Origin of the sequence: Campylobacter sp. BCW_6467, from assembly GCF_001762855.1 — a bacterium.
Taxonomy (GTDB): domain Bacteria; phylum Campylobacterota; class Campylobacteria; order Campylobacterales; family Campylobacteraceae; genus Campylobacter_D; species Campylobacter_D jejuni.
This window is the reverse complement of the sequence record NZ_MJXP01000027.1, coordinates 57672-115342: the sequence shown is the minus strand read 5'-3', so window position 1 is coordinate 115342 and position 57671 is coordinate 57672. Positions and strand designations below refer to the sequence as shown.

Below are 57671 nucleotides of genomic sequence, written 5' to 3'. Positions count from 1 at the left end.
GAGCTTATTATGGCTTTAGAAGAAAAATTTGAAGTAGAAATTCCAGATAGTGATGCTGAAAAATTAATTAAAATTGAAGATGTTGTAAATTATATTGATAATCTAAAAAAATAATTTTTTTCTTGCAAGGAGCTTATTCTTGAAAAGAGTTGTAGTTACAGGTATTGGTATGATCAATGCCCTTGGTTTAGATAAAGAAAGTTCATTTAAAGCAATTTGCAATGGAGAAAGCGGAGTAAATAAAATTACTCTTTTTGATGCCACAGACTTTCCTGTTCAAATTGCAGCTGAAGTTAAAAATTTTGATCCATTAGAGGTTGTTGATGGCAAAGAGGTAAAAAAAATTGACCGTTTCATACAACTTGGAATTAAAGCAGCAAGAGAAGCAATGCAGGATGCTGGATTTAGCGAAGAATTAGACAAAGAAGAATTTGGCATTGTTTCGGCTGCTGGTATTGGAGGTTTGCCTAACATAGAAAAAAATTCCATTATTTGTTCCGAGCGAGGTCCGCGTAAAATTTCCCCTTTTTTCATACCTTCGGCACTTGTAAATATGTTAGGAGGTTTGATTTCTATAGAGCATGGACTTAAAGGGCCAAATATTTCTTGTGTTACAGCTTGTGCAGCAGGAACTCATGCTATAGGAGAAGCTTATAAAAGTATAGCTTTGGGAAATGCTAAAAAGATGTTAGTCATAGGTGCAGAAGCTGCGATTTGTCCTGTGGGTATAGGTGGTTTTGCTTCAATGAAAGCTTTATCAACTAGAAATGAAGATCCACAGCATGCTTCAAGACCATTTGACAAAGAAAGAGATGGTTTTGTCATGGGAGAAGGTGCTGGAGCTTTGATTTTTGAGGAATATGAAGAGGCTAAAAAACGCAGTGCTACAATTTATGCTGAATTAATTGGATTTGGAGAAAGTGCAGATGCGCATCATATTACTTCACCAACTTTAGATGGGCCTTTAAGAGCTATGAAAAAAGCTTTAAATATGGCAGGGAATCCAAAGGTAGATTATATCAATGCACATGGAACTTCAACTCCTATAAATGACAAAAATGAAACAGCAGCAATTAAAGAGCTTTTTGGTGATAATATCCCACTTATAAGTTCCACCAAAGGACAAACAGGTCATTGCTTGGGTGCTGCAGGTGCAATTGAAGCAGTTGTTAGTGTTATGGCTTTAAGAGATGGGGTAGTTCCACCTACAATCAATCAGCTTGTAAAAGATGATGAATGTGATCTTGATTATGTTCCAAATATATCAAGAAAAGTAGATTTAAAAGTGGTGATGAGCAATTCTTTTGGTTTTGGTGGCACAAATGGCTGCGTTGTATTTAAAAAAGTAGATTAATATGGCTTCTTATTTGGATTTTGAAAAAAATATTCAGCAAATTGATGAAGACATTATCAATGCTCAGATTAAAGGAGACACTGAGGCTGTATCGATTTTAAAGAAAAATCTTGAAAAAGAAATTTCTAAAACTTATAAGAATTTAAGCGATTTTCAACGTTTGCAATTAGCGCGTCATCCAGATCGCCCTTATGCTCTTGACTATATTGAACTTATTTTAAATGACGCTCACGAAATACATGGTGATCGTGCCTTTAGAGATGATCCTGCTATTGTTTGTTTTATGGGTTATTTAGGAGAGAAAAAAATAATTGTAATTGGTGAGCAAAAAGGACGTGGAACAAAAGATAAAATCGCTAGAAATTTTGGGATGCCACATCCTGAAGGATATCGTAAAGCCTTAAGAGTAGCAAGACTTGCAGAGAAATTTCAAATTCCTATTTTATTTTTAATAGATACTCCAGGTGCTTATCCTGGAATAGGTGCTGAAGAAAGAGGGCAAAGTGAAGCTATCGCTAGAAATTTATATGAATTAAGTGATTTGAAAATACCGACCATTGCTATAGTTATCGGAGAAGGTGGTAGTGGCGGGGCGTTAGCTATAGGGGTTGCAGATAGACTTGCAATGATGAAAAATTCTGTTTTTTCAGTAATTTCTCCTGAAGGTTGTGCTGCAATACTTTGGAATGATCCTGCAAAAAGTGAAGCTGCAACCAAGGCTATGAAGGTAACGGCTGATGATTTAAAATCTCAAGGTTTAATTGATGATGTTATAGATGAGCCTACAAATGGTGCACATCGTAATAAAGAAGCTGCAGCAGTAGCTATTGCTGATTATGTAAAAAAATCTCTAAATGAACTTGAAAATATTGACGTACGAGAACTTTCTGCAAATCGTATGCAGAAAATTTTAAAGCTTGGAGCCTATCAAGAGGCTTAGGCTTTTACTTCGCTTTTTTAAATAATTTTATTATTTATAATTGTTATCAAAATTAAGTTAATTAAAAGTATTCTTTTTTTATACTTCAAAAATGATTTTAAATATCAAAATAATTATTTTTTAAAGGAATTAATTTGACTCAAATTAAAAATATGAAATTTAAAAAAAGTTTACTGTGTTTTTTAATTTTATCTGGAGCTTTGTTAAAAGCAGAAGAAAAATATCAACTTAATGATGTTGTGGTTAGTGCTAGTGGTTTTGAACAAGATTTGGTTGATGCGCCTGCTAGTATTTCTATCATTACAAAAGAAGAGCTTGAAAAAAAGCCAATTAAGGATATAGGGGAGGCTATAGGAGATATTCCAGGTGTAGATGTGACTATGAATAAAACAGGCACTTATGATTTTAGCATACGAGGTTTTGGTAGTTCTTATACTCTAGTTTTAATTGATGGAAAACGTCAAAGTGTTGCAAATGGGTTTTATGATAATGGTTTTAGTGGCAGTGAGTCAGGATATCTACCACCTTTGTCTATGATAGAGCGTATTGAGGTTATACGTGGTCCAGCTTCTACACTTTATGGCAGTGATGCTGTAGGTGGTGTGATAAATATTATCACTAAGAAAAATCCTGATAAGACTGAGGCAAATATAGAATTTAACACTCTTTTACAACAGCACTCTAATCACTATGGCAATGCTGGGGGATTTAATGCTTATGTGGCAACTCCTTTGATTGAAGATACATTATCAATTTCTGCAAGGTTGAAGTATTATGATAAGGCAACTTCTGATTTAAAATGGCCTACACCGGTTTGGAATAGTAGTCAACAAAGACCTGATAATTATCAAATTGCTAGTCATAGTCCAGGTGCTTTTACTAGTTTAGGTTTTGGTTCTAGGCTTAATTGGACAGTAAATGATAAAAATAATATATATTTTGATATAGAACGATATATTAATGAAATTTCAGTGAATTCTACAAGTAGTAGGGCTATTAAAAGCGAAAGACAACTTTTTAAGGATAATATTGTTTTAAATCATGATGGTAACTATGATTTTGGTTCAACTAACTCATATTTACAATATGGTAGTACTAAGGATAAAGAATTACATAGTCAAATTTGGGTAGGAGAAGGTAAGGTTGTTTTACCTTGGAATTTAGGTCAGTACGGTAATTTAGTAAATACCTTTGGTGTAAGGATTGATTATGAGATGTTAAAAAATGATCAAGCAAGCGCAGGTAGTCAAATAAGAGGTAAAAATCTTGATCAAACCACGGTTGCGCTTTATGGGGAAAATGAGTATTTTATAACAGATGATTTGATTTTTACTACAGGTTTACGTTATATTTATAGCGATTTGTTTGATTCTGAATTTACGCCTAGGGTTTATTTGGTTTATCACTTAAATGATAATATAGCCTTTAAAGGAGGTGTTTCAAAAGGCTATAAAACTCCTGCTGCTAAGGAGTTGACAAATGGATATTATAATTATAGCAATGACAATGCTTATTTTGGAAACCCTGACTTAAAACCAGAAGAAAGTATAAATTATGAATTGGGTGTTGATTTTAGGATATTTGATTTTGCACATTATTCTATCACAGGATTTATTACTGATTTTACAAATCAAATCAGTAGTGAAGATTTAACAGGTCTATTAAATGGTATTAATTGCGATGATAATACTTGTACGCGTCCTATTAATCTTGGAAAAACACAGACTAAAGGTGTAGAATTTGCATTTAATACCAAAACTTACAATGGCTTTAGCCTAAATTCAAGTTATACTTTTATGGATAATCACTACAAAGATGGTCAAAAAAATTGGTTTGGTGGTGATAGAATAGAAAATTTACCAAGGCATATAGCAATGTTAAAATTAAACTATGAGCGAGGTAAATTTAGTTCCTATATAAAAACACGAGCAAGACTTGATACTATAGCTAAAGCAAAAGGTGGCGGTAATGGTAGTCTGCCATGGCAAAAATATAAGCCTTTTTATATAGTAGATTTAGTGATAAATTATAAAATTAATAAGCAATCTAGCTTAAGTTTTGCAGTACAAAATCTTTTTGATAAAAATTTCTTTGATCCGCAAGTTACTAAATGGGATGGGGCTAATCCTGCTGGATATGCAAATCGTTATCAAAACTATACAGAAGGAAGGAGTTTTTGGTTGAGTTATAAATATGATTTTTAATTTTTTAAGGCTTTAATCATCTTTATATTTTCAAAAAAGCAAAAATAAAGTACAATGTGAAAAATAAATAAAAGGTTTTATTATGGCGTTTAAAAATTTAAAAGAACTTTCTTTTGAAAAATCAAATTATATTAAGCCTAAGAGATTTGCTTATGAAAGTAATGGTAAGTTTTGTACTTGGGATTTTATAGAATCTAAAGATAGTGTTTCAGTGCTTTTGTATCATAAAGAATTAGAAAGTTTTATTTTTGTACGCCAATTTCGCATACCACTTTGGTATCATCAAATGCATGATAAAGATTATGTAAAAGATGATAATATGGGCTATACTATAGAGCTTTGTTCAGGACTTGTAGATAAAAAATTATCTTTAGAGGAAATAGCAAAAGAAGAATGTATAGAAGAACTAGGGTATGCTCCTAGAAATTTAGAAAAAATAGGAGATTTTTATATAGGGTTTGGTTCAGGTGTAAGCAAGCAAAGCTTTTATTTCGCAGAAGTTGATAAAAAAGATAAAATTTCTTCTGGAGGTGGAGTTGGTGATGAAGAGATTGAAGCTGTTTATGTTAAGGTGCAGGATTTTGAAAAAAAATGTAAAAATATGATAAGAACGCCTTTGCTTGATTTTGCTTATATGTGGTTTTTAAAGGAAAAGTGGGGAAAATTAAAGATTATTTAGGTTAAACCTTAAAAAGGTTCAACCTAGGATTTTAATGATCTGACTCATCAAGCATTTCTTTAAATACATTGAAAAGATCAAGCGATGCATTTTCAGCAACTTCACATTTATTAATTATGCTGTGTTGAGTAATATCTTTGCTAATATCTTCTGTATTTGCTATTGTTATAGCATTATTCATATTTTCATGAACTTTTTCATGTGGCTCGTTAATTTTTAAGAAGCTTTTATTTTGTCCAAATCTTTCTTTTCCTGTGCTAGCAAGCCATTTTCCTAAGCGACAAGATGTATGATCGGCTAATTGCTTTCCTGATTTGGAAAAAATTTCTTTATAAGCATTTAGTTTAAAAGCTATATGATCTAATTTTGCTAAAGATACGAAAGCTTCTGAAGCGATACCAACTGCATTTGAATTGGTAGAATGCGCTTCATTTACTAAGTGAGTAAATTTTTCGGAAAAACTCATAATATGAGCATTAGAATCTATAGAAATTTTTTCAACTTGCTCACTTTGAGTATACATTTCATTTGCATTTTGCTTTAGAAGGTTGATATTCATTTCAACTTCTGTGGTTGCTTTTTGTGTTTTTTCAGCTAGTTTTCTTACTTCATCGGCAACAACAGCAAAACCACGCCCATGTTCACCTGCGCGTGCAGCTTCTATAGCAGCGTTAAGAGCTAAAAGATTGGTTTGATCGGAAACATCTTTAATTAAATTGATTACATTAGTAATTTCATCAACACTTCTATGCAATGTTCCTGCAACATCTCTTGTTTTATTGGCTGATTCTGTAATATCCCCTAAGGAAGCATTGATAGAGTTAGCAATATGGTTAAGTTCATCCATTTCAGCAAGAGAAGTTTTAGAATAGCTAGAGATAACTTCTGCCTTATTTACATTTTCTAACATATCGCCTTGAACAATAGTAATATTTTTTAAAACCCCAGTTAATAAAACATTTAAAAGATCTGTTTTAAGTTTAGATTCTAAAGCCGCTTGTTCTAATGATGTAATTTTATTTTTTAATTCTAAATTTTCCGATTGAAATTTTTCAATTTTATGTGCAAGATTTTTATTTTCTTCTTCAAGTTTTTGAAGATCAGAATGGTTTATTTTACTTCCAAACATTGTTTTGCCTTATTTTTTATAATTTGCTAGATATTGGCTAAGTTCATCTTTTACATGAAGCTTTTCTTTTTTTAAGGTTGAAATTTCCATGCTGCTAAGAGAAGTTCTACCTTCTTCTGCATCTTTAATCATGTCATCAAGTTCATTATGACGATCAAATAGTTTATCAAAATGAGCATCTTTACCTTTTAGCTCTGACATTAATTCTCTATATTCATGTAGCATAAACTCTCCTTGTATTAGTGAAATTTAAAATTCATTTAATAAGGTATTTTACACTATTAAAAGATATTTTTGGCTTAAAAAATAATAAACTTAATAATAATTTTTAAATGTGTGTTATATAAGTGATTTATTAAATTTTATTTTTAAATTTGAAATATTAAAATTGAGGAATAAATCCTCAAAATTATTTAGAATTTTGTTTTTTTAGAGTTCTCAGAGTAGAAGCTGCAATTCTCATTTTTCTCGTGGTACCATCTTCTAAAGTTACACGAACTGTTCTGAGATTAGGTAAAAAGCGTCTTTTTGTTTTATTGTTAGCATGGCTGACATTATTACCCACCATTGGACCCTTGCCTGTGATTTGACATACTCTTGCCATTTTCTTGTCCTTATGAAAATTTTTAAATGGAGATTTTATCAAAATTAAGCTTAAAATATTCCATAATTTATAGTTTTTTTAATATATAAGTCGATAAAATATTATTTATCACATTTATATATAGTTTAAGGTTTTGATCATGTATGTAGCTCCAAGTTTATTGTCTGCAAATTTTTTGAAATTAGAAGAAGAAGTTAAAGCTATTGAAGCTGCAGGTGCGGATCTTTTACATATTGATGTAATGGATGGACACTTTGTTCCAAATTTGACTTTCGGACCTTGCGTGATCGAAAAAATTTCAACTATTAGTAAGTTGCCATTAGATGTGCATTTGATGGTTAAAGATGTAAGTAAATTTATAGATCTTTTTATCCCTTTGAAACCAAAATTCATTTCTTTTCATATGGAAAGCGAAGTTCATCCTATAAGACTTTGTGAATATATAAGAAGTCAAGGAATCCATCCTGCTATTGTTTTAAATCCGCACACTCCTATTGATTCTATTAAACACATGCTAGAATTTGTAGATATGGTACTTTTAATGAGTGTTAATCCTGGATTTGGTGGACAAAAATTTTTACCTTTGGTACATGAAAAAATCAAAGAATTGCGCCAAATGATTGATAAAAAAAATGCTAAAGTTTTTATAGAGGTTGATGGTGGTGTTAATGGTTTAAATGCTAGCGATTTAGAAGAATCTGGAGCTGATATTTTGGTGGCTGGAAGTTATATTTTTTCTTCTAATGATTATAAAACTGCAATTTCATCTTTAAAGCTTGAATTTTGAGTTTACAGCAAATTGATCAGATTATTTCTATATTAAATAAGCAAAGCAAGCCTTATGATTGGGTGATGCAAGAGTTTGCCAAAGTTGAAGAATTAAAAAATTTTGATTTAGATTTAGAAACTTTTGAGCTTTTGGGTTTGGGCTTAACTTTGAATAAAGATAATATTTTTACCCTTAAAACACGCACAACAAAAATTAAAGATGAAATTTTTTGTATAGTAGATATAGAAAGTACTGGCGGCGTAAGTAAGGGGGAAATTTTAGAAATTGGAGCAGTAAAAATTCAAAATTCTAAAGAAATTGGACGCTTTCAAAGTTTTGTTAAAGTAAAAGAAATTCCAGAAAATATAACCGAACTTACGGGTATTACTTATGAGATGGTGGAAAATGCTCTAAGTTTAGCAAAGGTTTTAAGTGATTTTAGGCTTTTTTTAAAAGACAGTATTTTTGTAGCGCATAATGTGCGTTTTGATTATAGTTTTATTTCTAAGGCTTTAAATGAGTGTGGTTTTGGCATTTTGCTTAATCGTCGTATTTGCACTATAGAATTTGCACAATGTTGTATAGAAAGTCCAAAATATAAACTAGAGGTTTTGAAAGAATTTCTGGGCGTGGAAAATACGCATCATAGGGCCTTAGATGATGCTTTGGCAGCTGCTGAAATTTTTAAATATTGCCTTGGAAAACTTCCTTATCATATAAAAACTACAGAAGAACTTATAAATTTTACAAAGACTGCACGCATAAAGCAAAAATAAATATTTAAAGTGTATAATTAAAACATAAATGACGGGAGCTTGTGTAACAGGCTGAGAGTAAGCTAAAAGCTTAGACCGAACCGGATCTGGATAATGCCAGCGTCGGGAAGATTTATAAATTTCAATACTTTAAAAATTTATACTCACCCTTCATTTATCCAAATTTTTTAAAGGATAAATTTATGAAAACTCAAATGAATTATGCCAAAGAAGGTGTTTTTACTAAAGAAATGCAGATTGTTGCACAAAAAGAAAATTTAAGTAAAGATTTTTTGCTTGAAAATATTGCTTGCGGTAAAATTATTATCCCTGCAAATATTAATCATAATAGTCTTGATCCAAATGGTATAGGTTTTGGACTGCGTACTAAGGTTAATGTAAATTTAGGAGTTTCAAATGATTGTGTTGATTATAGCGAGGAAATGAAAAAAGTAGAGCTTGCTCATAAATTTGACATAGAAGCGATTATGGACTTAAGCAATTATGGCAAAACAAGTCGTTTTAGAGATGAGCTTGTTAATGTTTCAAAAGCTATGATAGGAACAGTTCCTGTATATGATGCAGTAGGATTTTTAGAAAAAGATTTAAAACAAATTAATGCCAAAGACTTTTTAGATGTTGTATATCATCATGCTAAAAGTGGGGTTGATTTTATGACAATTCATGCAGGTATTAATTCTCGCGCAGCGCATATTTTTAAACAAAGTAAAAGACTTACAAATATAGTTTCAAGAGGAGGCTCTGTGCTTTATGCTTGGATGATGATGAAAGATGCTGAAAATCCTTTTTTTGAGTATTATGATGATTTGCTTGATATTTGTTTAAAATACGATGTAACTTTATCTTTGGGTGATGCTTTGCGTCCTGGCTCTACCCACGATGCAAGTGATGGGGCACAAATTTCAGAGCTTATAGAATTATCACTCCTTACTCAAAGGGCTTGGGATGTTGGGGTTCAAGTAATGATAGAAGGTCCAGGGCATATGGCTATTAATGAAATAGAGGCAAATATGCAATTAGAAAAGCGTTTATGCAAAGGAGCGCCTTTTTATGTCTTAGGACCTTTGGTAACAGATATTGGCGCAGGGTATGATCATATTAGTGGTGCTATTGGAGGAGCTGTGGCTGCAGCTAGCGGTGCTGATATGCTGTGTTATGTAACACCTGCTGAACACTTAAGACTTCCAAATTTAGAAGATGTTAGAGAGGGTATAGTTGCGACTAAAATTGCAGCTCATGCGGGAGATATAGCTAAACTTCCAAAAGAAAGAGCAAGAGATGATGAGATGAGTAAGGCTAGGCAAGAGATAGATTGGGAGAAAATGTTTAAACTTGCTATTGATGGAGAAAAGGCCAAAAAAATGTTTAATGAGCGTCGTCCTGATGATTTAAACTCATGTTCCATGTGTGGAAAAATGTGTGCAATGAATACTATGAATCAAATTTTAAAAGGCGAAGATGTGAGTTTAGCTTGAATAAACTTTGAGAATAAGATCTATAGAGATACCTTGCTCTCCTCCTTTAAGATTAAGTGGATAATCAAGCTTGATTAAATTATTATAGTTTTTTAGAGCATCAATAAAATCATAAAGTCTTCTAGGATTGTTCATTGTCGCTTTAATGGCTAAGCGGTTTTTTAGATATTTTTCTTGTTTTTCGGGCTTAGTTTCTTGAATTTTTACATTTTGAAAATATTTTTGTAAAAAAATATCAAAATTTCCTATATTAAAATTTTGCTCAAATTGCTCTAAACTTTTGTTGTTTTCGCTTCTTAGAGTTGATATTTTATCTTCACTAAAGTCAAATTTTGATTTAGTGGCTTTTAAGATAGCAAGTTGTGAGTTTTCTCTAAGGTTTGCTTGTTTGTAATTTTTTAATGTCGGTAAAAGTAAAAATAAGATCAAGGCTGTACAAACGCTTATAAAACTTAACGCGCAAATGATAAGCTTTAATAAATCAATTTCTTCTAGGCTTTTATCTTTCATCTACAACTCCTGGAATTTGTTTACTAATACTAACAAAACGATACCACCCATTATCTAAGCGATAATAGGTTGTATAGCTTTGATCAAAGATGCTTTTTAAAGGGGTTTCTAAAAGTAGAGTAAACATTTCTCTTGTAGGAGTGACTCCGATAAGTTTTAAGGAATATTCGTCTTGTTCAACACTTTCAAGAGTAATATTATCAGTTTTTACAATAATATCAAATAGATTTCTTAAGCTTTCTTTAATAATTTGATTTTGAGTGTTAAAATTTTTCGCTATTTGGCTTTGATCAAATAAAATTTCATAAAGCATTTCATTTTGCTTAGTTTGATTTTGAAGCACTATAACTTGTTGTTTTTCATCATCGATAGAGCTATTGATTAATGCAATTTTTATTGTATATGTAAAATATACTAGCAAGATAAATAATATACTAAAACCAAAAAGTCCTAGCCAAATTTTATCAAAGAGCGTGAAAATAGGTTTTTTTCTTGGCTGTATGAAGCTATAAGTCATTTAAGCTCCTTTTGCATCAATTCTATCATAAGATCTAAGGTGTTGATTTGTTTCGTTTTTATCTCTAAAAAAGTTTCACTTTCTAAAAAATCAATAGCACTTATGTTAATATCTGATTCGCTATATAATAAAATACCATTGATAAATACCCCAGCATATTTATCATCATTATAAAATTTTTCAATGCTCGTAATAATATAACGACAAAGTTCCATATCATTGCTAAATTGATTTAATTCATCAAGATTAAAATTATCATTATTATCCAAAGTTTCAAGATTATTTTCTTGATCAAGTAGGTCAAATTTACTATTTAAGGCTTCATTGAAGTTATCTAAGGTAACTTCGGTATCATCGTTGTTGTTTTCAATTTCTTGATTATCTTCTGATGGAAGTTCAAGCTCTAAACCTAATTCTTGCTCAAATATTTTAAAATCACCGTACAAGATAGTATTGCCTTTGGCAACAATAATTGCCAAAAGATGTCCTTGCTTAAATCCATAAAGTAAATTTTGATCATCAGGCTGTTTTTCTTTTTGTATATTGTAGTAAAGAAGAGCAAAAGGGGAATATAAAAAATCTAAACCTCTATATTCTTCAAAAAGCTCGCTATAATATTCCACATGTTCGGTAGCTGTATAAACAAGGGCATTATTAAACAAAATATGCTGTAAGCTGATTTTTCCTATATTAAAGTGCTCACAATCTTGAATATTTGTACTAGGTATTAATCCTTGTTCTTTGGCGTCTAAAAATAAAGCAGTGTGGTAAAATAAGAAATGCTTGCTTAAATTTTTTATGTATTCTAATAAATTTTCACTTTTATCAAAAGTTTTTTCATTGCTACTGATTAGTTTATTTCCTCTGTAAATAGAAGCTTTTACAATATTTTTTTTATCTTCTAAAATAATACTAATAAAAAGTTGTGGAAATATTTTTTTAAGTAAAAATAACATTTCATTCCTTGAATTGATCAGCTAAGCTAATTTTATCAAATTGTTCCATTAGAAATTCTTTAGCTTTTTCTTTATCTAAAGATAAAATATCCAAAGGTTCACTTAGACTATAAGTAATCTTACTAAAAGGTTTTGGCAAGATCATCTTATCCCAACTTTTAAATTCCCAAAAACGATTTGCTTCATAGTTTAAAATTCTTATCTTTAGTTCTTTTTTTTGAGCCAAAATGATAGAACCATCTGAAATACTATGATAAGGCCCTCGTGGACCATCGGGCGTGATAACTATATCGTCATTTTGTTCTAAAACTTTAAATGCAGCTCTAAGTGCACTGCTAGCACCCCTTGAAGTGCTTCCTCTTACAGTATCAAGACCGAAAAGCTTGATGATTTTTGCAATTTGCTCTCCATCTTTATGGTGAGAGATCATGACATAGGCTTTTTTATTTTTTTGCCTATAATGTCTAAACGCAAAAGGCATAAGTGCTAATTTTCCATGCCAAAAAAGTATCACACCAGCTTTACGGTCAACTCTTTCACCTTTATAGTGCTTTTTACAGCTTAAAAAAATAAGCCATTGCAAGATGAAAATTATATATGTTAAGCAATGGATTTTAAACGATTTCCCCATATAAAACCATACGCTTTGCATTAGTTATTTTTACTTCTTTAAATTGCCCTAAAAGTTCTTCGCTACCTTCAACTTGAACTAAAAAATTATTATCTGTTCTTCCAGCAATGCTATTGCCTGCTCTTAATTCTTCAAATAAAACTTTAAAAGTTTTATTTTCTTGTTTTTTTACAATTTCATCTAAAATTTCACTATGACGATTTTGTAAGGTGCTAAGTCTTCTTGAAGCTGTTTCTTCATCGATTTGATTAGGCATGGTTGCAGCTTTTGTTAAAGGGCGTTTGGAGTATTTAAAAGAAAAAATTTGCTCAAAACGCACTTTTTCCAAAACATCCATAGTTTCTTCAAAATCTTTTTCACTTTCCCCTGGAAAAGCTACAATAATGTCTGTAGAAATGCTAACATTTGGACAAAGTTCTCTAAGTTTTAAAGCTCTATTTAAATACCATTCTTTAGTATAGCCACGCTTCATAGCTTTTAAAATTTCACTTGAGCCACTTTGTAAAGGCATATGCATGGATTTGCAAACTTTTGGATTATTGGCAAAAACTTTTAAAAATTTATCATCCATGTGCAAAGGATGTGGACTTGTAAAGCGAATGCGCTCCAAACCTTCTATAGTGCTAAGTTCTTCTAAAAGATCTGAAAAGTCCATTTTTTTATGTTCATTTCTAAATCTTTTGCCGTAGTTATTGACATTTTGTCCTAGCAAGAAAATCTCTTTAGCGCCTTTTTCAACGGCTTTTTGAGCTTCTTTGTAGATGATGTTAAAAGGTATGGAAATTTCATCTCCTCTAGTATGTGGTACTATACAATAAGTGCAGTGTTTATCACAACCTATGGAGATATTAATATAGGATTTATAAATACTATTTCGAAAATCTGCAAAAGCAAATTCACTTTCATCATAGTCTATGTCCACGCCCATAAATTTTGGAGTTTTTATAGCTTGAGTGATTTTGGAAATATTTCTTGCCCCTAGAACAAAATCCACATAAGGAGCACGTTTGAAAATTTCATTTCCCAAATGCGATGCAGTACATCCACAAACTCCTATTTTAGCACCTTCTTTTTTAACTTTTTCAAAGCCACCCACTTCTGAGAAAAGTTTATGCACAGGTTTTTCACGCACTGAACAGGTATTAATAAGAATAAGATCTGCTTCTTTGATATCTTCTGTTAGTGCGTAATTTTCTTTTTGTGTTAATTCTGCGATCATATGCTCAGAATCTCTGACATTCATCGCACAACCTAAAGTTTGAATAAAAAGTTTTTTAGCACTCAAAGAATATGTACCTCATACATAAAATCATTATCATCAAGTCCGTATTTTACGGTTCTATGATAAATGCTTACTCCTTTTTTTTCAAAATGATTTACAAGGGCAATGAGTTGTTTGTGTGTATTATCTTTATCAAAATAAAAAAACTTTTGTCCTTCTTTTTCTATAGCCTCTTCGATTTTTTCTAGGCTAATATTTTTAGGTTTTTCATTAATCAAAGTTCTTGCCAATTTTAATTCCATAGCTAAATCCTTAAGAATTTTCATTTTAATCTGTAATTTTAGCAAATTTTACTTTTAATTAAACTTATTAAGGATATAATTTTTACCTACATTATTTAAATTTCCCACAAAAAAGGTTTTATAAAATATGGAAAAGATAGCAGATATTATCGAATCTATTGCTAATGAAAAAAATTTAAACTTAGAGAATGTAAGAGAAAAGGTAGCTACCGCTTTAATCAATACTGCAAAAAGAATTTATGGACAAGAATATGAGTTTTTTGTGGATCCTAAAAATTTAAATCTTTATCAAAAAATTACCATAGTAGCAGATAATGACGAGAGATTACAAAATAAAAGTGAGAGTTTTATCGCGTTAAGTAAGGCAAAATCAGAAGCTCCAGATGTTGAAATAGGAGATGAATTAACCTATGAATGTTCTTTGGAAAATTTAGGAAGAACTGCGGTAAATACCTTACATAAAGAACTTGAATATCATATACAAAAATTATTAGAACAAACTATTTTTGAAAAATATAAAAACAAAGTAGGGCAAATGGTTTTTGGTACAGTTGTTAGAGTGGATAATGAAGAAAATACTTTTATTGAAATAGATGAATTAAGAGCTTTTTTACCGAGAAAAAATCGCATTAAAGGGGAAAAGTTTAAAATAGGTGATGTGGTAAAAGCTGTGATACGCCGTGTTTATACAGATAAGGGTATTAAAATCGAGCTTAGTCGTACAAGTCCTAAATTTTTAGAATGTTTACTTGAAGCTGAGGTTCCAGAAATCAAAGATGGTTATGTCAATATTATAGGATGTGCTAGAATTCCAGGTGAAAGAGCAAAAATCATTCTTCAGGCCAATGGAGCAAATATCGATCCTGTAGGCGCTACAGTAGGTGTTAAAGGTGTAAGAATTAATGCAGTAAGCAAAGAGCTTCATAATGAAAATATTGATTGTATAGAATTTACAAATGAGAGTGAAATTTTAATTTCTCGTGCCTTGGCTCCTGCTATTGTAAATTCTGTAAAAATTGAAGATAAAAAAGCTATTGTAAGTTTAAATAGCGAACAAAAAAGTAAAGCTATAGGAAAAAATGGTATTAATATTCGCCTTGCTTCTATGTTAAGTGGTTATGAAATAGAGCTCAATGAATTAAGTTCATCGCAGCTAAATAATGCCATCAGTAATGAAGAAGCAATGAAAAATCTTCAAGATTTGTTTAAAATTTAAAATATTTGTGAATTTTCACAAATATTTTTTATAAAACCACTTCCAATAAAATGCCGCAAAGATAAAAATCATACCCAATAAACCTGTAATCAGTTCTAAACTCAAGCCTATTTCAAATAAAAAGCCCATAAGCATTGAAATAATAGCGCTAAAACTAAGATAAATCATATCTGTATAAGCGATCACTCTACCATGATATTCTTTGTCAGCATTTTTTTGTATCATGGTGTAGGTATAAGCCCAAAGTGCTGAGGTAAAAAAACCTGCACCAATTAAACCTAAAAAAGAAATATAAAAATTAAATTGAGTTAAAGCCCAAAGTATAATACCTAAGCCTTGACCAAGATACATGTAAAATAAATTTTTATCATTAATAAATTTGCTTAAAACCATAGGTCCTATAGCTAAAGAACAAGCACGTACTGCATTTAAAAACCCTATTACTAAAGCAGCGGATAAAACTTCTTTGTATTGATGTTGTGCTAAAAGCGTAACCAAGGTTTCATAAGCAGTTAAACCTATAAAAGCATGAAGCAAGATAAGATGAAAAATTATCTTATTGTTTAAAACATAGAAAAATCCTTCTTTTATCATGGTAAAAAAGCGATTTTGTGTTTTTTGATGAAAATCAGGAATACTTAATCTTACTAAAAAAGAAATGCCTATGAGTATAAGCACACAGTCAAATAAAAAAGCGGTTTTAACTCCTAGAAAATAAATAAAAATTCCCGCACTTGCCATACCTGCTGTATAAGAAATCGCCCAAATGACACTGTGCATTTCATTAGCGAGTTTAAGTTCTTGAGGGGTTAAAATTTTAGCCAATAAACTCATTTCAGCTTGAAAATAAATCGAAGCAACGCAAAGTCTTATGAAGATTAAAATAAACAAAAGCCAAAGCATGCTAAGACTTGTGACGAAAATAAGACAAAAAATAGAAATTAATTCTATGCTAATCATACTGAGTAAAAGTTTTTTAGGTTTATTTTTCTCTACTATGACGCCATTAATAGGAGCAAGCAAAACTCCAGGTAAAAAAGCAAGCATAGCACTTGTAGCTGTTGCCCAAGTAGGAGCATTAAGCTCGACTAAAAGGGTAAAAACTCCTGTTTGAGAAAACCATGCTCCAAAATATACTATAAACTGAACCGAAGCTAATATTCTGATATTTTTATTATTTTTTAATAGTTCAATGTAATTCATAAGCGAAACTATAGCATAATTTATATTTTAAATGCTATAATTATTTTAATTATGTAAAAAACAAGGAAAAATTTTGAAAAGACTGGATAAAAAAGAAGCTTTAGATTTATTATATCATGCGAGTTTAACGGAACTTGGAGAAATGGCTTATAAAAGAAAATTAGAACTTCATCCTGAAAAAATCACCACTTTTGTTGTGGATAGAAATATTAATTATACCAATGTTTGTTGTATTGATTGTTCTTTTTGCGCTTTTTATCGCCATCATAAAGAAGATGATGCTTATATTTTAAGCTTTGAAGAGATAGGCAAAAAGATAGAAGAGCTTGAAGCTATCGGGGGAACACAAATTCTTTTTCAAGGCGGGGTGCACCCAAAATTAAAAATAGAATGGTATGAAGAATTAGTTTCTTGGATAAAAGAACATTATCCAAATATCACTGTGCATGGTTTTTCAGCAGTTGAAATCGCTTATATTGCAAAAGCATCTAAAATTTCAATCACTGAAGTGTTAAAAAGATTACAAGCTAAGGGTTTATTTTCTATACCAGGAGCGGGAGCTGAGGTGCTAAGTGATAGGGTGCGTGATATTATCGCACCCAATAAATGCGATACAGCTACTTGGTTAGAAGTACATCGCCAAGCTCATAAAATCGGTATGAAAAGTACAGCTACCATGATGTTTGGAACGGTTGAAAATGATGAAGAAATCATCGATCATTTTGAACATTTAAGAAAATTACAAGATGAAACAGGTGGTTTTAGAGCTTTTATTTTATGGAGCTTTCAAAGTGATAATACTGCTTTAATCCAAAAACATCCAGAGATTATGAAACAAAGTTCTAACAAGTATTTAAGACTTTTAGCTTTAGCAAGACTTTATTTAGATAATTTTAAAAATTTACAAAGTTCTTGGGTAACTCAAGGCTCACTTATAGGCCAGCTTGCTTTAAAATTTGGGGCCAATGATTTAGGCTCAACTATGATGGAAGAAAATGTAGTAAGTGCTGCAGGAGCAAGTTATAGAATGAATCAAGATGAGATGATAAGGCTGATTAGAAGTTTAGGTGAAAATCCAGCTAAACGCAATACCGCTTATGAAATTTTAGAAAGGTTTTAATGCAGTATTTAGAGAGTAGGGGTGTTAAAATCCCTTTTATTTTTGAAAAAAATTCTGATTTTCCCATTGTTGTTTTAAAGCTTGTTTTTAGAAATTGCGCTAGAAGTTATGATGAAATAGCAGGCTTAGCTAAGATGTTTTCACGTATTTTAAATGAAGGCGTGGATGATAAATTTTTTAAGGATTTAGAATTTAGAGCGATAAATTTAGAGGCAAGTAGTGGTTTTGAAAGCTTGGAAATCAATCTTTCTTGCTTGAAAGAAAATTTTGATTTTGCTTTAAAGAGTTTAGAAAAATTGCTTTTAAAACCAAGAATAGAAGAAAAAACTTTGCAAAAATTAAAAATCAATGCCTTAGGTGAGCTCGCGAGTAAAAATAGTGATTTTGATTATTTAGCAAAAAATTTACTCAATGCTCAAATTTTTAAATGTAAAGAATTTCAAAGTCCAAATGATGGAGATGAAAAAAGTATAGAAACTTTGTCTTTAAAAGATTTGCAAAATTTTTATAAAAATTTTATCCATCTTAGTGATTTGGTTGTGATTTTAGGAGGAGATTTAGAAGAAAAACAAGCCAAGGAAGATCTTTTAAAACTCTTATCAAAACTTCAAATAGGTAAAAAAAATACTCCAAAAAAATATGAGTTAAGCAAAAACATCAAAGATGAAATTTTGGTACGCCCAGAAAGTGAACAAGCTTATATTTATTTTGCTACGCCTTTTTTTGCTGATTTTAAAGATAAGGATTTATATCTTGCAAAAATTGCTTTATTTGTTCTAGGGCAAGGAGGATTTGGTTCAAGGATTATGGAAGAAATTCGCGTTAAAAGAGGTCTTGCATACTCAGCTTATGCTATGCTTGATATGAATATGTCTTTTTCTAGAGTTTTTGGATATTTACAAACTAAAAATGAAAGCGCTAAAGAAGCTAAGAAAATCGTAAAAGAGCTCTTTGAAGATTTTATAAAAAATGGCATGACTCAAAACGAACTTGATCAAGCTAAAAATTTTCTCATAGGATCAACTCCTTTGCGTTATGAAAGCTTAAGTAAGCGTTTATCTATAGCCTTTAATGAATTTTATCAAGGTTTAAATTTGGGATATTATAAAGAAGAATTAAAACTTATGGAAAAGGTTAAGCTTGAAACCATAAATGCTTATATTAAAAAACATCAAGAACTTTTAAATATAAGTTTTGCAAGCATACAAAATGAAAATTAAAGAAAGTGATTTTGAATTTTTTAAAAAATTAAAAATTAGAAGTGCTATTGATTTAGCGCTTCTTTTACCTAAAAAAATTGAAAATTTAAATCCAAGTAAAAATCCTAAAGAAAATGAAATTTGCACCCAAAAAATCACTATAAAAAGCGTTAGTTCAAGAAAAAATCAACTTTTTGGTTTAGGTTTTTGTGAAGAATGGCAAGAAAATATTTCTTTTGTATTTTTTCATCCTAGAGCTTGGCATTTTGGGGTTTGCAAGGTAGGAAAAGAGCTTGTTTTTAATGCTAAACTCTCGCGTTTTAATCACACTTGGCAATTTAACAATCCTAAAATTTTAACTTCTTTTGAGGGTTTTAGTCCAAAGTATCAAATTTTAGGTTTAAAAGATACAAAAATTGCCGCTTTTATACATAAATATCTTAATTATGAAAATTTAAAAGAAAGTGGCATAGAGGATAAATATATACATTTTCTTTTAAATTTACATGCTTATGATGAAAAAAGTTTTTTTATGTTTGAAAATTTGCAAAATTTTAGCAAAGATTTAAAATATATAGAAATATATAATTTTTTAAAGCGTTTAAAAGCTAAACAAACGCATTTTAAAGCTCATCAAATCAATGTTTTTAATATAGCTAATTGGCTTAAAGATTTGCCTTTTTCTCTTACTAAAGATCAGCTTAACGCCTTAAAAGACATAGAAAAAGATTTACACTCAAAAGAAGCTAAAAGGCGTGTGATTATGGGTGATGTGGGGTGTGGTAAAACCTTGGTTTTACTCGGTGCTGCTTTGATGGTTTATCCTAAGCAGGCTATTTTAATGGCACCTACTAGTATTTTAGCGTATCAGCTTTATGAAGAGGCTAAGAAATTTTTGCCTGATTTTATGAATATTTTGTTTATTAAAGGGGGCAAAAAAGAAAAAGATTTAGAACAAAATATTCAAAAAGCAAATCTTATTATAGGCACTCATGCTTTAATTCATTTAGAAAGCCATAATGCCGTACTTGTAATGATAGATGAACAACATCGTTTTGGATCAGCTCAGCGTGAGAAAATTCATTCTTTAAATAAGCAAGAATTTGCCCCTCATTTTATACAGTTTTCGGCTACACCTATTCCAAGAACTTTAAGCATGATACAATCTGAACTTTTAAATTTTAGTTTTATTAAACAAATGCCTTTTAAAAAAGATATTACAACTTATTGTATACAAAATGAAGGTTTTTCTAAGCTTAGCGAGAAGATCAAGGAAGAAATTGCTAAAAATCATCAAATTATCATTATTTATCCCTTAGTGAGTGCTAGTGATAATATTCCTTATCTTTCTTTGGAGCAGGCTAGGGGGTATTGGCAGAGTCATTATGAAAAAGTTTTTGTAACTCATGGAAAAGATAAACAAAAAGATGAAATTTTAGAGCGTTTTAGGGATGAGGGAAATATTTTATTAAGCACTACAGTGGTGGAAGTGGGCATTTCTTTGCCAAGATTGAGTATGATAGTGATTGTGGGAGCGGAACGTTTAGGACTTGCTACCTTGCATCAACTTCGTGGTCGTGTAGGTCGTGTAGGGCTTAAAAGCACTTGTTATCTTTATACTAAACTTAAAGAAATTCCAAGTCGTTTAAAAGAATTTGCTAGCACTTTAGATGGGTTTAAAATAGCAGAGCTTGATCTTAAAAATCGTTTCAGTGGAGATTTGCTCGATGGTTTTATGCAGCATGGAAATGAGTTTAAATTTTTTGATTTTTCCAAGGATGAGGAGATTTTAGAAAAGGTGAAAAAAGATTTGGCAAAAAAATTGCCAAATTAATGTCCACCGTACTTATAAAGCATATTTTGAAAATGTGAAGCTATCATTTGTGCACGCTGTAAAATGACATTTTTCATTTCTTCATTATAAACTATATTTAAACTTTCTTCAAAAAGTTTTAGCCAAATTTCAAAAAATTCTTGAGGAAAAGGAGGTAGATCTAAGTGCTTTTTTAAGGGTTGCCCATTATAATCACCTTCGCCTAAAAGCATACCTGCCCAAAAATTTCCTATTTTTGCTTTATGTTCTTTCCATTCTTCATCGCTTGTTCCAATAGCATTGTTAAAAATAGGACCTAAATCTTTATCTTTTCTAACTTTTTCATAAAATATTTCCATGAGTTTTGCTATGTTTTCTTGATTAATTGTTTCAAATTTCATATAAGCCTTTCTTAAATGTTAATTTTATGGCGTTAATATAGCAAAAATAAGATAAATTAAATTTAACATAAGTTAAGAATGGAAAATGTATATAATGAAAGATTATTTGGAACTTTTATCTAGTGTAGGAAAATTAAAAAAATTTCAAAAAAATAGTATTTTATTTTATGAGGGTGAAGAGGCTAAAAAATTTTTTATTTTACTCAAGGGAAAAATACGCATTTATAAAAGTACAGCAAGTGATAAAGAAATTACTTTGCATTATTTTAATCCTCCAAATTTTATAGCAGAAATGCCTGCTTTTAAAAAATTAAATTATCCTGCTAATGCTATATTTGAGGAAGATGGGGAAATTCTGGAAATTGATTTTGTTAATTTTCAAAATTTATGCAGTGAAAATAAAGAATTCAATTTTTTACTTATCAGTTCACTTTTTGATAAAATTAAAATTTTAGAAAAGAAATTATCTCAAAATGCATTAGATTTAAGGACGAGATTATTAAAGTATCTTTTGGAAAATGAAAAAAATTTAGATACAATTTCACAAAAACAAATTGCAATTGATTTAAATGTTAGAGCACAATCTTTATCTCGAGTGTTAAAAGAACTTAAAATTTCAGAACTTATTGATACAAAAAAAGGTAGAATTGAAATTTTAAATAAAGATATGATCATGAAAGAACTTTGGTAAAAATTTAAGGTAGAGAATGGATTTTGATTTTATATTAGTTCAAGCTCCTGCTTTTTTAACGGCTGCTTGGCTTACGATAAAACTAAGCTTTTTTGGAATTATTTTTTCTTTGATAATAGGCTTGTTTTGCATTTTAATGAGTTATTTTAAAATAAAAATTTTAGAAAATATTTGCAAGCTTTATATAGAGTTTTCAAGAAATACGCCTTTATTAATTCAACTTTTTTTCTTATATTATGCTTTACCTAAATTTAATATACATTTAGAGCAAATTCCACCGCTTGATTTGATTTGCTTAAGCGTAGAAGAAACTTTAAGGCCTTCTTTTGCTTGTGCTATAGTAGGACTTAGTTTTTTAGGAGGTTCTTATATGGCCGAGAGTTTAAGAGCGGGATTTGAAGCCATAAGAAAACAGCAGTTTGAAGCGGGACTTTCTTTGGGTTTTTCAAAATTTGGAAATTTGCGTTATGTGATTTTGCCGCAAGCTTTGGCTATTTCTATGCCAAGTATTAGTGCTAATATTATATTTTTAATCAAAGAAACTTCAGTCGTTAGTATTATTGCCTTGCCAGATTTGGTGAATTTAATGAAGAGTTTAAATTCCTTAACCTATAAGACAGATGAGCTATTGTTTTTGTTGTTTATGGGATATTTGTGTATTATCTTACCTTTGTCTTTTATTTTGCTAAAGTTTGAAAAAAGGTTGTTTCATGCTTGAACTTTTAAATACCGATACGCTTTTAAGACTCTGGCAAGGGCTTTTTGTCACTCTTGAAATTTCATTTATCAGCATTATTATTACTTCGATAGGTGGGTTGTTTTTGGGAATTTTAATGAGTTTTAAAAATACCTATATCTATGCTTTTTGTCGTTTAGGCTTAGAATTTGTGCGTGTTATGCCACTTTTGGTATGGCTTTTTGTGGTGTATTTTGGTTTTCCTAGATGGTTTGGGTGGGATTTGAGTTCTGTAAGTGCAGCTATTATTGTTTTTAGCATTTGGGGTTGTTTTGAGATGATGGATTTGGTGCGTGTTTCCTTGCAGAGTATTCCAAAGCATCAGTATGAAAGTGCATCATCTTTAGGTTTAAATACGGTGCAAAGTTTTGTTTATATTATTATTCCACAAGCTATGCGTCGTTTAACTCCTATGAGCATGAATTTACTTACTCGTATGATTAAAAGTACAACCTTTGCTTATTTAATCGGCGCGGTAGAGCTTGTAAAAGTAGGGCAACAAATTATAGAATTTCATAATAGAAATGATTTTGCACCTTTTATTATTTATGGTTTGATTTTTTTTATCTTTTTTATACTTTGTTATCCCATCACTTTATATTCAAGAAAATTAGAGAAAAAATGGAGCTAAAATGAGCATACTAAAAATAGAAAATTTACAAAAGTATTATGGTTCGCATCACGCCTTAAAAGATATTAATTTAGAAGTTAAAGCTAAAGAAGTTGTGGTGATTTTAGGTCCTAGCGGATGTGGAAAATCTACGCTTTTGCGTTGTATTAATGGGCTTGAAGAGATTGCAAGTGGTAATATTTATGTTGATAATGAGAAAATAGATAAAGATTTTAAAGAATGGCCAAGAATGCGTCAAAAAGTTGGTATGGTTTTTCAATCTTATGAGCTTTTTGAGCATTTAAGTGTTGAAGAAAATATACTTTTAGGGCCTATGAAAGTGCAAAAAAGAAAGAAAGATGAGGTTTTGAAAGAGGCTAAAATTTGGCTTGAAAAGGTGGGACTTTTGCATAAAATTCATGCTTATCCAAGAGAACTTAGCGGAGGACAAAAGCAAAGAATTGCCATAGTAAGAAGTCTATGTATGAATCCTGAGTTAATGCTTTTTGATGAGGTTACAGCAGCGTTGGATCCTGAGATTGTTAGAGAAGTTTTAGAAGTGATGTTAAATCTTGCAAAAGAGGGTATGACTATGCTTATTGTTACTCATGAAATGGGTTTTGCTAAAGCTGTAGCAGATAAAATTATTTTTATGGATGAAGGAAAAATCATCGAAGAAAATGATCCTAAAAGTTTTTTTGAAAATCCAAAAAGCGAAAGAGCAAAGAAATTTTTAAATTTGTTTGATTATCATAAATAGATAAAAATAATATTGGTTTATGATAATAAACTTTACAAGACTAAAATTTTATAGAAAAACTAAAAAAGCCTTGACAAAAATTTTTTTTTGAGTTATAATCTCACTTTTATTTTTGCTGGTTTAGCTCAGTTGGTAGAGCAGCTGCCTTGTAAGCAGCAGGTCGGGGGTTCAAGTCCCTTAACCAGCTCCATTTATTTTAGCAGTGTTTGACCAGAATATTGAAAAAGCAATATTTTTATGGTGAGTTACTCAAGTGGCCAACGAGGGCAGACTGTAAATCTGCTGGCTTTCGCCTTCCGTGGTTCGAATCCACGACTCACCACCATGCTTTGCGGGAGTAGCTCAGTTGGCTAGAGCATCAGCCTTCCAAGCTGAGGGTCGCGGGTTCGAGTCCCGTTTCCCGCTCCAATAATTTAAAAGAACTGGGAGCTGTATTTTAAAACCTTTAACTTACAGTATATATCCCATTTAAGAGTTTTTGTTGTCTGTTATTGTGTATAATTTTTCTGAGCGCTCGTATGGCTCAGAGGTAGAGCACTCCCTTGGTAAGGGAGAGGTCGCGGGTTCAATTCCCGCTATGAGCTCCATGAATTGAAAAAATTATATAGATATAAGACTTGCTTTGCTCAATTTATTTTTTATACGGAGGAAAAAAATGGCTAAAGAAAAATTTTCACGTAATAAGCCACACGTAAATATTGGTACTATTGGTCACGTTGACCATGGTAAAACTACTTTAACAGCTGCTATTTCTGCTGTTCTTTCTAGAAGAGGTTTAGCAGAGCTTAAAGATTATGATAATATCGATAATGCTCCAGAAGAAAAAGAGCGTGGTATTACTATTGCTACTTCTCATATTGAATATGAAACAGACAATCGTCACTATGCACACGTTGACTGCCCAGGTCACGCAGATTATGTTAAAAACATGATTACAGGTGCTGCACAAATGGATGGAGCGATCTTGGTTGTTTCTGCTGCAGATGGCCCTATGCCACAAACTAGAGAGCATATTCTTCTTTCTCGTCAAGTAGGCGTTCCATATATTGTTGTTTTTATGAATAAAGCAGATATGGTTGATGATGCTGAACTTTTAGAGTTAGTTGAAATGGAAATTAGAGAATTATTAAGCTCTTATGATTTCCCAGGCGATGATACACCTATTATTTCTGGTTCTGCTTTAAAAGCTCTTGAAGAAGCTAAAGCTGGACAAGATGGTGAATGGTCAGCAAAAATTATGGATCTTATGGCTGCAGTTGATAGCTATATTCCAACTCCAACTCGTGATACCGAAAAAGACTTCTTGATGCCAATTGAAGACGTTTTCTCAATTTCAGGTCGTGGTACTGTTGTTACAGGTAGAATTGAAAAAGGTGTTGTAAAAGTAGGTGATACTATTGAAATCGTTGGTATTAAAGATACTCAAACAACAACTGTAACAGGTGTTGAAATGTTCAGAAAAGAAATGGATCAAGGCGAAGCAGGAGATAACGTAGGTGTTCTTCTTCGTGGTACTAAAAAAGAAGAAGTTATCCGTGGTATGGTTCTTGCTAAACCAAAATCAATTACTCCGCACACTGACTTCGAAGCTGAAGTTTATATCTTAAATAAAGATGAAGGTGGTAGACATACTCCATTCTTTAACAACTATAGACCACAGTTTTATGTAAGAACAACTGATGTTACAGGTTCGATTAAATTAGCTGATGGTGTTGAAATGGTTATGCCAGGTGAAAATGTGAGAATTACTGTAAGCTTGATCGCTCCAGTAGCACTTGAAGAAGGAACTCGTTTTGCTATTCGTGAAGGTGGTAAAACTGTTGGTTCAGGTGTTGTTTCTAAAATTATTAAATAATTTAATAAAGCCAAGTTAAAAGCTTGGCTTTAATTTTTTAAGGAAAATTGAAATGAGAATTAAAGTTGGTTTAAAGTGTGAAGAATGTGGTGATATTAATTATAGTACCTATAAAAATAGTAAAAATACTACTGAAAAATTAGAATTAAAAAAATATTGCCCAAGATTAAAAAAACATACACTTCACAAAGAAGTTAAGCTAAAAAGTTAAGCTTGCGCCTTAGGGCAATAGCTCCAACGGTAGAGCGCCGGATTCCAAATCCGATGGTTGGGGGTTCGAATCCCTCTTGCCCTGCCATAATTAAGGTTTAAATAAATGGAAAAATTAATAACTTATTTTAAATTATCAAAAGCCGAATTAAGGAAAGTAATTTTTCCTTTAAAAGAACAGGTAAGAAATGCCTATATTACAGTTTTTGTAGTTGTTGCGGTGATTTCTTTGTTTTTGGCGTTAGTGGATTGGCTTATGTCCTCTATTGTTTCTGCGATCGTATAAGGAGAGTAAATGAGTACTCATAAATGGTATGCAATTCAAACTTATGCTGGCAGTGAAATGGCAGTTAAAAGAGCCATTGAAAATTTAGTAAAAGATAACGGAATTGAAGAACAACTTAAAGAAATTGTTGTTCCAACTGAAGATGTTATTGAATTTAAGAATGGAAAGGAGAAGATTAGCGAAAGAAGTTTGTATTCAGGATACGTTTTTGCACTTCTTGATTTAAATACGGAGCTTTGGCATCGCATTCAATCTCTTCCAAAGGTTGGTCGTTTTATTGGAGAATCCAAAAAGCCAACCCCTTTAACAGAAAAAGATATTAATTTGATTTTGGAAAAAGTTCACAATCGTGCAGCGCCTAAACCAAAGATTTCTTTTGAAGAAGGGGAAAATGTGAGAATCACAGAAGGGCCATTTGCAAACTTTACTGCAATTGTAGAAGAGTATGATATGGTTCGTGGTTTATTAAAATTAAATGTTTCTATTTTTGGACGTTCAACTCCAGTGGAGATCTTATATTCTCAAGTTGAGAAAATAATTTAATTTATATCAAGTAAGGAGATTTGTTATGGCTAAAAAAGTCGTAGGCGAAATTAAATTGCAAATTGCTGCCACAAAAGCAAACCCATCACCACCTGTTGGTCCTGCTTTGGGTCAGCAAGGTGTTAATATTATGGAGTTTTGTAAGGCTTTTAATGAAAGAACAAAAGATATGGCAGGTTTTAATATCCCTGTTGTTATCACTGTTTATGCAGATAAAAGTTTTACTTTTATTACAAAACAACCGCCAGCTACGGATTTGATCAAAAAAGCAGCTGGAATTTCTAAAGGTACGGATAATCCACTTAAAAATAAGGTGGGTAGGTTAACTCGTGCTCAAGTTTTAGAAATAGTAGATAAGAAAATTGCAGATTTAAATACTAAAGATAGAGATCAAGCTGCTAAAATTATTGCAGGTTCAGCTCGTTCTATGGGTGTTGAAATCGTTGATTAATCCTTTCACCGCCAAGGTAAAAGGCGGTAGCACTTTAAAATGCGGAGAAAATAAATGGCTAAGATAGCAAAAAGATTAAAAGAATTATCACAAAAAATTGATTCAAATAAAGAGTATGCTTTAAGCGATGCAATTGATACAATAAAGACTTTAAAGTCTGCTAAATTTGATGAGACTGTAGAAATTGCTTTAAAACTTAATGTTGATCCAAGACATGCAGATCAAATGGTAAGAGGATCTGTTGTTTTACCTGCTGGAACGGGTAAAAAAGTTCGTGTTGCTGTAATTGCAAAAGACGCAAAAGCTGATGAAGCGAAAAATGCTGGTGCAGATATTGTGGGTAGCGATGATTTAGTAGAAGAAATTCAAAAAGGTAATATGAATTTTGATGTTTTGATTGCTACTCCAAATTTAATGGGACTTGTTGGTAAAGTTGGTAGAATTTTAGGGCCAAAAGGTTTAATGCCAAATCCTAAAACCGGAACAGTAACTATGGATGTTGCTCAAGCAGTTAATAATGCAAAAAGTGGTCAGGTAAATTTCCGTGTTGATAAGCAAGGAAATATCCATGCAGGTCTTGGTAAAGTAAGTTTTTCCAAAGAACAATTATGGGACAATGTTAGCACTTTTGTAAAGGCAATTAACAAACACAAACCTGCCGCAGCTAAAGGTAGATATATTAAAAATGCGGCTTTATCTTTGACAATGAGCCCTTCTGTAAAGCTTGAAACACAAGAATTGCTTGATATGAAATAAGAGTTGCTTTTTTGCAACTCTTTTGTTTTAAAATAAACATTTGAAAAAATTTTTGATTTTTTGAGATGTTTATTTTAGATTGAAGATAGTCGAGGCGTAAGCTTAATTGGATTTCCACTCTACTTGAAATCTCAATCGGAAAGGAGAAAATGTGACTAGAAGCGAAAAAGTTGAGATTATTGCTAAACTTGAAGAAGGTTTTAAAGCTAGTGAAGCTATTGTAGTTTGTAATTACAGAGGTCTTAGCACAAAAAAACTAGAAGAGCTTAGAAATAATGCAAGAGAAAACAATGTAAAAGTTCAAATTGTTAAAAATACTTTGGCTAACATTGCTCTTAACAATTCCGGTAAAACAGGTCTAGTTCTTAAAGATACAAATATTTATCTTTGGGGCGAAGATCAGCTAAGTGTTTCAAAAGTAGCTGCTAAATTTGAAGAAAATAACGATAAATTTGAAATCAAAACAGCTCATATTGAAGGCGAAGTTGCAGATGTTGCTAAGGTTAAAGCTCTTGCTAAAATGCCTTCACGCAATGAGTTGCTTGCTATGCTTTTGCAAGTTTGGAATGCGCCAATTACCAATTTCACAATAGGTTTAAATGCGCTTAAAAATAAAAAATAATCTGAATAAATTAAATAAAAGGATAAAAAATGGCAATTTCTAAAGAAGATGTATTAGAATATATTTCAAATTTAAGTGTTCTTGAGTTATCAGAACTTGTAAAAGAATTTGAAGAAAAATTTGGTGTGTCTGCTGCTCCTGTAATGGTGGCTGGTGGTGCTGCAGCTGGTGGTGCTGCAGCTGCTGCTGAAGAAAAAACTGAATTTGATATCGTTTTAACTGATGGCGGTGCTAAAAAGATTGAAGTTATTAAAATCGTTCGTGCTCTTACAGGCCTTGGTCTTAAAGAAGCAAAAGATGCAGTTGAGCAAACTCCTTCAACTCTAAAAGAGGGTGTGGCTAAAGCTGAAGCTGAAGAAGCTAAAAAACAACTTGAAGAAGCTGGTGCTAAAGTAGAACTTAAGTAATTTTAAGCTTTAAAGTTAGAAGAAGATTTGCCAAGGCAAGTCTTCTTTTTTTATTTTTACCTAATTTTTAGGTCTTCTTTTTTAAATTTACAAAATTTACCATGAGGTATGTGCGATATGTTAGATAATAAATTAGGAAATCGTTTAAGAGTAGACTTCTCAAACATTTCAAAACAAATAGAAATCCCAAATCTTCTACAATTACAAAAAAAGAGTTTTGATTATTTTTTAAATCTTGATAATGGTGAAAGTGGTATAGAAAAAGTTTTTAAATCAATTTTTCCTATTCATGATCCGCAAAATAGATTGAGTCTTGAATATGTTAGTAGTGAAATAGGCAAGCCAAAATATACCATTCGCGAATGCATGGAAAGAGGTTTGACTTATTCTGTAAATTTAAAAATGAAAATCCGTCTTACTCTGCATGAAAAAGATGAAAAAACAGGGGAAAAAGTTGGCGTAAAAGATATTAAAGAACAAGAAATTTATATCCGCGAAATTCCTTTAATGACAGATCGTGTATCTTTTATCATTAACGGGGTTGAGAGGGTGGTTGTAAATCAATTACATAGAAGCCCTGGTGTTATTTTTAAAGAAGAAGAAAGTTCAACGGTTGCAAATAAGCTTGTTTATACAGCACAAATTATTCCTGATCGTGGTTCGTGGCTTTATTTTGAATACGATGCCAAAGATGTTTTGTATGTAAGAATTAACAAGCGTAGAAAAGTTCCTGTAACTATGCTTTTTAGGGCTTTAGGGTATAAAAAACAGGATATTATTAAGTTGTTTTATCCTATCCAGACTATACATGTGAAAAAAGATAAATTTTTAACAGAATTTAATCCAAATGATTTTATGGACAGAATAGAGTATGATATTAAAGATGAAAAAGGAAAAATTGTTCATCAAGCTGGAAAACGACTTACAAAGAAAAAAGCAGAACAGCTTATTAAAGACGGTTTAAAATGGATAGAATACCCTGTAGAAATTTTACTTAATCGTTATTTGGCAAATCCTATTATTGATAAGGAAAGTGGAGAGGTTTTATTTGATTCTTTAACTTTGCTAGATGAGAGTAAGCTTGCCAAGATTAAAGAGCAAAAAAGTTTTGATATAGCAAATGACTTGGCTAATGGCGTTGATGCAGCGATTATTAACTCCTTTGCTCAAGATGGAGAAACTCTAAAACTTCTTAAACAAAGTGAAAATATCGATGATGAAAATGATTTAGCTGCGATTAGAATTTACAAAGTTATGCGTCCAGGTGAACCTGTGGTAAAAGATGCAGCGAAGGCTTTTGTAAATGATTTATTCTTCAATCCTGAAAGATACGATCTTACCAAGGTAGGTCGTATGAAAATGAACCATAAGTTAGGTCTTGAAGTGCCTGAGTATGTTACTGTTTTGACTAATGAAGATATTATTAAAACTGCAAAATATTTAATTAAAGTAAAAAATGGTAAAGGACATATTGATGATAGAGATCATTTAGGAAATCGTCGTATCCGTTCTATAGGTGAACTTTTAGCCAATGAACTTCATTTAGGTCTTGCAAAAATGCAAAAGGCGATCAGAGATAAATTTACTTCTTTAAATGCGGATCTTGATAAAGTAATGCCTTATGATTTAATCAATCCTAAAATGATTACTACAACCATCATTGAATTTTTTACAGGAGGTCAGCTTTCGCAATTTATGGATCAAACCAACCCTTTAAGCGAGGTTACTCATAAGCGTCGTTTGTCAGCGCTTGGTGAAGGTGGACTTGTAAAAGAAAGAGCAGGTTTTGAAGTGCGTGATGTTCATGCGACACATTATGGTAGAATTTGTCCAGTTGAAACACCTGAAGGTCAAAATATTGGTTTGATTAACACTCTTTCTACTTATGCAAAAGTAAATGAACTTGGCTTTGTTGAAGCACCATATAGAAAAGTTGTAAATGGTAAAGTGACTAATGAAGTTGTTTATCTTACAGCAACACAAGAAGAAGGCTTGTTTATTGCACCAGCTTCAACCAAAGTTGATGCTAAAGGCAATATAGTAGAAGAATTTGTTGAGGCTAGACAAGATGGTGAAACTATACTTGCAAGACGCGAAGAAGTGCAATTAATCGATCTTTGCTCAGGTATGGTTGTTGGGGTTGCAGCTTCTTTGATTCCGTTTTTAGAGCACGATGATGCAAACAGAGCGCTAATGGGTTCAAATATGCAACGTCAAGCTGTGCCACTTCTTACTGCTTCAGCTCCGATAGTAGGAACAGGTATGGAACAAATTATTGCGCGTGATGCTTGGGAAGCTGTTAAAGCAAAGCGTGGCGGTGTGGTTGAGAAAGTGGATAATAAAAGCATTTTCATTTTAGGTGAAGATGATAAAGGTCCATTTATCGATCATTACACTATGGAGAAAAATTTAAGAACCAATCAAAATACAAATTATATTCAACATCCTATTGTTAAAAAAGGTGATATAGTAAAAACAGGACAAATTATCGCAGATGGTCCTTCTATGGATCAAGGCGAACTTGCTATAGGTAAAAATGCTTTAATCGCTTTTATGCCTTGGAATGGTTATAACTATGAGGATGCTATAGTTGTAAGTGAGAGAATTATTCGTGAAGATACCTTTACAAGCGTGCATATTTATGAAAAAGAAATTGAAGCAAGAGAACTAAAAGATGGTATAGAAGAAATTACCAAAGATATCCCAAATGTAAAAGAAGAAGATGTTGCACATCTTGATGAGAGCGGTATTGCAAAAATTGGTACCCATATCAAACCAGGTATGATTTTGGTGGGTAAGGTTTCTCCAAAAGGTGAGGTTAAGCCAACTCCTGAAGAAAGACTTTTAAGAGCGATTTTTGGAGAAAAAGCAGGACATGTTGTGAATAAATCACTTTATGCAACCGCTTCTTTAGAGGGCGTTGTTGTGGATGTTAAAATTTTCACTAAAAAAGGCTATGAAAAGGATGATCGTGCAATAAAATCTTATGATAAGGAAAAAATGGCTTTAGAAAAAGAACATCATGATAGACTTTTGATGATGGATAGAGAAGAAATGCTTCGTGTTTGTGCTCTTCTTTCCAAAGCCCCTTTAAATAGCGATCAAAAAATTGGAGATAAAAATTATAAAAAAGGACAAACCGCAGATATTAGCGAACTTGAAAAAATCAATCGTTTTACTTTAACAACTTTGATTAAAGCTTATTCTAAAGAGATTCAAAAAGAATACGATGATTTAAAAAATCATTTCCAAAATGAGAAGAAAAAATTAAAAGCAGAACACGATGAAAAGCTTGAAATTTTAGAAAAAGATGATATTTTACCAAGTGGGGTAATTAAGCTTGTTAAAGTTTATATTGCTACAAAGAGAAAGCTTAAAGTCGGTGATAAAATGGCAGGACGTCACGGAAACAAAGGTATAGTTTCAACTATAGTTCCTGAAGTGGATATGCCTTATTTACCAAATGGTAAAAGTGTGGATATTGCACTTAATCCACTTGGCGTTCCAAGTCGTATGAATATAGGCCAAATTTTAGAAAGCCATTTGGGTTTAATTGGACTTAGACTTGGAGATCAGATTCAAGAAATTTTTGACAGAAAGCAAAAAGATTTTCTTAAAGAATTAAGAGCAAAAATGCTTGAAATTTGTTCTATTCCAAGACTTGCAAGCGAAAAAGAATTTATTAAAAGCTTAAGCGATGAAGAGCTTTTAAACTATGCTAGAGACTGGAGTAAAGGAGTTAAATTTGCTACTCCTGTTTTTGAAGGTGTAAATATAGAAGAATTTAGCAAGCTTTTTGAAATGGCCAAGATAGATATGGACGGCAAAACAGAACTTTATGATGGACGCACGGGTGAGAAAATCGCAGAGCGTGTTCATGTAGGATGTATGTATATGCTAAAACTCCACCACTTGGTTGATGAGAAAGTTCACGCAAGAAGTACAGGACCTTACAGCTTAGTTACCCAGCAGCCTGTGGGTGGTAAAGCACTCTTTGGGGGACAAAGATTTGGGGAGATGGAAGTTTGGGCACTTGAAGCTTATGGAGCGGCTCATACTTTAAGAGAAATGTTAACTATCAAATCAGACGATGTAGAAGGTAGATTTAGTGCTTATAAAGCATTGACAAAAGGTGAAAATGTTCCAGCAACGGGAATTCCTGAAACATTTTTTGTATTAACCAATGAGCTTAAATCTCTTGCTTTAGATGTTGAGATTTTTGATAAGGATGAAGATAATGAGTAAATTTAAAGTAATAGAAATCAAAGAAGATGCAAGACCTAGGGATTTTGAAGCGTTTCAACTAAGACTTGCAAGTCCTGAAAAAATCAAATCATGGTCTTATGGAGAAGTAAAAAAACCAGAAACTATCAATTATAGAACCTTAAAGCCTGAAAGAGATGGGCTTTTTTGTGCAAAGATTTTTGGACCTATAAGAGATTATGAGTGTCTTTGTGGTAAGTATAAAAAAATGCGTTTTAAAGGTGTTAAGTGCGAAAAATGTGGTGTTGAAGTAGCAAATTCAAAAGTGCGTCGTTCTAGAATGGGACATATTGAGCTTGTAACTCCTGTGGCTCATATTTGGTATGTTAATTCTCTTCCGAGTCGTATAGGAACGCTTTTGGGTGTTAAGATGAAAGATCTTGAGCGTGTGCTTTATTATGAAGCTTATATCGTTGAAAATTCAGGTGATGCTTTCTATGATAACGAAAGTACTAAAAAAGTAGAATATTGTGATGTTTTAAACGAAGAGCAATATCAAAATTTAATGCAACGCTATGAAAATAGTGGCTTTAAAGCAAGAATGGGTGGAGAAGTTGTTCGTGATTTACTTGCAAATTTAGATCTTGTAGCGCTTTTAAATCAGCTTAAAGAAGAAATGGCGGCTACAAATTCAGAGGCTAAGAAAAAAACCATCATTAAGCGCTTAAAAGTTGTAGAAAATTTCTTAAATTCAAATTTAAACGCCAATACCGATAGCGATGAAGCTGTACCAAATCGTCCTGAATGGATGATGATTACAAATCTCCCAGTTTTACCGCCAGATTTGCGTCCTTTAGTGGCTTTAGATGGTGGGAAATTTGCAGTTTCTGATGTGAATGACTTATATCGTCGTGTTATCAATAGAAATACACGTCTTAAAAAACTTATGGAGCTTGATGCACCTGAAATCATTATCAGAAATGAAAAAAGAATGCTTCAAGAGGCTGTTGATGCACTTTTTGACAACGGTCGTCGTGCCAATGCTGTAAAAGGAGCAAATAAACGCCCATTAAAATCTTTAAGTGAAATTATCAAAGGAAAGCAAGGGCGTTTTAGACAAAACCTACTAGGTAAGAGAGTGGATTTCTCAGGTCGTAGCGTTATTGTTGTAGGTCCAAAACTTAGAATGGATCAATGCGGTTTACCTAAAAAAATGGCTTTAGAGCTTTTTAAGCCACATCTTTTAGCTAAGCTTGAAGAAAAAGGTTATGCAACCACAGTAAAACAAGCTAAAAAAATGATAGAAAACAAAACTAATGAAGTTTGGGAATGTTTAGAAGAGGTGGTAAAAGGGCATCCTGTTATGTTAAACCGTGCGCCTACTTTGCATAAACTTTCTATCCAAGCTTTTCATCCTGTTTTAGTGGAAGGTAAGGCTATACAACTTCATCCTTTGGTTTGTGCAGCATTTAACGCGGACTTTGACGGGGATCAAATGGCAGTGCATGTACCGCTTTCTCAAGAGGCCATTGCAGAATGCAAAGTGCTTATGCTTTCATCAATGAATATTCTTTTGCCAGCAAGCGGTAAGTCTGTAACCGTTCCATCTCAAGATATGGTTTTAGGGATTTATTATCTTTCACTAGAAAAAGCTGGTGCTAAAGGTTCGCATAAAATTTGTACAGGCATTGATGAAGTGATGATGGCGCTTGAAAGCAAGTGTTTGGATATTCATGCGAGTATACAAACTATGGTAGATGGTAGAAAGATTACCACTACAGCAGGAAGATTGATTATTAAATCCATTTTACCTGATTTTGTGCCTGAAAATAGTTGGAATAAAGTCTTAAAGAAAAAAGACATTGCCGCACTTGTGGATTATGTTTATAAACAAGGCGGTTTAGAGATTACAGCAAGTTTCTTGGATAGACTTAAAAATTTAGGTTTTGAGTATGCAACTAAAGCAGGTATTTCAATTTCGATTGCAGATATTATTGTTCCTAATGACAAGCAAAAAGCTATCGATGAAGCAAAAAAACAAGTAAGAGAAATTCAAAATTCTTATAATCTTGGTTTGATTACTTCAGGGGAAAGATACAATAAAATCATTGATATTTGGAAAAGTACAAATAATGTCCTTTCAAAAGAGATGATGAAGCTTGTAGAAAAAGATAAAGAAGGTTTTAACTCTATTTATATGATGGCAGATTCTGGTGCTAGGGGTAGTGCGGCTCAAATTTCTCAGCTTGCTGCGATGAGAGGACTTATGACTAAACCTGATGGTTCTATTATCGAAACTCCTATTATTTCGAATTTCCGTGAAGGGCTAAATGTTCTTGAATACTTTATTTCAACTCACGGTGCTAGAAAAGGTCTTGCAGATACCGCTCTTAAAACAGCAAATGCGGGTTATTTGACAAGAAAACTTATCGATGTTGCACAAAATGTAAAAATTACTATTGAAGATTGTGGAACGCATGAAGGTGTTGAAATCAATGAAATTACCGCAGATAGTTCTATTATAGAAACTTTAGAAGAAAGAATTTTAGGCAGGGTTTTAGCTGAAGATGTGATCGATCCTATTACAAATTCTGTGCTTTTTGCAGAAGGTACTTTAATGGATGAAGAAAAAGCAAAAATTCTTGGAGAAAGCGGTATAAAAAGTGTCAATATCCGCACTCCTATTACCTGCAAAGCTAAAAAAGGAATTTGTGCAAAATGTTATGGTATCAATCTTGGCGAAGGTAAATTAGTAAAACCAGGTGAAGCAGTAGGAATTATTTCCGCTCAATCTATCGGCGAGCCAGGGACGCAGCTAACTCTAAGAACTTTCCACAGCGGGGGGACTGCAAGTACGGATTTACAAGATAGACAAGTAAGCGCACAAAAAGAAGGTTTTATAAGATTTTATAATCTTAAAACTTATAAAAACAAAAAAGGTAAAAATATCGTAGCAAATCGTAGAAATGCGGCGATTTTACTTGTGGAGCCAAAAATCAAAACTCCATTTAAAGGTGTGATTAATATAGAAAATATTCATGAAGATGTGATTGTTTCTATTAAAGATAAAAAACAAGAAGTAAAATACATACTAAGAAAATACGATCTTGCTAAACCAAATGAATTAGCAGGCGTAAGTGGTAGTATAGATGGAAAACTTTATTTGCCATATCAAAGTGGTATGCAAGTAGAAGAAAATGAAAGTATCGTGGAAGTGATTAAAGAGGGTTGGAACGTTCCTAATCGTATTCCTTTTGCGAGTGAAATTTTAGTAGAAGATGGCGAGCCCGTGGTACAAAATATCAAAGCAGGAGAAAAGGGAACGCTTAAATTTTATATCCTTAAAGGCGATGGTTTAGATAGAGTAAAAAATGTTAAAAAAGGCGATATTGTTAAAGAAAAAGGATTCTTTGTGGTGATTGCTGATGAAAATGATAGAGAAGCAAAAAGACACTATATCCCAAGAGAATCTAAGATAGAATTTAATGATAGTGAAAAAATCGATGATGCAAATACTATCATTGCAAGTGCTCCTAAAAAAGAAAGAAAAGTGATTGCAGAATGGGATGCTTATAATAATACTATCATTGCAGAAATTGATGGTGTTATAAGCTTTGAGGATATTGAAGCAGGTTATAGTGCTGATGAGCAAATTGATGAAGCTACAGGTAAGCGTTCTTTAGTGATTAATGAGTATTTGCCAAGCGGAGTTAGACCGACTTTGGTAATTGCAGGAAAAGGTGATAAGGCTGTGCGTTATCAGCTTGAACCAAAAACCGTTATTTTTGTTCATGATGGTGATAAAATCACTCAAGCAGATATTTTAGCAAAAACTCCAAAAGCTGCAGCTAAATCAAAAGATATTACAGGAGGTCTTCCAAGAGTTTCTGAACTTTTTGAAGCAAGAAAACCAAAAAATGCGGCTGTGATTGCAGAAATTGATGGTGTTGTTCGTTTTGATAAACCTTTGCGTTCTAAAGAAAGAATTATTATCCAAGCAGAAGATGGTACAAGTGCTGAGTATTTAATAGATAAATCAAAACACATTCAAGTAAGAGATGGCGAGTTTATCCATGCAGGTGAAAAACTTACAGATGGAGTTGTTTCAAGTCATGATGTGCTTAAAATTTTAGGTGAAAAAGCCTTGCATTATTATTTGATTTCTGAAATTCAACAAGTTTATCGCGGACAAGGTGTTGTGATTTCTGATAAACATATAGAAGTTATCGTTTCTCAAATGCTAAGACAAGTAAAAGTTGTAGATAGTGGACATACGAAATTTATCGAGGGTGATTTGGTTTCAAGACGTAAATTCCGTGAAGAAAACGAAAGAATCATTAGAATGGGTGGAGAACCTGCTATTGCTGAGCCTGTGCTTTTAGGTGTAACAAGAGCAGCGATTGGAAGTGATAGTGTGATTTCTGCAGCTTCATTCCAAGAAACTACTAAAGTTCTAACCGAAGCAAGTATAGCGGGTAAATTTGACTACTTAGAAGATTTAAAAGAAAATGTTATTCTAGGTAGAATGATACCTGTTGGAACAGGGCTTTATGGTGAACAAAATTTAAAACTTAAAGAACAAGAATAAAACTCTATTTTATAGCCCTCCTGGGCTATATTAATACAGTGTATCTAAATCATTAAAATAAATTTTTAAAACTTTTTCTATTTTATTTTTTTCTTCTAGAAGTATTTTTTTATTTTTTTCTCTAAAAGCTTTATTAGAGCAATAAATTAGATAAGATATACTAATGGCAGCAATTATTTTATTTTTATGTTCTATGCCTATAGCCATACATTCAATTTGAGGATTCATTTCTCCAATTTCTATGGCAATTTTTTCTTTTTTAATTTGTTTGATTTGTTGATAGAGTTCATTTATATTATTTAAGGTGTTTTCTGTAATTTTATCAAAATTTTTAGGATAAAGTTTTTCTAATTCCTTTTTATTTTTATTTGATAGTAAGGCTTTGCCTAAAGATGTTGCATAAGCAGGATACGAAGTGCCTATAAAAGATTTTAATTGCACTGTATTATTGGCATCAATTTTTTCTAAATAAAGCACATTTCCATCTTTTAAAATTCCCATTTGACAAGTTTGATTGGTTAAATTTCTTATATTTTTCATATGCTTTTTGATTATTTCAAAAATATTATTTTCGTTTTTTATATTACATCCTAATTCTATAATCTTAAAATCCAAATAATAACTTTTATTTTTTAAATCACATTTGATATATTTTTTTTCTTGAAGAGTTTGTAAAATAGGCCAAAGAGTTCCAGCAGGAATGTTTAGTTTTTTAGCTATAGCACTTAAGGTAAGCTTTTCTTTTGCAAGTAATTCTAGAATATTTAACACTCTAAGAGTGGGCTGATGCATATTGTCTTTATCCTTGTTTTATTTTTATAAATTTTAGCATATTTTTTACTTTTAGTAACATAAAATCATAATTTTTATTATTTATTAATTTTAATATTTTTTTGTAAAAATTGGCAGTTAATAAGAATAAAATACGAATTTTACCAAGCTAACAGCTTGATTTTTTTACAAATATTTTGTTATATTTTTTGTATATAAATATATTTTTGTATATACGAAAGGAAAATAAAAATGGGAATTTTAAAAGGAACTTTACCGGCTTTGCTTACTCCATATAAAGATGATGGAAGTATTAATGAAAAAGAATTTATTCATTATTGTGAATTTGGTATTTCTAAAGGCTTGAACGGATTGTTTTGTAATGGAAGTGCAGGAGATTCTCAAGCTTTGAGTGTGGAAGAGCAAGTTAAACTAATGAAACTCACAAAAGAAGCTGCAAAAAATAATGTGCCTATTATCACAGGTATTGCTTCAACAATTTATCAAAATACTTTTACTTTGGCGCAAAAAGCTCATGAATTAGATCTTGATGCTTTGTTGCTTGCTATGCCTTATTATTATAAATTAAGCGAAGATGCACTTTTTGAGTATGTAAAAGATCTATCTTCTAAAGTGAAACTTCCCTTGTATGTTTATAATATACCTCTTTTTGCACCAGCACTTAGTTTGAAATTTATAGAAAAGGTTTCAAAGCTTGATAATGTTGTGGGTATAAAAGATAGTAGTGGGGATGCTTTGCTTTTAAATCATATTTTAGATGTAGTACCTAGTGATTTTGATGTTTTTGTAGGAAGAGAAGAATTTTATGCAGGTGCATTATTAGCGGGTGCAAAAGGTTCTATGACTAGCATAGGTGGAGTTTTTCCAGAACTTATGAGTGAAATTTACAAATCAATCAATGAAAAAAATATAGACAGAGCTTTGCTAATACAAAAAAGTTTACTAAAGGCTATAAGATTTGGTATGAGTATGGCTTTTCCTATGGGTTTTGCTTTGCTTTTAAAGGCTAGAGGATTTGAATTTTCAAATGCTAGTATTCATCCTTTATCACCTACTACAAAAGAAGAATTAAACACTCGTTTTGATGAAGCTAAGGAACTTATTAAAACTATAGAAAAAGAAACAGGTATAAAACTTAATTAAGGCATTGCTATGAAAATAAAGAATTTCCTTGAGAAGACACTAGGTGGGATGATGTTAATACCTATGCTAATAGGAGCCATAATTCATACTTTTTGGCCTAACATTTTAGCTTATTTTGGACCTTTTACTAATGCATTAGGGACAGGGGCTACTGTGATTATAGCAGTTTGGTTTGTTGGTATTGGTGCGAGTGTTAAACTAAAAGCTACTACAACAGTACTAAAAAAATCAGGGATTTTATTGGCAACTAAAATGTTTGCTGCATTTTTGGCATGTATTATTGTGCAAAAATTAATTCCACAAGGTATGGTGAGTAATGGTTTGTTTGCAGGTTTTAGTGCTTTAGCGGTTGTAGCTGCTATGGATATGACAAATGCAGGGTTATACACAGCTTTGACAAAACAATATGGAACTACAGAAGAAGCAGGAGCAAGTTTATTGTTAATGATAGAAAGTGGACCATTATTTACTATGATAATTTTAGGAACCACAGGACTTGCAAGTTTTCCGTTGCAAAATTTTATAGGCTTGATTTTACCATTTTTACTAGGTTTTATTTTAGGGAATTTAGATGAGGAATTTAGAGTATTTTTGACAAAACTCAATGAACCTATGATTATATTTTTAGGTTTTTCTCTTGGAAGTACTATCAGTCTTCATTCTATTTATGAAGCAGGAATTGCAGGACTTATTTTGGCTTTTTCTGTGATTGTTTTTACAGGATTTTTTCTGATTTTAGCAGACATATTTTTAGCTAAAGGTAATGGAACAGCTGGAATTGCTGCATCTAGTACAGCAGGAGCTGCAGCTGCTACGCCTATGCTTATAGCACAGCTTTATCCAGAGCTTAGAGAGCAAGCAGATTATGCAACGGTTTTGGTAAGTACTTGTGTGGTTATTACAGCTTTTGTGGTACCAATTTTAACTTCATACTATGCTAAATGGGCTAAAACACATATCAACAAAGGAAAACTATGAAAGGATATATTATAGTCAATGAAAAAGACAATGTTGCCACAGCTTTGCGCGACTTTAAAAAAGGTGAAAATGTGGCAAATATAGAGCTTTTAAATGATATTGCAAGCGGACATAAATTTGCACTAAAAGATATAAAAAAAGATGAAATTATCATCAAATACGCAGAAGCTATAGCTAGTGCAAGTTGTGATATTAGTGCAGGGGAATGGGTACATATCCACAACACTGCAGGTATTAGAGGTCGTGGGGATAAGGAATAAATATGAAAAAGATAATGGGTTATAGAAGAGAAGATGGTAAATTTGGCTTAAGAAATAAAGTCATTATTATACCAAGTGTGCATTGTGCTAATAAAGTGTGTGAAAATATAGCTAGAAAATGCAATGGAGCGGTTTATATCAACCATCAGCATGGTTGTTCTCAGCTTGAATTTGACGCTTTGCAAACTAGAGATGTTTTGATAGGCCATGGAACTAATGCTAATGTTTTTGGTGTTTTAATTGTAGGGCTTGGTTGTGAGGTGATACAAGCCAAAGTGGTAGCAGAAAAAATCAAAGAAGCAACGCCTTATAAAAAGGTTGAATATTTAGTGATACAAGAATGTGGTGGTAGTAAAAATACCATTGAAAATGGTATCAAAATAGTCAATGAAATGCTTGAAAGTGCTGCAAAATTACAAAAAAGTGAAGGAGATTTCAGTGATTTGATTTTAGGCACAGAATGCGGTGGAAGTGATAGCTATAGCGGACTTAGTGCTAATCCTGCGTTAGGAAGTTTGAGTGATTTTGTAATCGATGAGGGTGGTGCGGTAATTTTAGCAGAAACTACAGAGCTTATAGGTTGTGAAGCTATACTAGCTAAGAGAGCAAAAAATGATGAAATAGCTAAAAAGGTATATGATAAGATTTTGGGTTATGAGAATTTGGTTAAATCTTTTCATGCTGATATTCGAGGGGCAAATCCTAGTCCAGGAAATATTGTAGGCGGACTTAGTACTATAGAAGAAAAATCTTTAGGTTGTGTTTATAAAGCAGGAACTAGAACTTTAATGGATGTAATTGATTATGCTAAACCGGTAGTTTCTAAAGGACTTACTTTTATGAATACACCAGGCAATGATATAGAACAACTTAGTGCCATGGTTGCAGGCGGGGCAAATATTTGTGTTTTTACTACAGGTCGTGGTACTCCAACGGGTTCTGCTATCGTGCCTACTATAAAGATGAGTTCTAATACTTTTTGCTATGAAAATATGAATGATGCTATTGATATTAACGCAGGAAGCATTATAGATGGGGTAAAAACAAAAGAAGAAGTGCGTGATGAGCTTGTAGAATTAATCGTGCGAATTTCAAATGGAGAATTAGTAAAAGCAGAGATAAACGAACAAAATGATTTTTCAGTTTGGAGACTTGCTACAACTTGTTAAGGAGTAAAGGATGGAGCATAAAATTCAATAGAGTTAAAGTTAATATGTAAAAAAATATCTTGGCGTATTTTGCCTTTGATTGTTTTAATGTTTTGTCTTTCCATGCTTGATAGAACAAATATTAGTTTTGTTAAATCTCATATAGAAATTGATGCAGGCATCGGCGAGGCTGCTTATGCTTTGGGTGCTGGGATATTTTTTGTTGGTTATGCTTTATTTGAAGTGCCTTCAAATTTGCTTTTGCATAAATTAGGAGCTAAGATTTGGTTAAGTCGCATAATGATCACTTGGGGACTTGTAACTATGGCTATGATTTTTATACAAGGAGAAACAAGTTTTTATGTATTAAGATTTTTATTGGGTTTAACTGAAGCAGGTTTTAGTCCAGGCATTATTTTATACCTTAGTTATTTTTTCCCAGCTATATATCGATCAAAAGCTTATGGAATTTATCAAATGGGAGTTCCAATTGCTTTTGTTTTTGGTTCTTTAATTAGCGGTTTTATACTTGATTATGCACCAAATATGTATTTTAAAAATTGGCAGTGGATGTTTTTAATCGAGGGCGGAATTACTGTTTTGGTGGGTGTTTTTTGTTTGTTTTATCTTGACTCTCACCCAAAATATGCTAAATGGTTGGATGTAAAAGAAAAAGCTGTTTTGTTAAAAAATATAGAAATTTGTAATTCAAAGGCAAAAGATTATTCTATTAAGGATATTTTTAAAAGTATTTTAGTATGGAAATTTGTATTTATTTATTTTTGCATACAATTAAGTGTTTATGGTGTTCTTTTTTATTTACCAAGTAAAATAGCTCAAATATTGCAAATAAATGTGGGTTTTGAAGTCGGACTTTTAAATGCCATACCTTGGATTTTTGTTTTTATTGCTTTGCCAATATTTACCTCATTAGCTGATAAAAAACGCTCTTGGAATTTATATGCGATTTTATTTTTATTATTAGCAAGTTTAAGCATGATAGCTTCGACTTTTGTTGCAAATTTAGCACCATTTTTATTTTTTATTAGCTTAGCTGCTATAGGTTTTATCGTAATTCAGCCTATATTTTGGAATTTGCCAACTCAAGTTTTAAAGGGAAAAGGTGGTGCAGCTGCTATTGCACTTATAGGGTCTTTAGGAAATTTAGGTGGTTTTGTCGCACCGACTTTAAAAACATATATAGAAAATCATTTTGGGGTCGAGTTTGGACTTATAGTACTAGCATTAATAGCAATTTTAGGCGTATTGGTATTAGTGCATTTAAAAATGACTTTAAATTTAGATAAAGGAGAATAAATGGATTTGAAAATTAAAAATAAGATTTGTATTATTACAGGTGGCGCTAAGGGTATTGGTTATGGCATTGCTAAATTATGGGCTATGGAGGGTGGAATTCCTGTAGTTTTTTCAAGATCTATGCCTAAAGAGCACGATGAGGAATTAAAAAATTTATGCAAAAGCTATGAATTTTACGAGATCGATCTAAAAAATTATGAGCAAATTGAAGAGCTTGTAAAAAAGGTCGCTACAAAACATGGTGGAATTTATGCACTTGTAAATAATGCAGGTGCAAATGATAATTTGCATATTGAAAACACAAGTACTAAAGATTTGATTAAATCTTACGAAAACAATCTTTTTCATTATTATGCTATGGCAAAAGAGTGTTTGCCTTATATTAAAAAAGAGCAAGGCAGCATTTTAAATATAGTGAGTAAAACAGGCATCACAGGACAAGGAAGAACTTCAGCTTATGCTTCGGCCAAAGCGGCTCAAATTGGTTTTACTAGGGAATGGGCTTGTGCTTTTGCTAAAGATAGCGTTAGAGTAAATGCCATAGCTCCTGCTGAAGTTATGACTCCTCTTTATGAAAAATGGCTGCAAAATTTTCCTAATCCTAAAGAACAATATGAAAAAATCGCAAAAGCTATACCTTTAGGTCATCGTTTTACTACCATAGAGGAAATTGCAAATACAGCGGTTTTTACACTTAGCCCTCTTGCTTCACATACTACAGGGCAAATTTTAATGCCAGATGGAGGTTATGTACATTTAGATAGAGCATTAAATTGGGATGAAAATTAAGGAGTAAAAATGACTGATTCTAAAAATATAAAAGTAGCCATTGTTTTGGTAACTTCTCTTTTCTTTTTATGGGGAGTAAGCTATGGACTTATTGATGTGATGAATAAAAATTTTCAAAATCATCTTCATATTAGCCAGCATGAAAGTGGCTTTTTACAGTTTGCTTATTTTGGTGCTTATTTTATCATAGCCTTACCCGCAGGTTATATAGCCAATAGATTTTCTTATAAAATGGGAATCATTTTTGGCTTAGCTCTTTATGCCATAGGAGCTTTGCTTATTATACCCGCTACAAATTTGGCTTCTTTTCATTTGTTTTTGTTTGCGTTTTTTATTTTAGCTTGTGGTATTGGTTCTTTAGAAACTAGCGCAAATCCTTACATGACAAAGCTTGGTGATGAAAAAAATGCGAGCTTTAGAATCAATGCTGCGCAAAGTTTTAATGGTTTGGGGCAATTTGTAGGACCTATTATAGGTGGAGCTTTATTTTTATCTATTACAAAACAAGAAGAAGGTGCAAGTGCGGAGCAAATTGAAGCTGCACTAGTAGCTAATATGGGAAATGTCCAGCTTGTTTATATAGGAATTGCTGTCATTGTTATTTTGATTTTAATTGCTTTTGTTGCAAATAAGCTTCCAGAAGGAAGTGCGGTAAGTGATGATTATAAGCAAAAAGATGATTCTAAGCCTATATATGTTTTTAAACACAGACATTTTAACTTAGGGCTTTTAGCGCAGTTTTTGTATATAGCCAATCAAGTTGTAGCAGGGGCTTTTTTTATCAATTATGTTGTGGAACATAATGAAGGTTTAAAAGATGCGCAAGGTGCTTATTATTTTTCTATAGCTTTGGTTGCATTTATGCTGGGACGCATTGTTTCTACTCCTTTGATGAAGATAATCAAAGGTGAAAAAATTTTAGGATTTTATTCTCTAATCAATGTGCTTATATGTTTTAGTTTGTATTTTGCTAGCGGGTTTTTTAGCATAGTACTTTTAATAGCTTTATTTTTCTTTATGTCTATTTCTTTTCCTACTATTTTTGCGGTAGCAACAAAAAATTTACCTTTAAATCAAGTAAAACTAGGCGGATCTTTGCTTGTGATGAGTATAGTAGGTGGAGCAATTATGCCTATAATTATAGGCTTTATTAATGATCATTATGGTACAGGCACTGGATATTTAGCAATGGCACCTTTGTTTTTATATGTGTCTTGGTATGGCTTTATAGGCTCAAAAGTGAGAAAAAATGCAAAAGATTTTTGATGCTCATCTGCACCTTTGGGATTTGGAAAAAATACCTATTTCATGGATAAAAGACGATGAAAAGTTAGAGCAAAATTATGATTTTTTTAGGATGAAACAAGAATATAAAGAATTTGAATTTATAGGTGCTATGTATGTTGAAACTAATAGCGATGATTTAGAAAAAGAAGCTTTATTTGCTTTAGAGCAAAAAAAGCTTCATAATCTTTTGCTTTGTCTAGCGGATTTAAAACATAAAGAAGAACTTAATTCTTTTAGAGAGGTAATGCATGTAAGTAAAAAAGGAGCTAAAAGGTTATTCGAAGTAGATTTTGAAGAAAAAATAGAAATTTTAAAAACTTTTAATATATCTTTTGAAGCTTGTATGAAAAATGAAGAACTCAGTTTTTTAGAAAAATTTTTAAATAAAAATCCAAATTTAAAAGTGGTTTTAAATCATCTAGGAAGTCCAAAAATGGATCGTTTAAATGAGTATAAAAAAGATTTAATTCTTTTGAAAAAATTTCCAAATTTATATATTAAGCTTTCGGTTGCAGATGATTTTTCGGAACAAACCCCAAAAGAATTTATTTATGATCTTTTCACTTTTTTAAAAGAAAATTTTAGTGAAGATAAATTCATATTTGGTAGTAATTATCCTGTGGCAAAAATAGCTCCAGCTAAGTGGGCTAAGCTTATTATAGAAAGTAAAATTTTTGATGATCTAGATAAAATATTTTATAAAAATGCTTTATTAATTTATAAGGAGGACAGGTGCAAAGATATGGTCAAATCATAAAGATAAAAAAGGAAAAAATAGAAGAATATAAAAATCTTCATGCAAAGCCTTATGAAGGGGTCTGTGAGATGATTAAAGAATGTAATATACAAAATTATTCCATTTATTTGTTTGGAGAATATTTATTTGCATATTTTGAATATGTAGGTGCTGATTTTGAAGCAGATATGGCTAAGATGATAAGAGATGAAAACACGCAAAAATGGTGGAAAGTAACAGATCCTTGTCAAATATCTTTAGGTTATGCAGGACAAAAGTGGCTAAATATGGAAGAAGTGTTTCACTTAGACTAAAAAAGGAGAAAAAATGACAATTTATTTAAATTATATTGATGGGGAATTTATCCCACATAATGGGGATTTTATCGAAGTTTTAAATCCAGCTGCTAAAGAAGTCATTTCAAAAGTAGCAAGTGCTTCTTTAGAAGATGCTAAAAGAGCGATTGAAGCAGCCAAAAAAGCACAAAAATCTTGGGAGGCTAAGCCAGCAATTGAGAGGGCAAATCATTTAAGAGAAATAGCTAGTTTAATACGCAAAAATGCTAACTTCTTAACAGAAATTTTAATGCAAGAGCAAGGAAAAACTAGAGCTTTAGCCAGTGTGGAGGTTAATTTTACAGCAGATTATATGGATTATACGGCCGAATGGGCTAGAAGATATGAGGGTAAAATCATACAAAGCGATAGAGCTAATGAGCATATATATTTATATAAAAGTGCTATTGGGGTAATTGGTGGAATTTTACCTTGGAATTTTCCATTTTTCTTAATCGCAAGAAAGATGGCGCCTGCTTTGCTAACAGGAAATACTATAGTGATAAAGCCAAGTAGTGAAACTCCAAACAATGCTTTTGAATTTGCAAAACTTGTTTCGCAAAGTTCTTTGCCAAAAGGTGTGTTTAATTTGGTTGCAGGTAAAGGTAGTGTAGTAGGACATGAATTATCAAGCAATGAAAATATAGGCATGGTAAGTCTTACAGGAAGTGTTGAAGCAGGGGCTAGAGTAATGGAAGCTGCAGCTAAAAATATCATAAAAGTTTCTTTAGAACTTGGCGGAAAAGCTCCTGCTATAGTGTGTAAAGATGCGGATATTGATTTGGCGGTAGAAGCGATTAAGGCAAGTCGAATTTGCAATAATGGACAGGTTTGTAATTGTGTCGAAAGAGCTTATGTGCATACAAGCATTTATGATGAATTTGTAGATAAATTTGTAAAAGCCATGAGTAAGGTAAGTGTTGGAAATACCTTAAAAGGTGATTTTGATATGGGACCATTGGTCAATCAAGCAGGGGTTGATAATGCTTTAGCAATGCTTCAAAGAGCTAGTGCTAAAGGATCAGTTGTGGAATGCGGTGGAAAAATCACTGATACAAGTGGGTATTATTTTCCTGCAAGTGTTCTTACTAATGTTAAGCATGAGGATGAAATTATGCAAAAAGAAATTTTTGCTCCCATTTTGCCTATTGCTAAATTTGATACACTTGATGAAGCTATTGATATGGCAAATGATTGTGAATATGGTCTTACAAGTTCTATTTATACACAAAATTTAGATATAGCAATGAGAGCTAGCAGAGAAATTAAATTTGGTGAAACTTATATTAATCGTGAAAATTTTGAGGCTATGCAAGGTTTTCATGCAGGCTTTAGAAAAAGTGGCATAGGCGGAGCTGACGGAAAACATGGTCTTGAAGAATATTTAGCTACCCATGTGGTATATTTGCAGTATAATACTAATAAACAATGATTTTTATCCTATCTAAATTTTTAGATAGGAGTTATTATAATCTTGGAATCAAGTATGATGCTTTATAACTATGGATTAAACACTTTTTTAGTAATTTCTTAAAATCAATTTTGGAATTTTTCATTTTGTCTAAAATGAGTAAGATTATTTTTATAAGTAAAACAATAATTAAAAATTAGTTTATGTTTTATAAATATTAATGTAAATTATGTAGGTTTATTTTATAAAAATTTTTAAAAGCATTTAAATTATTTCTAGTTTATATTTTTGTAAGTAAATTTTAGATATCATCCAAAGTTTATTACATTTTTAAAGAAAGGAATTATTGTGCCTACCATAAATCAATTGGTTAGAAAAGAGCGCAAAAAAGTTTTAGAAAAATCTAAATCTCCAGCGCTTAAAAATTGTCCACAAAGAAGGGGAGTTTGCACTAGGGTTTATACTACAACACCTAAAAAGCCAAACTCAGCGTTAAGAAAAGTTGCCAAAGTAAGACTTACTAGTGGCTTTGAAGTGATCAGTTATATCGGCGGTGAAGGTCATAACTTGCAAGAACACAGCATTGTTTTAGTGCGTGGCGGTAGGGTAAAAGACTTACCAGGGGTTAAATATCACATCGTTCGTGGTGCTCTTGATACAGCAGGTGTTGCAAAAAGAACAGTTTCTCGTTCTAAATATGGTGCTAAACGCCCTAAAGCAGGCGCTGCAAAATAATCATTCATACAGACAAATCCGTTAGATTTGATTTTGTTTGAGTAAAATTTAAAATTTGAAGGAAAAATAATGAGAAGAAGAAAAGCTCCGGTAAGAGAAGTCTTGCCTGATCCGATTTATGGTAATAAAGTAATCACAAAATTTATTAATTCTTTAATGTATGATGGTAAAAAAAGCACAGCTACAACAATTATGTATGGTGCTTTGGAAGCTATTGATAAAAAAGGTGGCGAGAAAAAAGGTATTGATATTTTTAATGATGCGATTGAAAATATCAAGCCTTTATTAGAAGTGAAATCTCGTCGTGTAGGTGGTGCAACCTATCAAGTTCCAGTAGAAGTTCGCCCTGCTAGACAGCAAGCTTTGGCGATTCGTTGGATTATTTCTTTTGCAAGAAAAAGAAGTGAAAGAACTATGATTGATAAACTTGCAGCCGAGCTTTTAGATGCTGCTAATAGCAAAGGTGCTTCATTTAAGAAGAAAGAAGATACTTATAAAATGGCTGAAGCAAATAAAGCATTTGCTCACTATCGTTGGTAAGAAGGAGTGTGTATGTCAAGAAGTACTCCCTTAAAGAAAGTTAGAAATATCGGTATTGCTGCTCACATCGATGCGGGTAAAACGACTACATCTGAAAGAATTCTTTTCTTTACAGGTATGAGTCATAAAATCGGTGAAGTTCATGATGGTGCTGCAACTATGGACTGGATGGAACAAGAGAAAGAGCGTGGGATTACTATCACTTCTGCGGCTACAACTTGTTTTTGGAAAGACCATCAAATCAACCTTATTGACACTCCAGGCCACGTTGATTTTACAATTGAAGTTGAAAGATCTATGCGTGTTCTTGATGGTGCTGTTGCGGTATTTTGTTCAGTGGGTGGGGTGCAACCTCAAAGTGAAACAGTTTGGAGACAAGCAAATAAATACGGTGTTCCAAGAATAGTATTTGTAAACAAAATGGATAGAATCGGTGCAAATTTTTACAATGTAGAAGATCAAATTCGCAACCGTTTAAAAGCTAATCCAGTTCCACTTCAAATTCCAATTGGTGCTGAGGATAATTTTAAAGGCGTAATCGATCTTGTAACTATGAAAGCTTTAGTTTGGGAAGATGATACTAAGCCAACTGATTATGTAGAAAAAGAAATTCCAGCTGAACTTAAAGAAAAGGCAGAAGAATATCGTACAAAAATGATAGAAGCAGTTTCTGAAACTTCAGATGAGTTGATGGAAAAATATTTAGGCGGAGAAGAATTAAGCCTTGAAGAGATTAAAACAGGGATTAAAGCAGGATGTTTAAGTCTTTCTATCGTTCCTATGCTTTGCGGTACAGCGTTTAAAAATAAAGGGGTTCAACCTTTACTTGATGCTGTTGTGGCTTATTTACCAGCTCCTGATGAAGTGGCAAATATCAAGGGTGAATATGAAGATGGCACAGAAGTTTCTGTAAAATCAACCGATGATGGCGAGTTTGCAGGGCTTGCATTTAAAATCATGACAGATCCATTTGTAGGACAACTTACTTTCGTGCGTGTTTATCGCGGTTGTTTAGAAAGCGGTTCTTATGCTTATAACTCAACTAAAGATAAAAAAGAAAGAATTGGTCGTTTGTTAAAAATGCACTCTAACAAAAGAGAAGAGATTAAAGTGCTTTACGCAGGCGAAATTGGTGCTGTTGTAGGACTTAAAGATACTTTAACAGGGGATACTCTTGCAAGTGAAAAAGATAAGGTAATCCTTGAAAGAATGGATTTTCCAGATCCAGTTATTTCTGTTGCAGTTGAGCCAAAAACTAAAGCTGATCAAGAGAAAATGTCTATTGCTTTAAATAAATTAGCACAAGAAGATCCAAGTTTTAGAGTTTCTACAGATGAAGAAAGTGGCCAAACTATCATTTCGGGTATGGGTGAGTTACACCTTGAAATTATCGTTGATAGAATGCTACGTGAATTTAAAGTTGAAGCTGAAGTAGGTCAACCACAAGTTGCTTATCGCGAAACTATTAGAAAAACCGTTGAACAAGAATACAAATATGCTAAACAATCAGGTGGTCGTGGTCAGTATGGACATGTATTCTTACGCCTTGAACCGCTTGAGCCAGGTAGTGGATATGAATTTGTTAATGATATCAAAGGTGGGGTAATTCCAAAAGAATACATTCCTGCGGTTGATAAAGGTGTTCAAGAAGCATTACAAAATGGTGTTTTAGCAGGTTATCCTGTAGAAGATGTTAAAGTAACTGTTTATGATGGAAGTTATCACGAAGTGGATTCATCTGAAATGGCATTTAAACTTGCTGCTTCTATGGGCTTTAAAGAAGGTGCTAGAAAAGCAGGTGCTGTAATCTTAGAGCCTATGATGAAAGTTGAAGTAGAAACTCCTGAAGATTACATGGGTGATGTTATTGGAGATCTTAACAAACGCCGTGGTCAAGTAAATAGCATGGATGAGCGTGGTGGAAATAAAATCATCACAGCATTTTGTCCTTTGGCTGAAATGTTTGGTTATTCTACTGATCTTAGAAGTCAAACTCAAGGTCGTGCGACTTATTCTATGGAATTTGATCATTATGATGAAGTTCCTAAAAATGTTGCGGATGAAATCATCAAAAAAAGAAACGGTTAAATTTTTAGCGGGATTTTTCCCGCTTTCTGTCCTCGTAGCTCAGCAGGATAGAGCGCAAAATTCCTAATTTTGAGGCCGTGAGTTCGAATCTCGCCGTGGACACCATTTTATGAGGTGTTATTATGATAAAAATTGCTTTTTTTATAACTTTTGTAATTTCTTTTTTGACAGCACAAAGCCCAGTAAATTTTAAAGAAGATAATAATATAACAAAAGAACAAAATATATTTAAAGAACAACCTCCAAAACGCATTAAAATTCCAACGCATTAAAATATATGTCAGATTTGATTACGCTAGCACAATTATCACAAGGGTATCGTTACAATAGTGATTCTTTAATTTTAGCTGATTTTATTTTAAAACAAGGAATTAAAGGCGCTGTTTTTGATGTAGGTGCAGGCTGTGGTATCATAGGTATTTTACTTAAAAAAAATATTGCAAATTTAAGTTTATCTTTGATTGATATTCAAAAAGAAAATATAAAATTGATTGAAAAAAATTTAAAATCCAACCAAATACAAGGCGATATTTTTCATGATGATTTCAATCAATTTCAAAGCATAAAAAAATTTGACTTCATAGTTTGCAATCCTCCATTTTATAGACAAGGAGCTTACAAGAGTGAAGATCAGCATAAAGCTATAAGTAAATTTCAGGAATTTTTACCCTTGCATAGCTTTTTAACTAAAGCAAATTCTATGCTTAAGCCAAATGGTACTTTGTATTTTTGCTATGAAGCTTTAGCTTTAGATGAAATTTGTTTTATTTTAAAAGATATGAAAATAAAAATAACAAAGCTTTGCTTTGTACATACACATCAAAATAAAAAAGCAAGACTTGTTTTGATACAGGTAAAAAAAGATTCAAAATCGCCTTGTGAGATTTTACCTCCTTTTTTTGTATATGAAAATGAAATTTTAAGCAAACAAATGCAAGAAATTCACTTAAGATTTAGGTTAAAAAGTTATGATATTTGATAAAAATTTTTCTTATGCTTTTGATGAAAATGCTTGTGAGAAATGCGGTGGAAAGTGTTGCACTGGAGAAAGTGGCAATATTTTTGCGAGCATGGAAGAATTAGAAGCATTAAGAAAGCATTTAAATTTAGAAAACAAAGAATTTGCTGAAAAATACTTGAGAAAAGTGGGCTTTAAAATGAGTTTTAAGGAAGTCGAATTTGAAGATGGCTTTGCTTGCATTTTTTTTGATACTCAAAAAAGAAATTGCAGTATCTACGATTTTCGTCCAAAACAATGCAGAACTTTTCCATTTTGGGAATATTTTAAAACACATCAAAAGGAATTAGAAAAAGAATGTATAGGTATTTGTTATTTGTCTTAGTAGCCTTTTTTTTGGCAGCTTGTGGAAGTTCAAAAATCAATGTTGTTTATCCTGATTATACAAAATATAAAAGCAATGATTTTGATTTAAGGGTTATGAAGGCTTATAATTATGAGTATTATAAACAATACAAAGAAGCCAGAGATGAATTTTTAAGTCTTTATCAAGATTATAATAATGCTAATTTTTTAGAAAATGCATTTTTACTTACTTTGGCAAACAATCTTGACAAGCAAGCAGAGTTAAATAATCTAGCAAAGCCTTATTTAAATCAAAATGACAATCTTAAGCGACTTAGTGCTCTTTATGCTTTAAATTCAAATGATATCAATAATGCTCAAAAACTTATGAAAGAGCTTTTAACAAAAAAGGATAGTGATCCTAGAAATTTAGAGCTTTACGGAGATATTTTGGTTAAAAAAAATGATTTAAAAAATGCCACAAAGTACTATAGATCTGCTTATAATCAAGTGCAAAACGAAGAAATTTTATTTAAACTCATAGGAATTTATGCGATTTTAAATGATACTTTAAATATTAAAAATGTTTTAGAATTTTCAAGAAAAACCAATGGTTGCACTCTCAAAACTTGCGTCTTGCTTGCTAAAATTTATTTTGATGAAAAAAATATCGAAGCTTTAAAAAGTATATATAAAGAGCTTTATCAACTTACCAAAAATAAAAGTTTTGCATTGGCTTTGGTTGAGCTTTTAAATTCTCAAGGCAAAACAGAAGAAGCTTTAAAAATTTCTTTGAAGTATGATTTAGATGATGATATTAAACTTGCTTTGTATCAGAATTTAAAACGCTTTGATGATGCTAAAAAAATGAGTTTAGCTCTTTATCATAAAACAAAAAATAAAGAATATCTTCTACGAGCGGCAGTTTTTGAATTTGAAGCTGCAAATGAAGCTAAAAAAATCACTCCAAAAGTAATTGATTCTGTAAAAGAAAAATTCGAACAGGCTATCGATAAAGATAGCAATGCTTTGTATTTAAACTACTATGGATATTTGCTTATAGATTATGATTTAGATGTTAAAAAAGGTATAGAGCTTGTGAAACTTGCCTTAGAAAAAGATCCACAGAATTTGTATTATTTAGATTCTTTAGCTTGGGGGTATTATAAACTAGGCAATTGTAAGCAAGCATGGGAAATTTTAAAACAAACATTAGATGATAAAGAATTTGCAAATTCTGATGAGAGTAAAGCTCATATAAAAGCGATAAAGGCGTGTGTAAAACCATGATATTGGATAAAATTTTTGAAAAAACAAAAGAAGATTTAAAAGAACGCAAACTAAAACTTCCTTATGATATGTTAGGGCGTTCTTTAGCTTCAAATCCTTTCTTTCCAAAAGATGTGATTAAAGCTTTAAAAAGAGTAGAAAAAGAAGTTAAAATCATAGCAGAAGTAAAAAAAGCAAGTCCTAGCAAGGGAGTCATTAGAGAAGACTTTGATCCTTTGAGTATCGCTTTAAATTATGAGAAGAACAAAGCTGCGGCGATTTCTGTTTTGACTGAGCCACATTTTTTTAAAGGTTCTTTAGAATACTTAAGTCTTATACGCCGTTATACACAAATTCCTTTACTTAGAAAAGATTTTATCTTTGATGAGTATCAAATTTTAGAAGCTTTGGTTTATGGGGCAGATTTTGTATTGTTAATCGCTAAAATGCTAAGCATGAAAGAGCTTAAAAAACTGCTTGAGTTTGCAAGACATTTAGGTCTTGAGGCTTTGGTTGAAATTCATGATAAAGAGGATTTGAGTAAGGCTATTTTTGCTGGAGCGGATATTATCGGTATCAATCATCGTAATTTAGAGGATTTTACTATGGATATGAGTTTGTGCGAAAAACTTATCCCACAAATCCCAAATTCAAAAATCATCATCGCAGAAAGTGGTTTAGAAAATAAAGAATTTTTAGAGCATTTACAAAATTTAGGCGTTGATGCTTTTTTAATCGGCGAATATTTTATGCGTGAGGGAGATGAAGGAAAGGCTTTAAAAGCTTTGCTTTAAGGAGGGAAAATGCAATATTTGTATGCACCATGGCGGAGTGAGTATTTTGAAAAAGAAAAAACTGTTTGTCCATTTTGTGATTGTACTAATAAGATCAAAAGTGATAAAGAATTAGGTGTGATTTTTAGAGCAAAGCATTGTTTTGGAGTGATGAACCGCTATCCTTATTCTGCGGGGCATTTTATGGTGATTCCTTATGTACATGAAGAGCATATAGAAAATTTAAGCGATGAAATTTGGCAAGAAATGAGCCATTTTGTGCGTTTGGGAGTGAAAATTTTAAAAGAGCAAATCCATGCAAATGGGGTCAATATCGGTATGAATTTAAGCAAAGATGCAGGAGCTGGCATAGCTTTTCACTGTCATTATCATCTAGTGCCACGCTGGGCAGGAGATACAAATTTTATCACAACCATAGGAGAAACTAGGGTTTGTGGCACTAATATCGAGCAAGTTTATCAAAAACTTGTTTTGGCTTTTAAAAATGCTCAGTGAAGTTGAATTTACAGAATTTCAAAAAGAAAATTTCTCTCTTTTAATCGATGCAAGAAGCCCTAGAGAATTTTTGCATTCTCATTTGATAGGAGCTTTAAATTTTTATGCACTCAATGATGAAGAATATCAGGAAATAGGAACGATTTATAAGAAAAATCAAGCTTTAGCCAAGGCTAGGGGTGCGAGTTATATTTGTCAAAATACCGCTAAACATATATTAGAAATCACTCAAAATTTTCGCATAGGAGAAAAGGTGGGGATTTATTGTTCTCGTGGGGGTTTGCGTTCAAAATCTATCGCAGTGATTTTAAGTGAGCTTGGTTTTAGAGTGGTGCGTTTAAAAGGTGGCTTTAAAGCTTATAGAACTTTTGTAACGCGTTATTTTGAAAATGAAATAAATTTTGATTTTTTTGCTCTTTGCGGCAATACAGGCTGTGGAAAAACAGAGCTTTTAGAACAACTCCCACAAGCTATAAATTTAGAAAAAATGGCAAATCATTTAGGCTCATCTTTTGGTGATATTTTAGGAAAACAACCTACGCAAAAAGCTTTTGAAGCAGAACTTTTTCACAATATGCAAAATTTAGAAAATTTTGCTTTCATAGAAAGTGAAAGTCGCAAAATAGGGGATATCATCTTACCTTTGAAATTTTATGAAAAAATGCAAAAGGCTTTTAAAATTTATTGTTTTTGTTCTTTGGAAAATCGCGTTAAAAGAATACAAAAAATTTATCAAGAAAAAATGACTCCTTTAAAATTTCAACAATGTGTGCAAAAAATCAGCCCTTATATCAGCTTAAATTTACGCCAAGAATTGCTTCAAAGTTATGAGAAAAAAGAATGGCAAAAGCTTATTGTTATGCTTTTGGAGTATTATGATAAAACTTATAAAAAACCAGACAAGATTGATTTTGAGTTAAATACCGATGATATTTTAAAAGCTCAAGAAGAGCTTTTAGATCATTTTAAAGCGCAATTACTTTTTTAATATTAGATAATTTTATTAAATAATCAAATTTTTTCTTCATCATCTTACAATAATCCTTTTTTATCTTTGTTGTTTTTTAGCTTGGCCCAAATTTGTATTTTAATGCTAGTAAATTTGAATCATAGAGAAGTAAAATATTTTTTAAATCCCTATTTATAGTAATTTAAAATAAAAAAATAAACTTTTATAAAAAAATATATAAAATATTTCTTAAATTTATATTTTTTAAATCATTTTAAATATAATTATCTTGTAATTATATTTTGTAAGAAAGGGTAGGTAAGCGAATGCGGTAAATTCAAGTTTTATTGTATTGTGTACTCTGCTAGTTTTGCTTATGACTCCAGCTTTAGCAATGTTTTATTTGGGTATGGTAAGAAGTAAAAATACATTCAATACCATAATGAATTGCTTTATTGTTTTTAGTGTCATTGCTTTACAATGGGTAGTGCTTGGATTTAGCCTTTCTTTTGGTAAAGATGAAGGACTTTGGCTTGTAGGAAATTTCGAGAATTTTCTCTTAGAGGGTATTAGCGGATACAATGCTTCAGGTGTTCTAAATATTCTTTTTGTGATTTTTTAAATGATGTTTGCACTTATTGCATCTGACATCATAACAGGCTCTTTGGTAGGAAGAATTAAACTGGGTGTTTTGGTGATATTTTTGCTTTTTTGGAGTACTTTATTTTATGATGTGTTAGTGCATATGATTCGGAGTAGCGAGGGGTTTTTGCTTAAAAGAGGAAGTCTTGATTTTACTGGGGATGGTGTTGTGCATATTGGCTCTGGGGTTGCTGGACTTGTAGGAGCTTTGATGGTGGGTGCTGGAAAAAGCGATGATGAGGATAAAAACGCGCATTCTATTCTTATGCTTTCTTAGGTGCGATTTTGCTTTTTATAGGATGGCTGGGTTTTAATGCTGGAAGCGTTGGTGAAATGAATGGTAATACTATCAATGCTTTTATAGTTAAGTATTATATCAGCAGCTTGTGGCTTTTTATCTTAGGTAGTGCTTGAGTGGCTCATCCATGAAAAAACCAACTATTTTAGGTGGACTTAGCGGGCTTGTAGGGATTGCTCCAGCTTGCGGTTATGTAGATATTTATGCTTCTCTTGTTATAGGAGCTTTGTCTTTCTGTATTTTGTTATTTTGGTTTGAGTTTTATTAAATACAAACTCAAATGGGATGATTCTTTAGATACTTTTTCTTTACACGGAATCGGAGGTGTTTGGGGAGGAATTGCTACAGGGCTTTTTGCAAGTGCTAAAGTAAATCCTAATGTGATTGCTTAAAATGCGCTTGGCGAGATTTTTTATCAGTGGAAGTTTAGAGCTTTTAAAAGAGCAAATTCTTGCTATTATGATTTGTATGTTTTTCAGCTCTCATAAGCTTTATTATTTTTAAGATCATTTCTTATTTTGTAGACTTAAGAGCGAAAGAAGAAGTAGAACAAAAAGGCTTAGATGTGAGTTTGCGCGGAGAAAAAGCTTATACTTTGGCTTAGTTAACTAAATTTTTACCAAA

General features: G+C 31.9%; 57 protein-coding genes, 6 tRNA genes, 3 pseudogenes and 1 riboswitch (1 of these 67 only partly in view). Of the genes and pseudogenes, 53 read left to right on the top strand and 13 right to left on the bottom strand.

Annotated elements, in window-relative coordinates:
- From acpP to AJ888_RS04440, 5 genes are all read left to right on the top strand, one after another.
- Positions 1-114: the 3' portion of an acyl carrier protein gene (gene acpP, locus AJ888_RS04460; RefSeq protein ID WP_002854831.1), read on the top strand. 120 nt of this gene lie to the left of the window's left edge; 114 of the gene's 234 nt are visible here — the last part of the coding sequence; its start codon lies off the left edge, out of view; the stop codon is at positions 112-114.
- Between the two features lie 25 nt (positions 115-139).
- Positions 140-1354 (top strand): beta-ketoacyl-ACP synthase II, encoded by a 1215-nt coding sequence (locus AJ888_RS04455; protein ID WP_002861190.1) that lies wholly within the window; start codon positions 140-142, stop codon positions 1352-1354.
- A gap of 1 nt (position 1355) precedes the next feature.
- Complete coding sequence (locus tag AJ888_RS04450; protein WP_002854780.1) at positions 1356-2294, top strand: acetyl-CoA carboxylase carboxyltransferase subunit alpha; 939 nt, start codon at positions 1356-1358, stop codon at positions 2292-2294.
- Positions 2295-2446: 152 nt separating this feature from the next.
- Complete coding sequence (locus AJ888_RS04445; RefSeq protein WP_070296146.1) at positions 2447-4498, top strand: TonB-dependent receptor domain-containing protein; 2052 nt, start codon at positions 2447-2449, stop codon at positions 4496-4498.
- Positions 4499-4580: 82 nt separating this feature from the next.
- Positions 4581-5177 carry an NUDIX domain-containing protein gene (locus tag AJ888_RS04440; protein WP_002861192.1) on the top strand — a complete coding sequence of 199 codons (597 nt, stop codon included), beginning with the start codon at positions 4581-4583 and terminating at the stop codon, positions 5175-5177.
- 31 nt (positions 5178-5208) lie between these two features.
- On the opposite strand, the gene AJ888_RS09620 is transcribed toward AJ888_RS04440, so the two are convergent.
- The 4 genes and pseudogenes from AJ888_RS09620 to rpmB all read right to left on the bottom strand — a co-directional run bounded on the left by AJ888_RS09620 (position 5209) and on the right by rpmB (position 6910).
- Entirely contained in the window at positions 5209-5643 is a 435-nt protein-coding gene (locus AJ888_RS09620) for a CZB domain-containing protein (RefSeq protein ID WP_373604568.1), read from the bottom strand.
- Positions 5641-5895 (bottom strand): annotated as a pseudogene (locus AJ888_RS09615) (methyl-accepting chemotaxis protein); the annotation flags it as partial. The gene AJ888_RS09620 and the pseudogene AJ888_RS09615, both read right to left, overlap by 3 nt.
- A 420-nt stretch (positions 5896-6315) precedes the next feature.
- Positions 6316-6531 (bottom strand): YdcH family protein, encoded by a 216-nt coding sequence (locus tag AJ888_RS04430; protein WP_002855201.1) that lies wholly within the window; start codon positions 6529-6531, stop codon positions 6316-6318.
- A gap of 184 nt (positions 6532-6715) precedes the next feature.
- Positions 6716-6910, bottom strand: a complete 195-nt coding sequence (rpmB, locus tag AJ888_RS04425) for a 50S ribosomal protein L28 (protein WP_002854974.1) — start codon at positions 6908-6910, stop codon at positions 6716-6718.
- 139 nt (positions 6911-7049) lie between these two features.
- On the opposite strand from rpmB, the gene rpe reads away from it, so the two are divergent.
- The 3 genes from rpe (at position 7050) to thiC (ending at position 9930) form a co-directional block, all read left to right on the top strand.
- Complete coding sequence (gene rpe / locus AJ888_RS04420) at positions 7050-7697, top strand: ribulose-phosphate 3-epimerase (RefSeq protein WP_002859889.1); 648 nt, start codon at positions 7050-7052, stop codon at positions 7695-7697.
- Positions 7694-8455: a 3'-5' exonuclease gene (locus tag AJ888_RS04415; protein ID WP_002861194.1), complete on the top strand. Its 762-nt coding sequence runs from the start codon at positions 7694-7696 to the stop codon at positions 8453-8455. Before rpe ends, AJ888_RS04415 begins: the two co-directional genes overlap by 4 nt.
- A gap of 21 nt (positions 8456-8476) precedes the next feature.
- Positions 8477-8581: riboswitch (TPP riboswitch) on the top strand.
- A gap of 56 nt (positions 8582-8637) precedes the next feature.
- Complete coding sequence (thiC, locus tag AJ888_RS04410) at positions 8638-9930, top strand: phosphomethylpyrimidine synthase ThiC (RefSeq protein WP_002861195.1); 1293 nt, start codon at positions 8638-8640, stop codon at positions 9928-9930.
- Here thiC and AJ888_RS04405 read toward each other — a convergent pair.
- Genes AJ888_RS04405 through AJ888_RS04380 form a run of 6 tightly spaced genes read right to left on the bottom strand, consistent with a single transcriptional unit; the run spans position 9922 to position 14068 of the window.
- Positions 9922-10440, bottom strand: coding sequence for a hypothetical protein (locus tag AJ888_RS04405; RefSeq protein WP_070240609.1), 519 nt, complete (start codon positions 10438-10440; stop codon positions 9922-9924). The two genes, thiC and AJ888_RS04405, sit on opposite strands and share 9 nt — an antisense overlap.
- Positions 10430-10957: a hypothetical protein gene (locus AJ888_RS04400; protein WP_002861197.1), complete on the bottom strand. Its 528-nt coding sequence runs from the start codon at positions 10955-10957 to the stop codon at positions 10430-10432. The genes AJ888_RS04405 and AJ888_RS04400 overlap by 11 nt, the downstream gene beginning before the upstream one ends.
- Positions 10954-11913 carry a hypothetical protein gene (locus AJ888_RS04395; RefSeq protein WP_002861198.1) on the bottom strand — a complete coding sequence of 320 codons (960 nt, stop codon included), beginning with the start codon at positions 11911-11913 and terminating at the stop codon, positions 10954-10956. The genes AJ888_RS04400 and AJ888_RS04395 overlap by 4 nt, the downstream gene beginning before the upstream one ends.
- A gap of 1 nt (position 11914) precedes the next feature.
- The gene (locus AJ888_RS04390; protein WP_032603284.1) at positions 11915-12544 is read right to left on the bottom strand and encodes a lysophospholipid acyltransferase family protein; all 630 of its coding nucleotides are present in this window, start codon (positions 12542-12544) and stop codon (positions 11915-11917) included.
- Positions 12528-13829, bottom strand: a complete 1302-nt coding sequence (gene miaB, locus AJ888_RS04385) for a tRNA (N6-isopentenyl adenosine(37)-C2)-methylthiotransferase MiaB (RefSeq protein ID WP_002861200.1) — start codon at positions 13827-13829, stop codon at positions 12528-12530. The genes AJ888_RS04390 and miaB overlap by 17 nt, the downstream gene beginning before the upstream one ends.
- A complete protein-coding gene (locus AJ888_RS04380) occupies positions 13826-14068 on the bottom strand; it encodes an HP0268 family nuclease (RefSeq protein ID WP_002851103.1) in 243 nt (80 codons plus the stop codon). The genes miaB and AJ888_RS04380 overlap by 4 nt, the downstream gene beginning before the upstream one ends.
- 127 nt (positions 14069-14195) lie before the next feature.
- On the opposite strand from AJ888_RS04380, the gene nusA reads away from it, so the two are divergent.
- Entirely contained in the window at positions 14196-15284 is a 1089-nt protein-coding gene (gene nusA / locus AJ888_RS04375; RefSeq protein WP_002859895.1) for a transcription termination factor NusA, read from the top strand.
- A gap of 15 nt (positions 15285-15299) precedes the next feature.
- Here nusA and AJ888_RS04370 read toward each other — a convergent pair whose 3' ends face one another.
- Positions 15300-16487 (bottom strand): MFS transporter, encoded by a 1188-nt coding sequence (locus AJ888_RS04370; protein ID WP_002861201.1) that lies wholly within the window; start codon positions 16485-16487, stop codon positions 15300-15302.
- Positions 16488-16560: 73 nt separating this feature from the next.
- Between AJ888_RS04370 and AJ888_RS04365 the strand changes: the two genes are divergently transcribed.
- Genes AJ888_RS04365 through recG form a run of 3 tightly spaced genes read left to right on the top strand, consistent with a single transcriptional unit; the run spans position 16561 to position 20640 of the window.
- The gene (locus tag AJ888_RS04365; protein WP_002861202.1) at positions 16561-17607 is read left to right on the top strand and encodes a dehypoxanthine futalosine cyclase; all 1047 of its coding nucleotides are present in this window, start codon (positions 16561-16563) and stop codon (positions 17605-17607) included.
- The gene (locus AJ888_RS04360; protein WP_002861203.1) at positions 17607-18827 is read left to right on the top strand and encodes a M16 family metallopeptidase; all 1221 of its coding nucleotides are present in this window, start codon (positions 17607-17609) and stop codon (positions 18825-18827) included. Before AJ888_RS04365 ends, AJ888_RS04360 begins: the two co-directional genes overlap by 1 nt.
- Positions 18817-20640, top strand: a complete 1824-nt coding sequence (gene recG, locus AJ888_RS04355) for an ATP-dependent DNA helicase RecG (protein ID WP_070296145.1) — start codon at positions 18817-18819, stop codon at positions 20638-20640. Before AJ888_RS04360 ends, recG begins: the two co-directional genes overlap by 11 nt.
- Here recG and ctb read toward each other — a convergent pair.
- Positions 20637-21020, bottom strand: a complete 384-nt coding sequence (gene ctb / locus AJ888_RS04350; protein WP_002861205.1) for a truncated hemoglobin Ctb — start codon at positions 21018-21020, stop codon at positions 20637-20639. The two genes, recG and ctb, sit on opposite strands and share 4 nt — an antisense overlap.
- 94 nt (positions 21021-21114) lie before the next feature.
- Between ctb and nssR the strand changes: the two genes are divergently transcribed.
- From nssR to rpoC, 19 genes and pseudogenes are all read left to right on the top strand, one after another.
- A complete protein-coding gene (nssR, locus tag AJ888_RS04345) occupies positions 21115-21711 on the top strand; it encodes a nitrosative stress-sensitive transcriptional regulator NssR (protein ID WP_002861206.1) in 597 nt (198 codons plus the stop codon).
- A gap of 16 nt (positions 21712-21727) precedes the next feature.
- On the top strand, positions 21728-22429 hold the full coding sequence (locus AJ888_RS04340) for an amino acid ABC transporter permease (RefSeq protein WP_002861207.1): 702 nt from the start codon (positions 21728-21730) through the stop codon (positions 22427-22429).
- A complete protein-coding gene (locus AJ888_RS04335) occupies positions 22422-23078 on the top strand; it encodes an amino acid ABC transporter permease (RefSeq protein WP_002861208.1) in 657 nt (218 codons plus the stop codon). The genes AJ888_RS04340 and AJ888_RS04335 overlap by 8 nt, the downstream gene beginning before the upstream one ends.
- Position 23079: 1 nt before the next feature.
- A pseudogene (locus AJ888_RS04330) lies at positions 23080-23840 on the top strand (amino acid ABC transporter ATP-binding protein).
- Positions 23841-23931: 91 nt separating this feature from the next.
- Positions 23932-24007: transfer RNA gene (locus AJ888_RS04325), tRNA-Thr, on the top strand.
- A gap of 49 nt (positions 24008-24056) precedes the next feature.
- Positions 24057-24142, top strand: a tRNA-Tyr gene (locus AJ888_RS04320).
- A 6-nt stretch (positions 24143-24148) separates the two neighbouring features.
- Positions 24149-24225, top strand: a tRNA-Gly gene (locus AJ888_RS04315).
- Positions 24226-24329: 104 nt separating this feature from the next.
- Positions 24330-24404 (top strand) — tRNA-Thr (locus tag AJ888_RS04310).
- 68 nt (positions 24405-24472) lie between these two features.
- Positions 24473-25672: an elongation factor Tu gene (tuf, locus tag AJ888_RS04305; RefSeq protein ID WP_002855271.1), complete on the top strand. Its 1200-nt coding sequence runs from the start codon at positions 24473-24475 to the stop codon at positions 25670-25672.
- Between the two features lie 52 nt (positions 25673-25724).
- A complete protein-coding gene (gene rpmG, locus AJ888_RS04300) occupies positions 25725-25883 on the top strand; it encodes a 50S ribosomal protein L33 (RefSeq protein ID WP_002793551.1) in 159 nt (52 codons plus the stop codon).
- Positions 25884-25894: 11 nt separating this feature from the next.
- Positions 25895-25970 (top strand) — tRNA-Trp (locus tag AJ888_RS04295).
- 18 nt (positions 25971-25988) lie between these two features.
- On the top strand, positions 25989-26168 hold the full coding sequence (gene secE, locus AJ888_RS04290; RefSeq protein ID WP_002854985.1) for a preprotein translocase subunit SecE: 180 nt from the start codon (positions 25989-25991) through the stop codon (positions 26166-26168).
- A 9-nt stretch (positions 26169-26177) separates the two neighbouring features.
- Positions 26178-26711, top strand: coding sequence for a transcription termination/antitermination protein NusG (gene nusG, locus AJ888_RS04285; protein WP_002851098.1), 534 nt, complete (start codon positions 26178-26180; stop codon positions 26709-26711).
- Between the two features lie 25 nt (positions 26712-26736).
- Positions 26737-27162, top strand: coding sequence for a 50S ribosomal protein L11 (gene rplK / locus AJ888_RS04280; protein WP_002861210.1), 426 nt, complete (start codon positions 26737-26739; stop codon positions 27160-27162).
- A 54-nt stretch (positions 27163-27216) separates the two neighbouring features.
- Positions 27217-27918 carry a 50S ribosomal protein L1 gene (rplA, locus tag AJ888_RS04275; protein ID WP_002854928.1) on the top strand — a complete coding sequence of 234 codons (702 nt, stop codon included), beginning with the start codon at positions 27217-27219 and terminating at the stop codon, positions 27916-27918.
- Between the two features lie 151 nt (positions 27919-28069).
- Positions 28070-28540: a 50S ribosomal protein L10 gene (gene rplJ, locus AJ888_RS04270; protein WP_002861211.1), complete on the top strand. Its 471-nt coding sequence runs from the start codon at positions 28070-28072 to the stop codon at positions 28538-28540.
- Positions 28541-28569: 29 nt separating this feature from the next.
- Positions 28570-28947: a 50S ribosomal protein L7/L12 gene (rplL, locus tag AJ888_RS04265; RefSeq protein ID WP_002854820.1), complete on the top strand. Its 378-nt coding sequence runs from the start codon at positions 28570-28572 to the stop codon at positions 28945-28947.
- 108 nt (positions 28948-29055) lie between these two features.
- Positions 29056-33192, top strand: coding sequence for a DNA-directed RNA polymerase subunit beta (gene rpoB, locus AJ888_RS04260; protein ID WP_074497520.1), 4137 nt, complete (start codon positions 29056-29058; stop codon positions 33190-33192).
- Positions 33185-37738 carry a DNA-directed RNA polymerase subunit beta' gene (gene rpoC, locus AJ888_RS04255; RefSeq protein ID WP_002861214.1) on the top strand — a complete coding sequence of 1518 codons (4554 nt, stop codon included), beginning with the start codon at positions 33185-33187 and terminating at the stop codon, positions 37736-37738. Before rpoB ends, rpoC begins: the two co-directional genes overlap by 8 nt.
- Positions 37739-37768: 30 nt before the next feature.
- On the opposite strand, the gene AJ888_RS04250 is transcribed toward rpoC, so the two are convergent.
- Positions 37769-38530, bottom strand: coding sequence for an IclR family transcriptional regulator (locus AJ888_RS04250; RefSeq protein ID WP_002793545.1), 762 nt, complete (start codon positions 38528-38530; stop codon positions 37769-37771).
- A gap of 231 nt (positions 38531-38761) precedes the next feature.
- On the opposite strand from AJ888_RS04250, the gene AJ888_RS04245 reads away from it, so the two are divergent.
- From AJ888_RS04245 to AJ888_RS09425, 22 genes and pseudogenes are all read left to right on the top strand, one after another.
- On the top strand, positions 38762-39673 hold the full coding sequence (locus AJ888_RS04245; protein WP_002861215.1) for a dihydrodipicolinate synthase family protein: 912 nt from the start codon (positions 38762-38764) through the stop codon (positions 39671-39673).
- A gap of 9 nt (positions 39674-39682) precedes the next feature.
- Positions 39683-40651 carry a 2-keto-3-deoxygluconate permease gene (locus tag AJ888_RS04240; RefSeq protein WP_032603285.1) on the top strand — a complete coding sequence of 323 codons (969 nt, stop codon included), beginning with the start codon at positions 39683-39685 and terminating at the stop codon, positions 40649-40651.
- On the top strand, positions 40648-40911 hold the full coding sequence (locus AJ888_RS04235) for a UxaA family hydrolase (RefSeq protein WP_002861217.1): 264 nt from the start codon (positions 40648-40650) through the stop codon (positions 40909-40911). The genes AJ888_RS04240 and AJ888_RS04235 overlap by 4 nt, the downstream gene beginning before the upstream one ends.
- A 2-nt stretch (positions 40912-40913) precedes the next feature.
- On the top strand, positions 40914-42080 hold the full coding sequence (locus AJ888_RS04230) for a UxaA family hydrolase (RefSeq protein WP_002861218.1): 1167 nt from the start codon (positions 40914-40916) through the stop codon (positions 42078-42080).
- Between the two features lie 87 nt (positions 42081-42167).
- Positions 42168-43376 (top strand): MFS transporter, encoded by a 1209-nt coding sequence (locus AJ888_RS04225; protein WP_410002361.1) that lies wholly within the window; start codon positions 42168-42170, stop codon positions 43374-43376.
- Positions 43377-44165, top strand: coding sequence for an SDR family oxidoreductase (locus tag AJ888_RS04220; protein WP_002861220.1), 789 nt, complete (start codon positions 43377-43379; stop codon positions 44163-44165).
- A gap of 9 nt (positions 44166-44174) precedes the next feature.
- Positions 44175-45431, top strand: coding sequence for an L-fucose:H+ symporter permease (gene fucP / locus AJ888_RS04215; RefSeq protein ID WP_002861221.1), 1257 nt, complete (start codon positions 44175-44177; stop codon positions 45429-45431).
- Complete coding sequence (locus AJ888_RS04210) at positions 45415-46209, top strand: amidohydrolase family protein (RefSeq protein ID WP_002861222.1); 795 nt, start codon at positions 45415-45417, stop codon at positions 46207-46209. The genes fucP and AJ888_RS04210 overlap by 17 nt, the downstream gene beginning before the upstream one ends.
- On the top strand, positions 46185-46502 hold the full coding sequence (locus AJ888_RS04205) for an L-rhamnose mutarotase (protein WP_002861223.1): 318 nt from the start codon (positions 46185-46187) through the stop codon (positions 46500-46502). The genes AJ888_RS04210 and AJ888_RS04205 overlap by 25 nt, the downstream gene beginning before the upstream one ends.
- 13 nt (positions 46503-46515) lie before the next feature.
- A complete protein-coding gene (aldA, locus tag AJ888_RS04200) occupies positions 46516-47955 on the top strand; it encodes an aldehyde dehydrogenase (RefSeq protein ID WP_070296144.1) in 1440 nt (479 codons plus the stop codon).
- 327 nt (positions 47956-48282) lie between these two features.
- Complete coding sequence (gene rpsL / locus AJ888_RS04195; protein ID WP_002782934.1) at positions 48283-48669, top strand: 30S ribosomal protein S12; 387 nt, start codon at positions 48283-48285, stop codon at positions 48667-48669.
- A 69-nt stretch (positions 48670-48738) separates the two neighbouring features.
- Positions 48739-49209, top strand: a complete 471-nt coding sequence (rpsG, locus tag AJ888_RS04190; RefSeq protein ID WP_002779471.1) for a 30S ribosomal protein S7 — start codon at positions 48739-48741, stop codon at positions 49207-49209.
- Between the two features lie 12 nt (positions 49210-49221).
- Complete coding sequence (gene fusA, locus AJ888_RS04185; RefSeq protein ID WP_002779472.1) at positions 49222-51297, top strand: elongation factor G; 2076 nt, start codon at positions 49222-49224, stop codon at positions 51295-51297.
- Positions 51298-51325: 28 nt separating this feature from the next.
- A tRNA-Arg gene (locus AJ888_RS04180) sits at positions 51326-51402 on the top strand.
- 17 nt (positions 51403-51419) lie between these two features.
- Complete coding sequence (locus AJ888_RS04175) at positions 51420-51569, top strand: hypothetical protein (RefSeq protein ID WP_002857548.1); 150 nt, start codon at positions 51420-51422, stop codon at positions 51567-51569.
- A gap of 5 nt (positions 51570-51574) precedes the next feature.
- Positions 51575-52276 (top strand): tRNA1(Val) (adenine(37)-N6)-methyltransferase, encoded by a 702-nt coding sequence (locus AJ888_RS04170; protein ID WP_070296143.1) that lies wholly within the window; start codon positions 51575-51577, stop codon positions 52274-52276.
- Positions 52266-52640, top strand: a complete 375-nt coding sequence (locus AJ888_RS04165) for a YkgJ family cysteine cluster protein (protein ID WP_002861226.1) — start codon at positions 52266-52268, stop codon at positions 52638-52640. Before AJ888_RS04170 ends, AJ888_RS04165 begins: the two co-directional genes overlap by 11 nt.
- Positions 52613-53890, top strand: coding sequence for a tetratricopeptide repeat protein (locus AJ888_RS04160; RefSeq protein ID WP_002861227.1), 1278 nt, complete (start codon positions 52613-52615; stop codon positions 53888-53890). The genes AJ888_RS04165 and AJ888_RS04160 overlap by 28 nt, the downstream gene beginning before the upstream one ends.
- Complete coding sequence (gene trpC, locus AJ888_RS04155; RefSeq protein ID WP_002861228.1) at positions 53887-54663, top strand: indole-3-glycerol phosphate synthase TrpC; 777 nt, start codon at positions 53887-53889, stop codon at positions 54661-54663. The genes AJ888_RS04160 and trpC overlap by 4 nt, the downstream gene beginning before the upstream one ends.
- Positions 54664-54672: 9 nt before the next feature.
- Complete coding sequence (locus AJ888_RS04150) at positions 54673-55158, top strand: HIT family protein (protein WP_002861229.1); 486 nt, start codon at positions 54673-54675, stop codon at positions 55156-55158.
- Positions 55148-56146: a tRNA 2-selenouridine(34) synthase MnmH gene (gene mnmH / locus AJ888_RS04145; RefSeq protein ID WP_002861230.1), complete on the top strand. Its 999-nt coding sequence runs from the start codon at positions 55148-55150 to the stop codon at positions 56144-56146. The genes AJ888_RS04150 and mnmH overlap by 11 nt, the downstream gene beginning before the upstream one ends.
- A gap of 337 nt (positions 56147-56483) precedes the next feature.
- Positions 56484-57651: pseudogene (locus AJ888_RS09425) on the top strand (ammonium transporter).
- The last annotated feature ends 20 nt before the right edge of the window (positions 57652-57671 follow it).

What these genes read in the sequence shown, in the direction of transcription:
- fusA (WP_002779472.1), top strand. Translation starts at nt 49,222, where the DNA reads ATGTCAAGAAGTACTCCCTTAAAGAAAGTTAGAAATATCGGTATTGCT.
- AJ888_RS04150 (WP_002861229.1), top strand. Translation starts at nt 54,673, where the DNA reads ATGCAATATTTGTATGCACCATGGCGGAGTGAGTATTTTGAAAAAGAA.
- AJ888_RS04360 (WP_002861203.1), top strand. Translation starts at nt 17,607, where the DNA reads ATGCAGTATTTAGAGAGTAGGGGTGTTAAAATCCCTTTTATTTTTGAA.
- AJ888_RS09620 (WP_373604568.1), bottom strand. Translation starts at nt 5,643, where the DNA reads ATGAGTTTTTCCGAAAAATTTACTCACTTAGTAAATGAAGCGCATTCT.
- rpmB (WP_002854974.1), bottom strand. Translation starts at nt 6,910, where the DNA reads ATGGCAAGAGTATGTCAAATCACAGGCAAGGGTCCAATGGTGGGTAAT.
- tuf (WP_002855271.1), top strand. Translation starts at nt 24,473, where the DNA reads ATGGCTAAAGAAAAATTTTCACGTAATAAGCCACACGTAAATATTGGT.
- rpe (WP_002859889.1), top strand. Translation starts at nt 7,050, where the DNA reads ATGTATGTAGCTCCAAGTTTATTGTCTGCAAATTTTTTGAAATTAGAA.
- AJ888_RS04240 (WP_032603285.1), top strand. Translation starts at nt 39,683, where the DNA reads ATGAAAATAAAGAATTTCCTTGAGAAGACACTAGGTGGGATGATGTTA.
- AJ888_RS04390 (WP_032603284.1), bottom strand. Translation starts at nt 12,544, where the DNA reads ATGGGGAAATCGTTTAAAATCCATTGCTTAACATATATAATTTTCATC.
- AJ888_RS04335 (WP_002861208.1), top strand. Translation starts at nt 22,422, where the DNA reads ATGCTTGAACTTTTAAATACCGATACGCTTTTAAGACTCTGGCAAGGG.
- AJ888_RS04250 (WP_002793545.1), bottom strand. Translation starts at nt 38,530, where the DNA reads ATGCATCAGCCCACTCTTAGAGTGTTAAATATTCTAGAATTACTTGCA.
- trpC (WP_002861228.1), top strand. Translation starts at nt 53,887, where the DNA reads ATGATATTGGATAAAATTTTTGAAAAAACAAAAGAAGATTTAAAAGAA.
- rpoC (WP_002861214.1), top strand. Translation starts at nt 33,185, where the DNA reads ATGAGTAAATTTAAAGTAATAGAAATCAAAGAAGATGCAAGACCTAGG.
- ctb (WP_002861205.1), bottom strand. Translation starts at nt 21,020, where the DNA reads ATGAAATTTGAAACAATTAATCAAGAAAACATAGCAAAACTCATGGAA.
- nusG (WP_002851098.1), top strand. Translation starts at nt 26,178, where the DNA reads ATGAGTACTCATAAATGGTATGCAATTCAAACTTATGCTGGCAGTGAA.
- AJ888_RS04210 (WP_002861222.1), top strand. Translation starts at nt 45,415, where the DNA reads ATGCAAAAGATTTTTGATGCTCATCTGCACCTTTGGGATTTGGAAAAA.
- AJ888_RS04230 (WP_002861218.1), top strand. Translation starts at nt 40,914, where the DNA reads ATGAAAAAGATAATGGGTTATAGAAGAGAAGATGGTAAATTTGGCTTA.
- rpoB (WP_074497520.1), top strand. Translation starts at nt 29,056, where the DNA reads ATGTGCGATATGTTAGATAATAAATTAGGAAATCGTTTAAGAGTAGAC.
- AJ888_RS04235 (WP_002861217.1), top strand. Translation starts at nt 40,648, where the DNA reads ATGAAAGGATATATTATAGTCAATGAAAAAGACAATGTTGCCACAGCT.
- AJ888_RS04370 (WP_002861201.1), bottom strand. Translation starts at nt 16,487, where the DNA reads ATGAATTACATTGAACTATTAAAAAATAATAAAAATATCAGAATATTA.
- rpsG (WP_002779471.1), top strand. Translation starts at nt 48,739, where the DNA reads ATGAGAAGAAGAAAAGCTCCGGTAAGAGAAGTCTTGCCTGATCCGATT.
- recG (WP_070296145.1), top strand. Translation starts at nt 18,817, where the DNA reads ATGAAAATTAAAGAAAGTGATTTTGAATTTTTTAAAAAATTAAAAATT.
- rplL (WP_002854820.1), top strand. Translation starts at nt 28,570, where the DNA reads ATGGCAATTTCTAAAGAAGATGTATTAGAATATATTTCAAATTTAAGT.
- nusA (WP_002859895.1), top strand. Translation starts at nt 14,196, where the DNA reads ATGGAAAAGATAGCAGATATTATCGAATCTATTGCTAATGAAAAAAAT.
- AJ888_RS04245 (WP_002861215.1), top strand. Translation starts at nt 38,762, where the DNA reads ATGGGAATTTTAAAAGGAACTTTACCGGCTTTGCTTACTCCATATAAA.
- AJ888_RS04380 (WP_002851103.1), bottom strand. Translation starts at nt 14,068, where the DNA reads ATGGAATTAAAATTGGCAAGAACTTTGATTAATGAAAAACCTAAAAAT.
- AJ888_RS04165 (WP_002861226.1), top strand. Translation starts at nt 52,266, where the DNA reads ATGATATTTGATAAAAATTTTTCTTATGCTTTTGATGAAAATGCTTGT.
- mnmH (WP_002861230.1), top strand. Translation starts at nt 55,148, where the DNA reads ATGCTCAGTGAAGTTGAATTTACAGAATTTCAAAAAGAAAATTTCTCT.
- AJ888_RS04170 (WP_070296143.1), top strand. Translation starts at nt 51,575, where the DNA reads ATGTCAGATTTGATTACGCTAGCACAATTATCACAAGGGTATCGTTAC.
- AJ888_RS04395 (WP_002861198.1), bottom strand. Translation starts at nt 11,913, where the DNA reads ATGTTATTTTTACTTAAAAAAATATTTCCACAACTTTTTATTAGTATT.
- rpmG (WP_002793551.1), top strand. Translation starts at nt 25,725, where the DNA reads ATGAGAATTAAAGTTGGTTTAAAGTGTGAAGAATGTGGTGATATTAAT.
- aldA (WP_070296144.1), top strand. Translation starts at nt 46,516, where the DNA reads ATGACAATTTATTTAAATTATATTGATGGGGAATTTATCCCACATAAT.
- rplA (WP_002854928.1), top strand. Translation starts at nt 27,217, where the DNA reads ATGGCTAAGATAGCAAAAAGATTAAAAGAATTATCACAAAAAATTGAT.
- AJ888_RS04450 (WP_002854780.1), top strand. Translation starts at nt 1,356, where the DNA reads ATGGCTTCTTATTTGGATTTTGAAAAAAATATTCAGCAAATTGATGAA.
- AJ888_RS04225 (WP_410002361.1), top strand. Translation starts at nt 42,168, where the DNA reads ATGTTTTGTCTTTCCATGCTTGATAGAACAAATATTAGTTTTGTTAAA.
- fucP (WP_002861221.1), top strand. Translation starts at nt 44,175, where the DNA reads ATGACTGATTCTAAAAATATAAAAGTAGCCATTGTTTTGGTAACTTCT.
- AJ888_RS04220 (WP_002861220.1), top strand. Translation starts at nt 43,377, where the DNA reads ATGGATTTGAAAATTAAAAATAAGATTTGTATTATTACAGGTGGCGCT.
- thiC (WP_002861195.1), top strand. Translation starts at nt 8,638, where the DNA reads ATGAAAACTCAAATGAATTATGCCAAAGAAGGTGTTTTTACTAAAGAA.
- AJ888_RS04160 (WP_002861227.1), top strand. Translation starts at nt 52,613, where the DNA reads ATGTATAGGTATTTGTTATTTGTCTTAGTAGCCTTTTTTTTGGCAGCT.
- secE (WP_002854985.1), top strand. Translation starts at nt 25,989, where the DNA reads ATGGAAAAATTAATAACTTATTTTAAATTATCAAAAGCCGAATTAAGG.
- AJ888_RS04175 (WP_002857548.1), top strand. Translation starts at nt 51,420, where the DNA reads ATGATAAAAATTGCTTTTTTTATAACTTTTGTAATTTCTTTTTTGACA.
- rplK (WP_002861210.1), top strand. Translation starts at nt 26,737, where the DNA reads ATGGCTAAAAAAGTCGTAGGCGAAATTAAATTGCAAATTGCTGCCACA.
- AJ888_RS04440 (WP_002861192.1), top strand. Translation starts at nt 4,581, where the DNA reads ATGGCGTTTAAAAATTTAAAAGAACTTTCTTTTGAAAAATCAAATTAT.
- AJ888_RS04400 (WP_002861197.1), bottom strand. Translation starts at nt 10,957, where the DNA reads ATGACTTATAGCTTCATACAGCCAAGAAAAAAACCTATTTTCACGCTC.
- nssR (WP_002861206.1), top strand. Translation starts at nt 21,115, where the DNA reads ATGAAAGATTATTTGGAACTTTTATCTAGTGTAGGAAAATTAAAAAAA.
- AJ888_RS04340 (WP_002861207.1), top strand. Translation starts at nt 21,728, where the DNA reads ATGGATTTTGATTTTATATTAGTTCAAGCTCCTGCTTTTTTAACGGCT.
- AJ888_RS04445 (WP_070296146.1), top strand. Translation starts at nt 2,447, where the DNA reads ATGAAATTTAAAAAAAGTTTACTGTGTTTTTTAATTTTATCTGGAGCT.
- AJ888_RS04430 (WP_002855201.1), bottom strand. Translation starts at nt 6,531, where the DNA reads ATGCTACATGAATATAGAGAATTAATGTCAGAGCTAAAAGGTAAAGAT.
- AJ888_RS04405 (WP_070240609.1), bottom strand. Translation starts at nt 10,440, where the DNA reads ATGAAAGATAAAAGCCTAGAAGAAATTGATTTATTAAAGCTTATCATT.